39 protein-coding genes, 1 tRNA gene and 1 pseudogene (1 of these 41 cut by a window edge) are annotated in these 41,953 nt (G+C 71.6%); 18 read left to right on the top strand and 23 right to left on the bottom strand.

Annotated features, from left to right (window positions below; translation table 11 throughout):
• Positions 1-424, top strand: a pseudogene (locus ACFQZY_RS16600) (hypothetical protein); the annotation flags it as partial.
• A gap of 63 nt (positions 425-487) precedes the next feature.
• On the opposite strand, the gene hemW reads toward ACFQZY_RS16600, so the two are convergent.
• The 5 genes from hemW to ACFQZY_RS16575 are packed head-to-tail and all read right to left on the bottom strand — an operon-like array spanning position 488 to position 5,014.
• Positions 488-1,687 carry a radical SAM family heme chaperone HemW gene (hemW, locus tag ACFQZY_RS16595; protein WP_377417850.1) on the bottom strand — a complete coding sequence of 400 codons (1,200 nt, stop codon included), beginning with the start codon at positions 1,685-1,687 and terminating at the stop codon, positions 488-490.
• A gap of 7 nt (positions 1,688-1,694) precedes the next feature.
• Positions 1,695-2,300, bottom strand: coding sequence for an RdgB/HAM1 family non-canonical purine NTP pyrophosphatase (rdgB, locus tag ACFQZY_RS16590; protein ID WP_377417848.1), 606 nt, complete (start codon positions 2,298-2,300; stop codon positions 1,695-1,697).
• 1 nt (position 2,301) lies between these two features.
• Positions 2,302-3,042 carry a ribonuclease PH gene (rph, locus tag ACFQZY_RS16585; protein WP_377417846.1) on the bottom strand — a complete coding sequence of 247 codons (741 nt, stop codon included), beginning with the start codon at positions 3,040-3,042 and terminating at the stop codon, positions 2,302-2,304.
• Between the two features lie 42 nt (positions 3,043-3,084).
• Positions 3,085-3,999, bottom strand: a complete 915-nt coding sequence (locus ACFQZY_RS16580; protein ID WP_377417844.1) for a PP2C family protein-serine/threonine phosphatase — start codon at positions 3,997-3,999, stop codon at positions 3,085-3,087.
• A 7-nt stretch (positions 4,000-4,006) separates the two neighbouring features.
• A complete protein-coding gene (locus tag ACFQZY_RS16575; RefSeq protein WP_377417842.1) occupies positions 4,007-5,014 on the bottom strand; it encodes a serine/threonine protein kinase in 1,008 nt (335 codons plus the stop codon).
• A 74-nt stretch (positions 5,015-5,088) separates the two neighbouring features.
• On the opposite strand from ACFQZY_RS16575, the gene ACFQZY_RS16570 reads away from it, so the two are divergent.
• From ACFQZY_RS16570 to ACFQZY_RS16530, 9 genes are all read left to right on the top strand, one after another.
• Complete coding sequence (locus ACFQZY_RS16570) at positions 5,089-6,009, top strand: YicC/YloC family endoribonuclease (RefSeq protein ID WP_377417840.1); 921 nt, start codon at positions 5,089-5,091, stop codon at positions 6,007-6,009.
• 103 nt (positions 6,010-6,112) lie between these two features.
• Positions 6,113-7,312: an ABC transporter substrate-binding protein gene (locus ACFQZY_RS16565; protein ID WP_377417838.1), complete on the top strand. Its 1,200-nt coding sequence runs from the start codon at positions 6,113-6,115 to the stop codon at positions 7,310-7,312.
• Between the two features lie 6 nt (positions 7,313-7,318).
• Entirely contained in the window at positions 7,319-8,239 is a 921-nt protein-coding gene (locus tag ACFQZY_RS16560) for a branched-chain amino acid ABC transporter permease (RefSeq protein WP_377417836.1), read from the top strand.
• The gene (locus ACFQZY_RS16555; RefSeq protein ID WP_377417834.1) at positions 8,232-9,218 is read left to right on the top strand and encodes a branched-chain amino acid ABC transporter permease; all 987 of its coding nucleotides are present in this window, start codon (positions 8,232-8,234) and stop codon (positions 9,216-9,218) included. The genes ACFQZY_RS16560 and ACFQZY_RS16555 overlap by 8 nt, the downstream gene beginning before the upstream one ends.
• Entirely contained in the window at positions 9,215-9,973 is a 759-nt protein-coding gene (locus ACFQZY_RS16550) for an ABC transporter ATP-binding protein (RefSeq protein WP_377417832.1), read from the top strand. Before ACFQZY_RS16555 ends, ACFQZY_RS16550 begins: the two co-directional genes overlap by 4 nt.
• The gene (locus ACFQZY_RS16545) at positions 9,970-10,683 is read left to right on the top strand and encodes an ABC transporter ATP-binding protein (protein ID WP_377417830.1); all 714 of its coding nucleotides are present in this window, start codon (positions 9,970-9,972) and stop codon (positions 10,681-10,683) included. Before ACFQZY_RS16550 ends, ACFQZY_RS16545 begins: the two co-directional genes overlap by 4 nt.
• A 44-nt stretch (positions 10,684-10,727) precedes the next feature.
• Positions 10,728-11,348, top strand: coding sequence for a guanylate kinase (gene gmk / locus ACFQZY_RS16540; protein WP_377417828.1), 621 nt, complete (start codon positions 10,728-10,730; stop codon positions 11,346-11,348).
• 16 nt (positions 11,349-11,364) lie between these two features.
• Positions 11,365-11,568: a DNA-directed RNA polymerase subunit omega gene (rpoZ, locus tag ACFQZY_RS16535; protein ID WP_377417826.1), complete on the top strand. Its 204-nt coding sequence runs from the start codon at positions 11,365-11,367 to the stop codon at positions 11,566-11,568.
• A 94-nt stretch (positions 11,569-11,662) separates the two neighbouring features.
• On the top strand, positions 11,663-13,939 hold the full coding sequence (locus ACFQZY_RS16530; protein WP_377417824.1) for a RelA/SpoT family protein: 2,277 nt from the start codon (positions 11,663-11,665) through the stop codon (positions 13,937-13,939).
• A gap of 32 nt (positions 13,940-13,971) precedes the next feature.
• On the opposite strand, the gene greB is transcribed toward ACFQZY_RS16530, so the two are convergent.
• A complete protein-coding gene (gene greB / locus ACFQZY_RS16525; protein ID WP_377417821.1) occupies positions 13,972-14,532 on the bottom strand; it encodes a transcription elongation factor GreB in 561 nt (186 codons plus the stop codon).
• Positions 14,533-14,627: 95 nt separating this feature from the next.
• Here greB and ACFQZY_RS16520 point away from each other — a divergent pair, with 95 nt between their 5' ends.
• Positions 14,628-15,332 carry a hypothetical protein gene (locus ACFQZY_RS16520; protein WP_377417819.1) on the top strand — a complete coding sequence of 235 codons (705 nt, stop codon included), beginning with the start codon at positions 14,628-14,630 and terminating at the stop codon, positions 15,330-15,332.
• 33 nt (positions 15,333-15,365) lie between these two features.
• Here ACFQZY_RS16520 and ACFQZY_RS16515 read toward each other — a convergent pair whose 3' ends face one another.
• Positions 15,366-17,492 carry a putative bifunctional diguanylate cyclase/phosphodiesterase gene (locus ACFQZY_RS16515; RefSeq protein WP_377417817.1) on the bottom strand — a complete coding sequence of 709 codons (2,127 nt, stop codon included), beginning with the start codon at positions 17,490-17,492 and terminating at the stop codon, positions 15,366-15,368.
• A 174-nt stretch (positions 17,493-17,666) separates the two neighbouring features.
• Between ACFQZY_RS16515 and ACFQZY_RS16510 the strand changes: the two genes are divergently transcribed.
• A complete protein-coding gene (locus ACFQZY_RS16510; RefSeq protein ID WP_377417815.1) occupies positions 17,667-18,098 on the top strand; it encodes a response regulator in 432 nt (143 codons plus the stop codon).
• 69 nt (positions 18,099-18,167) lie between these two features.
• Here the strand turns inward: ACFQZY_RS16510 and ACFQZY_RS16505 are convergent, their stop codons facing one another.
• From ACFQZY_RS16505 to ACFQZY_RS16490, 4 genes are all read right to left on the bottom strand, one after another.
• Positions 18,168-18,545 carry a hypothetical protein gene (locus ACFQZY_RS16505; RefSeq protein WP_377417813.1) on the bottom strand — a complete coding sequence of 126 codons (378 nt, stop codon included), beginning with the start codon at positions 18,543-18,545 and terminating at the stop codon, positions 18,168-18,170.
• Between the two features lie 85 nt (positions 18,546-18,630).
• A complete protein-coding gene (locus ACFQZY_RS16500) occupies positions 18,631-18,849 on the bottom strand; it encodes a hypothetical protein (protein ID WP_377417811.1) in 219 nt (72 codons plus the stop codon).
• Between the two features lie 130 nt (positions 18,850-18,979).
• Positions 18,980-20,392: an NADP-dependent phosphogluconate dehydrogenase gene (gene gndA, locus ACFQZY_RS16495; RefSeq protein WP_377417809.1), complete on the bottom strand. Its 1,413-nt coding sequence runs from the start codon at positions 20,390-20,392 to the stop codon at positions 18,980-18,982.
• Positions 20,393-20,463: 71 nt separating this feature from the next.
• A tRNA-Arg gene (locus ACFQZY_RS16490) sits at positions 20,464-20,540 on the bottom strand.
• Between the two features lie 315 nt (positions 20,541-20,855).
• On the opposite strand from ACFQZY_RS16490, the gene ACFQZY_RS16485 reads away from it, so the two are divergent.
• Positions 20,856-21,683, top strand: coding sequence for a dienelactone hydrolase family protein (locus tag ACFQZY_RS16485; protein ID WP_377417807.1), 828 nt, complete (start codon positions 20,856-20,858; stop codon positions 21,681-21,683).
• Positions 21,684-21,705: 22 nt separating this feature from the next.
• Here ACFQZY_RS16485 and ACFQZY_RS16480 read toward each other — a convergent pair whose 3' ends face one another.
• The 4 genes from ACFQZY_RS16480 to ACFQZY_RS16465 all read right to left on the bottom strand — a co-directional run bounded on the left by ACFQZY_RS16480 (position 21,706) and on the right by ACFQZY_RS16465 (position 28,228).
• On the bottom strand, positions 21,706-24,363 hold the full coding sequence (locus tag ACFQZY_RS16480) for a putative bifunctional diguanylate cyclase/phosphodiesterase (protein ID WP_377417805.1): 2,658 nt from the start codon (positions 24,361-24,363) through the stop codon (positions 21,706-21,708).
• Positions 24,364-24,370: 7 nt separating this feature from the next.
• Complete coding sequence (locus ACFQZY_RS16475) at positions 24,371-25,573, bottom strand: ABC transporter substrate-binding protein (protein WP_377417803.1); 1,203 nt, start codon at positions 25,571-25,573, stop codon at positions 24,371-24,373.
• 69 nt (positions 25,574-25,642) lie between these two features.
• Entirely contained in the window at positions 25,643-27,196 is a 1,554-nt protein-coding gene (garD, locus tag ACFQZY_RS16470) for a galactarate dehydratase (RefSeq protein ID WP_377417801.1), read from the bottom strand.
• A gap of 15 nt (positions 27,197-27,211) precedes the next feature.
• Positions 27,212-28,228 (bottom strand): LacI family DNA-binding transcriptional regulator, encoded by a 1,017-nt coding sequence (locus ACFQZY_RS16465; RefSeq protein WP_377417799.1) that lies wholly within the window; start codon positions 28,226-28,228, stop codon positions 27,212-27,214.
• Positions 28,229-28,342: 114 nt separating this feature from the next.
• On the opposite strand from ACFQZY_RS16465, the gene ACFQZY_RS16460 reads away from it, so the two are divergent.
• Together ACFQZY_RS16460 and ACFQZY_RS16455 are read left to right on the top strand one after the other, a co-directional pair.
• Positions 28,343-29,476, top strand: coding sequence for a mandelate racemase/muconate lactonizing enzyme family protein (locus ACFQZY_RS16460; protein ID WP_377417797.1), 1,134 nt, complete (start codon positions 28,343-28,345; stop codon positions 29,474-29,476).
• Positions 29,477-29,551: 75 nt separating this feature from the next.
• The gene (locus ACFQZY_RS16455) at positions 29,552-30,523 is read left to right on the top strand and encodes a Bug family tripartite tricarboxylate transporter substrate binding protein (RefSeq protein WP_377417795.1); all 972 of its coding nucleotides are present in this window, start codon (positions 29,552-29,554) and stop codon (positions 30,521-30,523) included.
• 729 nt (positions 30,524-31,252) lie between these two features.
• Here the strand turns inward: ACFQZY_RS16455 and ACFQZY_RS16450 are convergent.
• Positions 31,253-32,074 carry an NAD-dependent epimerase/dehydratase family protein gene (locus ACFQZY_RS16450; RefSeq protein ID WP_377417793.1) on the bottom strand — a complete coding sequence of 274 codons (822 nt, stop codon included), beginning with the start codon at positions 32,072-32,074 and terminating at the stop codon, positions 31,253-31,255.
• 194 nt (positions 32,075-32,268) lie between these two features.
• Between ACFQZY_RS16450 and ACFQZY_RS16445 the strand changes: the two genes are divergently transcribed.
• Positions 32,269-33,339 carry an aldose epimerase family protein gene (locus tag ACFQZY_RS16445; RefSeq protein WP_377417791.1) on the top strand — a complete coding sequence of 357 codons (1,071 nt, stop codon included), beginning with the start codon at positions 32,269-32,271 and terminating at the stop codon, positions 33,337-33,339.
• Positions 33,340-33,357: 18 nt separating this feature from the next.
• Here the strand turns inward: ACFQZY_RS16445 and ACFQZY_RS16440 are convergent, their stop codons facing one another.
• From ACFQZY_RS16440 to araD, 6 genes are all read right to left on the bottom strand, one after another.
• Positions 33,358-34,326: a 2-hydroxyacid dehydrogenase gene (locus ACFQZY_RS16440; RefSeq protein WP_377417789.1), complete on the bottom strand. Its 969-nt coding sequence runs from the start codon at positions 34,324-34,326 to the stop codon at positions 33,358-33,360.
• Positions 34,327-34,360: 34 nt separating this feature from the next.
• Entirely contained in the window at positions 34,361-35,323 is a 963-nt protein-coding gene (locus ACFQZY_RS16435; RefSeq protein WP_377417787.1) for a tripartite tricarboxylate transporter substrate binding protein, read from the bottom strand.
• Between the two features lie 24 nt (positions 35,324-35,347).
• A complete protein-coding gene (locus ACFQZY_RS16430) occupies positions 35,348-36,343 on the bottom strand; it encodes a Bug family tripartite tricarboxylate transporter substrate binding protein (RefSeq protein WP_377417785.1) in 996 nt (331 codons plus the stop codon).
• A gap of 56 nt (positions 36,344-36,399) precedes the next feature.
• Entirely contained in the window at positions 36,400-37,389 is a 990-nt protein-coding gene (locus ACFQZY_RS16425) for a Bug family tripartite tricarboxylate transporter substrate binding protein (RefSeq protein ID WP_377417783.1), read from the bottom strand.
• Positions 37,390-37,454: 65 nt separating this feature from the next.
• Positions 37,455-38,171 carry a ribonuclease activity regulator RraA gene (locus tag ACFQZY_RS16420; RefSeq protein ID WP_377417781.1) on the bottom strand — a complete coding sequence of 239 codons (717 nt, stop codon included), beginning with the start codon at positions 38,169-38,171 and terminating at the stop codon, positions 37,455-37,457.
• Between the two features lie 26 nt (positions 38,172-38,197).
• Positions 38,198-39,973, bottom strand: coding sequence for an L-arabinonate dehydratase (gene araD / locus ACFQZY_RS16415; protein ID WP_377417779.1), 1,776 nt, complete (start codon positions 39,971-39,973; stop codon positions 38,198-38,200).
• A gap of 90 nt (positions 39,974-40,063) precedes the next feature.
• Here araD and ACFQZY_RS16410 point away from each other — a divergent pair, with 90 nt between their 5' ends.
• Entirely contained in the window at positions 40,064-40,768 is a 705-nt protein-coding gene (locus tag ACFQZY_RS16410; protein ID WP_377417777.1) for a GntR family transcriptional regulator, read from the top strand.
• Between the two features lie 12 nt (positions 40,769-40,780).
• On the opposite strand, the gene ACFQZY_RS16405 is transcribed toward ACFQZY_RS16410, so the two are convergent.
• Positions 40,781-41,728, bottom strand: coding sequence for a LysR family transcriptional regulator (locus ACFQZY_RS16405; RefSeq protein WP_377417775.1), 948 nt, complete (start codon positions 41,726-41,728; stop codon positions 40,781-40,783).
• A gap of 103 nt (positions 41,729-41,831) precedes the next feature.
• Here ACFQZY_RS16405 and ACFQZY_RS16400 point away from each other — a divergent pair, with 103 nt between their 5' ends.
• Positions 41,832-41,953, top strand: the start of a protein-coding gene (locus tag ACFQZY_RS16400; RefSeq protein WP_377417773.1) for a ketopantoate reductase family protein. The gene runs 823 nt beyond the window's last position; 122 of the gene's 945 nt are visible here — the first part of the coding sequence; it begins with the start codon at positions 41,832-41,834; the stop codon falls past the right edge of the window.

The raw sequence follows: 41,953 nt of genomic DNA, 5'->3' as shown, positions 1-41,953 counted from the left end.
CCAGCCGGTGGCCGCGGCGGCCCGCCCCCAGCCGGAGGCCGCAGCCGCCGCGGGCCGGCCCGCGGCTGAAGCGGCGCCCGTGCTCGCGGTCGCCGCCGAGGTCCAGGGCGCCGCGGCCTCGCCCGCGCGTTGCGGCCCGGTGCCCCAGGCCGGCCTGACCCGGTTCACGCCGCCCGGCGCGATCCGCCCGGCCAACTACGTGCACCTGGAAGCCGCCCGCGAGGTGCCGGTGTGCGTGGTCGACGCCACCGGCAAGCCCACCGCCGCGGTGGTGCAGCCGGGCGAAGGCCTGAGCGTCTACGGCGAGCCGCCCTTCGTGGTCCAGGCATCGCAGTGGAACGAGCTGCGCGTGTTCTTCCAGGGCATGCGCGTGCACCTGGACCCGGCCGCGCCGCCCGTGGCGCTGGCCCTCGACCCGCGCTGAGCCGGAACCGGGCCCGCGCGGACCGGGCAGGCAGTCGCCCGCGCATGACGCGCAGGCCCCGGCTTACCCGGGCAGGAACAGCGACTGCAGGTCGCTGAGGAAGTCGAAGCCCCGCTCCGTGGGCTGCACATGGTCCCCGGCCGGGCCCATGCGCCGCTCCACCAGGCCCTTGGCCTGGGCCTCCTCGAGCGCGCGGCCGATCGCGCTGGGCGGCAGGCCGGTGCGCTCGCTGAAATCGCGCAGCGAGAAACCCTCGCGCAGGCGCAGCGCGTTGAGCATGTACTCGAACGGCAGGTCGGCGCGGGCGACCTCCTCCTCCTGCGCCACGGCATTGCCGGCACGGGCGTTCTCCATGTACAGCTTCGGGTCGCGATAGCGCACCTGCCGCACCACCCGGTGCGCGAACGACAGCTTGCCGTGCGCGCCCGCCCCGATGCCCAGGTAGTCGCCGAACTGCCAGTAGTTCAGGTTGTGCCAGCAGCGGTGGCCGGGCCGCGCATAGGCCGAGACCTCGTACCGCTGCAGGCCGGCGGCCTGGGTCATCTCGGTGATGCGATCGAGCATGGCGTAGGCCGTGTCCTCGGGCGGCAGCGCGGGCGGGAACTTGGCGAAGTAGGTATTCGGCTCGAGCGTGAGGTGGTAGATCGACAGGTGCGGCGGCATCAGCGCCAGGGCCTGGCTCACGTCGGCCTCGAGCTGGGCCAGGGTCTGCCCGGGCAGGGCGTACATCAGGTCCAGGTTGAAGGTGTCGAAGGCGGCCTGGGCCTCCTCGCAGGCGGCGATGGCCTGGGCCCGGTCATGCACCCGGCCCACGGCCTTCAGGTGCGCGTCGTTGAAGCTCTGCACCCCCACCGACAGGCGCGTGACGCCGGCGGCGCGGAAGGCCCGGAAGCGGTCCTTCTCGAAGGTGCCGGGGTTGGCCTCCAGGGTGATCTCGCAGTCGGCCTCCAGCTTCACCCGGGCGCGGATGTCACTGAGCAGCCGGTCGATGCCCGCGGGCGAGAACAGGCTGGGCGTGCCGCCGCCAATGAAGATGCTGTGGACGCCGCGGCCCCACACCAGGGGCAGGGACTGCTCCAGGTCGGCCACCAGGGCGTCGAGGTATTGCTGCTCGGGGAGCTCGCCCGGCTTCATCTCGTGCGAGTTGAAGTCGCAGTAGGGGCACTTGCGCAGGCACCAGGGCAGGTGCACGTACAGCGACAGCGGGGGCAGCGCCCCCAGCTGCAGGGTACCGGGGCGCATGTAGTGCGGCAGGTCCTTCATGGCGTCCTCAGAACCAGCGCTCGCGCATCAGCGCCAGCATCTGGCGCGCGGCCTGGCCGCGGTGGCTGTGCGCGTTCTTCACCTCGGGCGGCAGCTGCGCGAAGGTTTTGCCGAAGGCGGGAATGAACATCACCGGGTCGAAGCCGAAGCCGTGCTCGCCCACCGGCTCGCGGGTGATCTCGCCGGGGGCGCGGCCCACCGCGATCAGGGGCTCGGGGTCGTCGGCGCTGCGCAGGGCCACCAGGGTGGAGACCAGGGCGGCGCGGCGGTCGGCCACGTCGGCCATCTGCTCGAGCAGGGCCGTCACGTTGTGGTCGTCGCCCTTGGGGTAGCCGAACCGGGTCGCGTAGAAGGCGGTGTCCACGCCGGGCAGGCCGCCGAAGGCCTCGACGCACAGGCCGGCGTCATCGGCCAGCGCCGGCAGGCCGCTCTCGCGGGCGGCGTGGCGGGCCTTGGACAGCGCGTTCTCCACGAAGGTGCGGTGCGGCTCCGGCGCCTCGCCGATGCCCAGGTCGGCCTGCAGGACCAGCTCCACGCCCAGGGGCGCGAACAGGGCCTGCAACTCGGCCAGCTTGCCGCGGTTGTTGGAGGCCAGCACCAATTTCCGGATCACGTCACGCCCCCAGGGGTTGGGCCAGGGCCTGCGCCTGCAGCTGCACCAGCTCGCCGATGCCCTTTTCCGCGAGCTGCAGCAGGCGGTCCATCTCGGCGCGGGTGAAGGCCGCGCCTTCGGCCGTGCCCTGCACCTCGACGAAGTGTCCGGCGCCGGTCATGACCACGTTCATGTCGGTGTCGCAGGCGACGTCCTCCACGTACTCCAGGTCCAGCACCGGCGTGCCCTCGACGATGCCCACCGAGATCGCGGCCACCGGGCCGGTGATGGGCGAGCGCTCGATACGGCCCTGCGCCAGCAGCTTGTTCACCGCGTCCTGCGCGGCGACGAAGGCGCCGGTGATGGCGGCGGTGCGGGTGCCGCCGTCGGCCTGCAGCACGTCGCAGTCGAGGGCGATGGTGCGCTCGCCCAGGGCCTTGAGGTCGAACACCGCGCGCAGCGAGCGGCCGATCAGGCGCTGGATCTCCTGGGTGCGGCCGCTCTGCTTGCCACGCGCCGCCTCACGGTCACCGCGGGTGTGGGTGGCGCGGGGCAGCATGCCGTATTCGGCGGTGACCCAGCCCTCGCCGGAGCCGCGCTTGTGCGGCGGCACCTTCTCCTCGACGGAGGCGGTGCACAGCACGCGGGTCTGGCCGAACTCGATCAGGACCGAGCCCTCGGCATGGATGGTGAAGCCGCGGGTGATGCGCACCGGACGCAGCTGGTCGGCGGCGCGGCCGCCGGGACGTTGGAAATTGCTCATGGGGCGGAATGCTAAGGCCTTGCGGCCACGCCCCGGCGCGCGTCAGGTCTTGCGCGCCGAGGAGCGCTTGATCGCCTCGTTGATCTCGGCGATGGAGCGCTCGATCGCGGCGTCGTCCAGGTCGGGCTCCTCCACCGGGCCGCCCCCCTGCAGGCCGGACTGGATGGTGGAGGCGAACACGCCCTCGCTGATGCCGTCGGTGGACACGCCATGGGTGGACTCGACCGCGTCGGGCGTCTCCCACTCGACGGCGATGACGGTGACGTTGTCCGACTGCGGGCCGTTGGCCCGCAGCGCGCACTCCACCAGGTCGGGCACGGCGTCGTGCACCGCCTTCCCGGACAGCTGCCGCACGATCTCGGCGTCCGGCAGGCTGCCCCACAGGCCGTCCGAGCACAGGAGGAGCTTGTCGCCCTGCTGCAGGGTCACCGGGCCGGTGACGTCATAGACCGGCTTGGTCGGCGAGCCCAGGCAGGTGAAGAGGATGTTGCGATTGACCAGGGCCTGCATGCGCACCACGCCGGCCTGGTGCTGCTCGAGGTAGGAGTGGTCCCGGGTGCGGGTGACGAGGTGGCCGCCGCGCGCCAGGTACAGGCGCGAGTCGCCGCAGTGGACCCAGGTGGCCGCGCCGCCCTGCACCAGGGCCGCGACCAGGGTGGTGCGCGGGGTGTCGAGCATGCCGCGCTCGCCGGCATACCGCACGATCTGGTGGTGCGCCGCCATCAGCGCCGACGCCAGGAACTCGCCGGGGTGGCGCACCTGCGGCCGCGCCTCCTTCTGGAAGAACGCGGAGACGGTCTGCAGCGCCAGCTGCGCGGCGACCTCGCCCTCGGGGTGGCCTCCCATGCCGTCGGCCAGCACGAACAGGCCGGACTGCCGGGTGTAGCAGTACCCCATGCGGTCCTCGTTCTTCTCGCGACCGCCCTTGCGACTGACCTGGAACACGGAGAATTTCATCGTCCCCTCACCGCAGGCGCGCGCCGAAATTGGTCGCGGCCTTCATTGTCTTCTTGGTATCGGACAGCATGGTGTCGAACTGCAGGCGCATCTTCTCGCCCACCGTAAGCCGGGTATAGCGCCGCTCGCCCTCGCGCCCCAGCTCCTTCTGCAGGGCGAAGACCGACTGCGGCCGCGACAGCGCGTCCAGCGACATGCACCACTCCACCACCTCGATCAGGTTGTCCGAGTAGACCCCGCGCAGGCGCGACAGCGCCAGCGAGAGGCGGTCCTTCTCGAGGCGCTGCGGCGCGTCGTTGGGCGGATAGCCCTGCATGCAGGCGTACATGCAGGCGCCGATGGCGTAGATGTCCGTCCACGGGCCCATCGACGAATCGCGCCGGTACATCTCGGGGGCGGCGAAGCCGGGGGTGTACATGGGGCGGATGAAGTTGCCCTCCTTGGAGAGCACCTCGCGCGCGGCGCCGAAGTCGATCATGACCGCACGGTTGTCGTCGGTGATGAAGATGTTGGCGGGCTTGATGTCCAGGTGCAGCATCTTGTGCTGGTGCACGATGCGCAGGCCGCGCAGGATCTCGTCGAACAGGCTGCGGATGGTGGACTCGCGGAAGACCTTCTGCCGGCGCTGCTCGCGCGCGGTGATGATGAAGTCCTGCAGGGTCGCGCCCTCCAGGTAGTTCATCACCATGTAGACGGTCTCGTTCTCGCGGAAGAAGTTGAGGACGCTGACCACCGAGGCGTGGGAGATCTGGGCCAGCGAGCGCCCCTCCTCGAAGAAGCTCTTGAGACCCAGCCGGTACAGCGAGAGCTTCTCGGGCGCCACCTGGGGCAGCAGCTCGCCGGGCAGGCGGGTGGCCAGGGAGGCCGGCATGTACTCCTTGATCGCGACCTGCTGGCCCTCGGCGTCCACCGCGAGGTAGACCATGCCGAAGCCGCCGGACGAGATCTTGCGCACCACGCGGTAGCCGCCGATCACGGTGTCGGGAGGCAGGGGCGCGGGTTTGACCTTTGACATAATTTCGAAGCGGCGGGCTCGCGTATGAGTCCATTATTCCTGCCTTCGGGCGCAACCCACAACCAAAGTCCTCCATGCCCGTCTACAGCATGACCGGTTACGCCAGCGCCCAATCCCACGGCGCAGCCCCCGCGGGCGAAGACCGGGCCAGCCCCGGCGCCCGCCTGGGCGTGGAGATCCGCAGCGTCAACAGCCGTTTCCTGGACCTGGGCTTCCGCCTTTCCGAGGACCTGCGCCAGCACGAACCGGCCCTGCGCGAACTGTTGCAATCTCGCCTCAAGCGGGGCAAGGTCGAAGTCCGCGCCGGCACCGACAGCGGCGCCGCCGGGGGCCTGCGCGAGCCCAGCCCGCGCCTGCTGCAGCGCCTGTCCGCGGTGCAGGACCAGGTCCGCGGCTGGCTGCCCGAGGCCCGCCCGCTGGCCGTGGCCGACGTGCTGCGCATCGCCGGGGCCGACGAATCCGGCGCCGGCGAGGCCGCCGCCGCCCTGCCCGAGCTGGCCCGCCAGGCCCTGGAGTCCCTGCTCGAGGCCCGCGCCCGCGAGGGCGAGCGCCTGGTGGCGATGCTGCGCGGCCACCTGGGGCAGCTGCGCGCCCTGGCCGACCAGGCCCGCCCGCTGGTGCCACAGCTGGTCGAACAGCAACGCACCCGCTTCCTGGAGCGCTGGCAGGAGGCCATGGGCCTGGGCGGCCAGGCCGGCGCCGCCGCTCCCTCCGAGGCCGCCAGCGACCGCGCCCTGGCCGAGGCCACCGCCTTCGCGATCCGCATCGACGTGGCCGAGGAGCTGACGCGCCTGTCCGCCCACCTCGAGGAGATCGAGCGCCTGCTCAAAAAGGGCGGCGAGGTCGGCAAGCGCCTGGACTTCCTGATCCAGGAGCTGCACCGCGAGGCCAACACCCTGGGCTCCAAGTCCGCGGCCCTGGAGCTCACGCGCATCTCGGTGGACATGAAGGTCCTGATCGAGCAGATGCGCGAGCAGGTGCAGAACATCGAGTGATCACGGTGCGTGCGGGGGCCGGAGCCCCCGCCTGGATCGACTAAAGTGTCGGGTTGCCGCGAACCTGCCTCGCGCGCCAGAACCCCAGACAGGAGATGACCCGATGTCCCGCCCCGTTCTCGCTGCGGCACTGCGCCGTACTGCGCTTGCCGCCGCCCTGACCGCCGCCGCCGGCGCCAGCCTCGCCGCCGACACCGTGAAGGTCGGCCTGCTGTCCACCCTCTCCGGCCCCGGCGCCGCCCTGGGCGTGGACATCCGCGACGCCTTCCAGCTGGCCGTGAAGCTCAATGGCGGCAAGCTCGGCGGCCTGCCGGCGGAAGTGATCGTGGCCGACGACCAGGCCAGCCCCGATGTCGGCCGCCAGACCGCCGACCGCCTGGTCAAGCGCGACAAGGTCGACTTCATGACCGGCATCGTCTTCTCCAACGTGATGCTGGCCGTGGGCGCGCCCACCTTCGCCTCCAAGACCTTCTACATCAGCGCCAACGCCGGCCCCTCGCAGCTCGCCGGCGAGCAGTGCAACCCGTACTTCTTCAGCGCCTCCTACCAGAACGACAACCAGCACGAGGCGGTGGGCAAGACGGTGGCCGACAAGGGCTTCAAGCGCGTGGCGCTGATCGCTCCCAACTACCCCGCCGGCAAGGACGCCCTCACCGGCTTCAAGCGCTACTACAAGGGCGGCGAGGTGGTGATGGAAAGCTACACCCCGCTGAACATGCTCGATTACGGCGCCGAGCTGTCCAAGCTGCGCGCCGCCAAGCCCGACGCCGTCTACATCTTCCTGCCCGGGGGCCTGGGCATCAACTTCATCAAGCAGTTCGTGGGCGCCGGCCTGTCCAAGGACATCACCCTGTTCGGCCCCGGCTTCTCCGGCGACGAGGACGTGATCCGCGCCGTGGGCGAGCCGATGCTGGGCATGTTCAACACCTCCCAGTGGGCCCACGACATGAACAACCCGGCGAACAAGCAGTTCGTCGCGGAGTTCGAGAAGGCCTACGGCCGCCTGCCCACCGTCTACGCCTCGCAGGCCTACGACGCCGCCCGCCTGATCGACGCCGCGGTGCGCGACGCCAAGGGCAAGCTCGAGGACAAGGCCGCCGTGCGCAAGGCCCTGGCCGATGCGAAGTTCGAGTCCGTGCGCGGCAGCTTCAAGTTCGGCCCCAACCAGTTCCCGGTGCAGGACTACCACCTGCGCGTGATCACCAAGGACGCCAAGGGCCGCGTGACCAACCGCACCCTGGGCACGGTGTTCAAGGCCCACGGCGACGCCTACGCCGCCCAGTGCAAGATGCCCGCGCTCTGACCTGAAGTGGACGGGATCCTGCTGCTCGAGCAGTCCCTCAACGGGCTGCAGTTCGGGCTGATGCTGTTCCTGCTGGCCGCCGGCCTGACGCTGGTGTTCGGCATCATGGACATGATCAACCTGGCCCACGGCTCGCTGTACATGGTGGGGGCCTACCTCGCCGCCAGCGCCGCCGCGGCCTCGGGCTCGTTCGCCCTGGGCCTGCTGGCGGGCGTGGCGGGCGCGGCCGCCTTCGGCGCGCTGCTGGAGGTGGCGGTCCTGCGCCGCCTCTACGCCCGCGACCACCTGTCGCAGGTGCTGGGCACCTTCGCCATCCTCCTCATGTGCAACGAGGCGGTGCGCTTCGTGTGGGGCTCGCAGCCGATCGCGCTGAGCCCGCCCGAGGCGCTGGCCGGCCCGGTCGAACTGCTCCCCGGTTTCAGCTACCCCGCCTACCGCCTCCTGATCATCGGCGTGGGCCTGGCGGTGGGCGTCGCCCTGTGGTTCCTGATCACCCGCACCCGCGTGGGCATGCAGGTGCGTGCCGGCGCCTCCAACCGCGAGATGGCCCTGGCCATGGGCACCAACGTGCCGCGCCTGTTCACCGCGCTGTTCGCCCTCGGCGCCGCCCTGTGCGGCGTGGCGGGCGGCCTGCTCGGGCCGCTGCTGGCGGTGCAGGTGGGCATGGGCGAGAGCATCCTGATCCTGGCCTTCGTGGTCATCGTGATCGGCGGCATCGGCTCGGTGCGCGGCGCCCTGCTCGGCGCGCTGCTGGTGGGCGTGGTCGACACCGCCGGCCGCACCCTGATCCCCATGGCCTTCCAGCGGCTGATGCCCGGCGACCTGGCCGACAACGCCGGCCCCGCGGTGGCCTCGATCCTGATCTACCTGCTGATGGCCGCGGTCCTGTTCTGGAAGCCGCGCGGCCTCTTCCCCTCGCATGGCTGATCCCGCTCCCGAGCCCTTCGACCGCGCCGCCTTCACCAGCGGCCTGGACCACCCGCTGCGCGCGGGCTGGGCCCTGGCCGTGCTCGCCGCGCTCGTGGCCCTGCCCCCGCTGGCGGCGGCCGCCGGCGGCGAGTTCTACATCGGCCTGGCCAGCCGCATCCTGGTGTTCGCGCTGGCGGCCACCAGCCTGAACCTGATCCTGGGTTTCGGCGGCATGGTCAGCTTCGGCCATGCGGCCTTCATCGGCGTGGGCGCGTACACCGTGGGCATCCTGATGCAGCACGGCGTGGCCTCGGCCTGGGTGGCCTGGCCGGCGGCGATGGCGACGGCGGCCTTCGCGGCGCTGCTGGTGGGCGCGGTGAGCCTGCGCACGCAGGGCGTGTACTTCATCATGATCACGCTGGCCTTCGCGCAGATGCTGTACTACCTGATGGTCTCGCTCAAGACCTACGGCGGCGACGACGGCCTGTCCCTGGCCGGCCGCTCGCGCGTGGCCGCGGGCTGGGACCTGGCCGACGACACCCGCTTCTACTACACGGTGCTGGCCTGCGCGGTGCTGGGCTTCCTCGCCATCTGGCGCCTGCTGAACGCGCGCTTCGGCCACACCCTGCAGGCGATCCGCGAGAACGAGACCCGCATGGCCGCCATCGGCTTCGCCACCACCCGCTTCAAGCTCGCGGCCTTCGTGATCGCCGGCGCGCTGGCCGGCCTGGCGGGCGCGCTGCTCGCCAACCAGGGCAGCTTCGTCAGCCCCTCGATGATGCAGTGGCACCAGTCGGGCGTGCTGATGATGATGGTCATCCTGGGTGGCGTCGGCCACCTGTGGGGCGGCGTGGTCGGCGCGGTGGCCTTCCTGCTGCTCGAGGAGTTCCTGAGCCACTACACCATCCACTGGCAGTTCGCGCTGGGCGCGGTCCTGCTGGCCGTGGTGCTGGCCGCGCCCAACGGGCTGACCAGCCTGGGAAGGAAGAAGGCGTGAGCGCGCTGCTGGAGGTGCGGGACCTGGTCAAGCGCTTCGGCGGCCTGGCCGCGACCGACCACGCCTCGCTCAGCGTGCGCGAGGGCGAGGTGCATGCCCTGATCGGCCCCAACGGCGCCGGCAAGACCACCCTGATCCACCAGCTCTCGGGCGCGCTGGCGCCGGATGCCGGGCACATCGTGTTCGGCGGCGAGGACATCACCCGCCTGCCGATCCACCGGCGCGTGCGCCGGGGGCTGGCCCGCTCCTACCAGATCACCAGCGTCTTCGGCCGGCTGGCCGTCCTCGACAACCTGGCCCTGGCGGTGCAGGCGCGCGAGGGCGCCAGCCTGCGCTTCTGGTCCCGCGCCAGCCGCGAGGCCGCCCGCTACGACGAGGCGGCCCGCGTCGGCGAGCGCGTCGGCCTCGGCGCCCTGCTCGATCGCCCCGCCCACGCGCTCTCGCACGGCGAGCAGCGCCAGCTGGAGGTGGGCCTGGCCCTGGCCACCCGCCCGCGCCTGCTGCTGCTGGACGAGCCCATGGCCGGCATGGGCCCCGAGGAGTCCGGCCGCATGGTGGACCTGCTGCTGTCCCTGCGCGGTGAGGCCACGATCCTGCTGGTGGAGCACGACATGGACGCCGTCTTCCGCCTCGCCGACACCATCTCCACCCTGGTCTCCGGCCAGGTGGTGGCCAGCGGCACGCCCGACTGGATCCGCGCCCACCCCGAGGTCCGCAAGGCCTACCTGGGCGACGAGCTGGAGGACCTGGCATGACCGCCCCGCTGCTCGAAGTGCGCGGCCTCGAGACCGCCTACGGCCCCAGCCAGGTGCTGTTCGGGATCGACCTGGACATCGCCGCCGGCCAGGCCGCGACCCTGCTGGGGCGCAACGGCATGGGCAAGACCACCACGGTGCGCTCCATCCTGGGCCTGACCCGGCCGGCCGCCGGCAGCGTGCGCTTCCTCGGCGAGCGGGTCGACGGCATGCCGGCCGACCGCATCGCCCGCATGGGCCTGGCCGTGGTGCCCGAGGGCCGCCAGGTCTTTCCCAACCTCTCGGTGGAGGAGAACCTGCGCGCCTTCGCCGCCCGCCGCAACGGCAGCCCCGAGCCCTGGACGCTGGAGGGCGTGTACCACCTGTTCCCGCGCCTGCGGGAGCGGCGCACGAACATGGGCCGGCAGCTCTCGGGCGGCGAGCAGCAGATGCTGGCCATCGGCCGTGCGCTCATGACGAACCCGCACCTGCTGGTGCTGGACGAGGCCACCGAGGGCCTGGCGCCCCTGGTGCGCGAGACCATCTGGGAGTGCCTGGCCACCCTGCGCGCGCGCGGCCAGGCGATCCTGGTGATCGACAAGTACGTGCGCCGCCTGGTGCGGCTGGCCGACCGCCACACCCTGATCGAGCGCGGGCGCGTGGTCTGGTCCGGCGACTCCGCCGCCCTCGCCGCGGACCCGGCGCTCTGGCACCGCTACATCGGCGTCTGACCCCGCGCGCGGGCGGGGGCGGGCCTCGCCGGTAAAATCGGTCGATGGATTACCCGGGCAATCTCTTCGTCGTCGCCGCCCCCAGCGGGGCGGGCAAGTCCAGCCTCGTGAAGGCGCTCATGGAACTGGACGCCCAGATCCAGCCCTCCGTCTCGCACACCACCCGGCCCCCACGCGGCCAGGAAAAGCACGGGCGCGAGTACTTCTTCGTCTCGGCGCAGGAGTTCGACGCCATGGTGCTGGCCGGCGCCTTCGTCGAGTGGGCCCACGTGCACGGCAACCGCTACGGCACCTCCAAGAAGGCGATCGAGGACCGCATGGCCACCGGCGCCGACGTGGTGCTGGAGATCGATTTCCAGGGCGCGCTGCAGATCAAGCGCACCTTCCCCAATGCCGTCCTGGTGTTCATCCTGCCCCCCAGCTGGGAGGAGCTGCGCTCGCGCCTGGAGCGCCGCGGCGAGGACGCGGCCGACGTCATCGAGCTGCGCCTGGCGAACGCGGCGGAGGAGATGGCCCAGGCCAAGGAATTCGACTTCGTTATAATCAACGAACTTTTCGAGCGTGCCTTGTTCGACCTCAAGGCCATCGTCCACGCGCAGCGCCTGAAGTACACGGCCCAGCGGCGCGCCCGGGCCGACACTTTCAAGGCCCTCAACATCACCTGATTCCCGGAGTCGATTCATGGCCCGCATTACCGTCGAAGACTGCCTGCAGAAGATCCCGAACCGCTTCCAGCTGGTGCTGGCCGCGACCTACCGCGCCCGCATGTTGAGCCAGGGCCATGCCGCCAAGATCGAGAGCAAGAACAAGCCGGGCGTCACCGCCCTGCGCGAGATCGCCGAAGGCAAGGTCGGCCTCGAGATGCTGAAGAAGGTCCCGGGCTGAAGCGCGCTTCACCGCCCCCGAACGAAGCACCGCGCCGCGGTGCTTTTTTCTTGGCCGTTCCAGGCCGCCAGCGGGCTCGCGGTACATTTGAGGGATGAGCGCGGTGCTTGAACCGACCCCCGGCAAGCGCGGACGCACGCCCTCCGCCCTGCCCAGCCCCGCCGAGGCCAACGCCGCGGCGGCGAGCTTTGCCGCCCTCACGGCCAAGCTCGACTACCTGGACGCCGCCGACATCGAGCAGGTGCGCCGGGCCTACCGCTTCGCCGACGAGGTCCACCTGGGCCAGCTGCGTGCCAGCGGCGAGCCCTACATCACCCACCCCATCGCCGTGGCCTCGCAGTGCGCCGAGTGGAAGCTCGACGCCCAGGCCCTGATGGCGGCCCTGCTCCATGACGCGATGGAGGACTGCGGCATCACCAAGCCGGACCTGATCGAGCGCTTCGGCGCCCCGGTGGCCGAACTGGTGGACGGCCTGACCAAGCTGGACAAGCTGCACTTCAACACCCGCGAGGAGAACCAGGCCGAGTCCTTCCGCAAGATGCTGCTGGCGATGGCGCGCGACGTGCGCGTGATCCTGGTCAAGCTGGCCGACCGCTCCCACAACATGCGCACCATGGGCGACATGCCGCGCGCCAAGTGGGGCCGCATCTCCTCGGAGACGCTGGAGATCTACGCGCCGATCGCGCACCGCCTGGGCCTGAACCAGACCTACCGCGAGCTGCAGGAGCTGGCCTTCCGCCACCTGCGGCCCTGGCGCCACGCGATCCTGGGCAAGGCCGTGGCCAAGGCCCGCGGCCGCCGCCGCGACCTGATCCAGAAGGTGCAGGCCGAGGTCGAACAGGCCTTCGCCAGCGCCGGCATCGAGGTGCGCATCGCCGGGCGCGAGAAGACCCTCTACTCCATCTACAAGAAGATGGACGAGAAGCACCTGAGCTTCGCCCAGGTGACCGACATCTACGGCTTCCGCCTGATCGTGCCCTCGGTGATCGACTGCTACACCGCGCTGGGCATCCTGCACCAGCTGTACAAGCCGGTGCCGGGCAAGTTCAAGGACCACATCGCCATTCCCAAGGTGAACGGCTACCAGTCGCTGCACACCACGCTGGTGGGCCCCTCGGGCGTGAACGTGGAGTTCCAGATGCGCACCGAGGCCATGCACCTGGTGGCCGAATCGGGCGTGGCGGCGCACTGGCTGTACAAGGCCAACCCCACCGACGCCGAGAACGCCGACCGCCTCGGCACGAAGTGGCTGCAGTCGCTGCTGGACATCCAGCACGAGACGCGCGACGCCGCGGAGTTCTGGGACCACGTCAAGATCGACCTGTTCCCCGACGCGGTCTACGTCTTCACCCCCAAGAGCCAGATCATGGCGCTGCCGCGCGGCGCCACGGTGGTGGACTTCGCCTACGCGATCCACAGCCGGGTGGGCGAGCATGCGGTGGCCGCGCGCATCAACGGCGCCCAGGTGCCGCTGCGCACCGAGCTGAAGAACGGCGACGTGGTGGAGGTCGAGACCGCGGAGGCCTCGATGCCGGACCCGGCGTGGCTGTCCTTCGCGCGCACGGGCCGGGCGCGCTCCAAGATTCGCCACCACCTCAAGACCCGGGCGCAGACCGAGTCGCGCGACCTGGGCGAGAAGCTGCTGCAGCAGGCGCTGCGCAGCGAGGGCATCGAGCACATCCCGCCGGAGGACGAGGCCCACCAGGCCGTATGGGAGCGGCTGCTGCGGTTCACCGCCAGCCGCCACCGCGAGGAGCTGCTGATGGACATCGGCCTGGGCAAGCGCATCGCCACCATCGTGGCCAAGCGCATGGCGGCCCTGCTCGCCGAGCAGGGCGAGAAGCCCGACGCGCTGCTGATCTCCCGCCAGATGTTCGCCTCGGGCGAGCAGGTGGCGCAGGGCGCGGTGGTGCTCGATGGCAGCGAGAACGCCTCGGTGCAGTACGCCACCTGCTGCCGCCCGGTGCCGGGCGACCCCATCGTCGGCTACCTGGGCCGCGGCGAGGGCCTGGTGGTGCACATGGAGGACTGCGGCGTGGCCCGCCGCCTGCAGCACAAGGACAGCGAGCGCTTCATCGGCGTGGAGTGGTCCGACGAGCCGGTGCGGCCCTTCGAGGCCCACCTGCTGGTGACGGTGGCCAACGGCAAGGGCGTGCTGGCGCGCGTGGCCTCGGCCCTGGCCAGCGCCGAGGCCGACATCGTTCACGTGGACATGGACGACGAGCGCGCCCAGGACGCGGCCGACCTGCGCTTCCTGATCTCGGTGCGCGACCGCCAGCACCTGGAAGCCGCCATGCGCATCCTCAAGCGCACGCCGGCGGTGCTGCGCGCGCAGCGGGTGCGCCCGCGCGCCGGGCGCACCGGGCACTGAGGCGTTCCGCCCCCCGCACTCCCTGCGCCGCCTCAGGCGGGTGCCGGGTAGCGCACCTCCACCACCTCGATCTCCTGCAGGCCCGCCGGCGTCTGCAGCTTGACCAGGTCGCCCTCGCGGGACTTCAGCAGGGCCCGGGCGATGGGCGAGATCCAGCTCACCTGGCCGTGCAGGCTGTCGGCTTCGTCGATGCCGACGATGGTGACCTCGCGCTCCTGCCCGTCCTCCTGCGCGTAGCGCACGGTGGCGCCGAAGAAGACCTGGTCGCGCCCGTGGTGCAGGCTGGGGTCGGCGACCTCGGCGATCTCCAGGCGCTTGGTGAGGAAGCGGATGCGCCGGTCGATCTCGCGCAGGCGCTTCTTGCCGTAGAGGTAGTCGCCGTTCTCGGAGCGGTCGCCGTTGCTGGCGGCCCAGTGCACGACCTCGACCACCTTCGGGCGCTCGTCGTCGATCAGGTGCAGCAGCTCGGCGCGCAGCCGCGCGTAGCCCTGCGGGGTGATGTAGTTGCGCGTGCCGGCGGGCAGGGGCGGCAGGCCGCCGCCTTCGTCGTCCTCGTCGCCGCCGTCGCTCTCGCGGGTGAAAGCCTTGCTCATGATCACGCGAGGATAGCGCCGCCTTCCGCCCGCCTACATCCGCCGCGGCCGGCGCCTGACAGCCCGCTGGGCCGGCCCCCCCGCAGAATCAGCCGATGGATGCCCTGGCCGACGACACCACCGCCGCCGAGGCTGCGCGCTACGCCCTGCTGCGCCGCCTCGGCCCCGCCCTCAAGCACGACCTGGTGGTCAACCTGCAGGCCGTGGCCATGATGACCGAGGTCCTGGGCGCGCGGCTGGAGCGCGCCGGCAGCGGCGGCCCGGCCGTCCTGGCCGAGCTGCAGCAGCAGGTCGCGCGCATCCACCGGGTGACCCGCGAGGCGGTGGCCAGTTCGCTCAAGGTGGCGGCCTGGCTGACCCCGGCCGACGAGGACGAGGGCATCGCCCTGCAGGACGGCATCGAGGACGGCCTGGCCCTGGTGCGCAGCCACTTCGGCTTCCGCGGGATCGCGCTGCACGCCCAGGCCGAGGGGGCGCGGCTGGAGGTGTCGCGGCCCCAGCTGCGGCTGCTGCTGCTGGCCGCCCTGGTCCTGCTCGGCGACGAGGCCGGCGGCCCCTGCGCCCTGAACGTGCGCGGCGCCGCCGAGGCCGGCGAGGGCCTGCTGGTGCTGGAGCGCGGCCCCGTGCCGGCGCCGGTGCCGGTCCCGGCGGACGACCCCGGCTACCGCGCCCTGTCGCCGGCCGACCTGCGCGCCCTGGCCGCCGAGGCCGGCGTGCCCCTGCAGGCCGCCCCCGGCCGCATCGCGCTGCGGCTGCCGCGCCTGGTGGCCACCTCGCCGCTGAAGATCGCGCCGATGTGAGCGGTGGCCTGAGGCGCCATGCCTGCGGCGGCCTCAGGCCGCCAGGCCGGCGTGGCGGGCGTCGATCCACGCCTCCAGCGGCCCGGGCGCCAGCGCCGGCGCGAACAGGAAGCCCTGGAAGGCGCCGCACCCCTGCTGCAGCAGGAAGTCGCGCTGCGCGGGCGTTTCCACGCCCTCGGCCAGCACGTCCAGGCCCAGGCTCTGCGCCAGCCCGATGATGGTGCGGGCGATGGCGGCATCGTGCGGGTCGGACAGCACATCGCGCACGAAGCTGCGGTCGATCTTCAGCTGGTCCAGCGGCAGGCGCTTGAGGTAGGCCAACGAGGAGTAGCCCATGCCGAAGTCGTCCAGCGACAGCGCCACGCCACGGGAGCGCAGCTCACCCATGCGGGCGACGGTGACCTCGAAGCCATCGGCCAGCAGGGTCTCGGTGAGCTCGAGCTTGAGGCGGTGCGGCGCGATGCCGGCGCGCGCGATCGCGTCCATCACCCCGTCGACGAACTCGGGGTGGCGGAACTGGCGCGCGCTGACGTTGACGGCCACCGTGAGGTGCTCGCGGTCCGGCCGCCGCGCCCAGCGCGCCAGCTGGGCGCAGGCGGCGTCGAGCACCTGGCGGCCGATGTCCAGGATCAGCGAGGTCTCCTCGGCCACCGGGATGAACCGTTCCGGCGGCACGCAGCCGCGCTGCGGGTGGTCCCACCGCAGCAGCGCCTCCACGCCACGCAGGTAGCCGCGGGCATCGACCTGGGGCTGGTAGTCCAGGTGGAACCGGCCCTCCCGGCAGGCCTGGCGCAGGTCGGCCGCGAGGGCGGCGTGGGCGCTGGCCACCGCCTGCATCTGCGGGTCGAAGAAGCAGGCGGTATTGCGGCCGGCGCGCTTGGCCTGGTACATGGCCAGGTCGGCCTGCTTCAGCAACTCGCTCACCGGCCCGGGCTGGGGGCCGAAGACGGTCACGCCGATGCTGCAGGTGCTGTGGTGCAGGTAGCCCGGCAAGGGATACGGCTCCCCCAGGGCCGCGAGGATGCGCTCCGCCAGTGCCCGCGCCGCCCCGGCGGCCACCGCGGCCGCCGCCTGCGGGTCGCCGGCGGGCGGCTGCAGCAGCACCACGAACTCGTCGCCGCCCAGGCGGGCCACCAGCCCGTCGTCGCCCACGCAGTCGCCCAGGCGGCGCGCCACCTCCTTGAGCAGCAGGTCGCCCTGCGCATGGCCCAGGGTGTCGTTGAGGACCTTGAAGTTGTCCAGGTCGATGAACATCAGCGCGCCGCCGCGCGCCCGCCCCGCCGGGCCGGCGGCATCCTGGAGCCGGTCCATCAGCTGCTGGCGGTTCGGCAGGCCGGTGAGGGGGTCGAAGAAGGCGAGGTAGCGGATCTTCTGCTCGGCGGCCTTGCGCTCGCTCACGTCGCGGCCCACCGCGACCCAGTGCGTGAGCTTGCGCGCCGCGTCCCACACCGGGGAGATGTCCAGGTCCACCCAGAACGGCTCGCCGTCCTTGCGGTAGTTGACCAGGTCCACCCGCACCGGCTGCCACTGCTCCAGCGCGCGGCGTACCTGGTCCAGCCGGTCTCGCTGCGTGCGCGGCCCCTGCAGGAAGCGCGGCGACCGGCCCAGCGCCTCCTCGCGGCTGTAGCCGGTGCGGCGCTCGAAGGCCTCGTTGACGAAGACGATGCGCGGGCCCGGCTCGTTGAACGGGCTGGCCTCGGTGATGACGACGATGTCGTTCAGGCGCGAGATGCTGCCCTCCAGCAGGCGCAGCTGCTCCTGCGAGCGCCGGCGCGTGGTGACATCGCGCAGATGCAGCGCCAGCCCCGCGCCGAAGGGCTGGCCGCGCAGCTCCAGCCAGCGGCTCTGGCGCTCGTCCGGCTCCTCGAGCTCCAGGGGCTTGCGCTGCGCCAGCGCGGCCTGCACCTGCGCCTCGATGCGCGGGCGGGCGGTGCGGGCGAACAGGCGCCACAGGCCGCGCCCGAGCAGCTCGCCGGCCTGCCGCCCCAGCACGCGCTCGGCCTCCTCGTTGAGGTAGCTGAAGCGGCCCTGCGCGTCGAGCGTGGCCAGGGCCCACAGGCCGGCGTCGCCGGCCCACCCGAGCAGCGCAGGTGCCGTGCCGCGCGTCCCGGCCGGCACGGCGGCGGGAAGCGGCGCATCAGGGGCGGGCTGGGGCGGCATGGGCGCGCGGCGTGGGGCGTGGGGCGGGGGACGGCGATCGTACGCGGGGCTGCCCAGGTCCCGGGGGCGGTCGGCCACGTCCTACGACAAGTGAGGGAGACGTCTTAAGAAGCGCACTGGCCCAGCCGATAGAGTCGGTAACCACTTGCTACCCTGTCCAGCGCCCTCCCTGCCATGCCCTCCGCCGCCTTGCGCGCCTTCGTCGTCGAAGACAACCCCACGATCTGCGAGAACCTGGTCGGCACGCTCGAGGAGCTGACCTGCGTGCAGGTGGTCGGCACCAGCGCCACCGAGGGCGACACGCGCGAATGGCTGGCCCGCCACCCCGGCGCCTGGGACCTGCTGATCGTGGACCTGTTCCTGCGCCAGGGCTCCGGCCTGAACCTCGTGCAGCAGCTGGCGCCGCGCACCGGGGCGCAGAAGGTCGTGATCTTCAGCAACTACGTGAACGCCAATGTGCGCAAGCGCTGCGCGCAGCTCGGCGTGGATGCGGTCTTCGACAAGTCCACCGAGATCGACGCGCTGGTGGACTACTGCTCCCACCTGTGCTTTCGCCAGGCCAGCGGCTTGCACGAGGCGCCCGCGGCCGCGCGCGGCGCGGCCTGAAGGCCAGGGCCTGGACACCGTGCAGCCCCTGCGGTTGCCGGTGCTAGCGCCTCGGCGACCTCAGCGACCTCAGCGACCGCCCTTGCGGCGGCGCGGCAGGGCCGCGATGCCGGCCAGCCCGAGGGCACCCGCCGCGAGCACGGCCAGCGTGCGCGTGCGCCGGCCGGCCTCGGCGGCCTCGGCCCGTGCCTGCAGCCGGTCCATCTGCGCCCGCTGCTGCTCGGCGTACCGCTGCAGGATGGCCAGTTCGGCCTGGAGCTCGTCGATCCGCCAGTCGAGCCGCTGCGCCAGCGGGGGCCGCGGCGCCGCCTGGGCCCACGCCGGCAGGGAACTGGCCGCGACGCCGGTCGCCAGCCCCCAGGCAAGCGCAGCCGCAGCCCGCGCCGCGCGCAGGCGCAGGCCCAGGCGCAGGCGCTGGCGGTGCGGGAACAGGCGAACGGGGGTCATGGGCCGGGCACTGTAGAGGCCTGTCGCGCGCGGCCTGTCGTCCAGGCCCGGCGCCGCGCGTAGGACGCTGGCGGGATGCGAGGCCCTAGCGCCCCGCCTCCGAGCTGTCGCCACCGGGCAGGTTCTGCCCGGGAGGCACGGGCCGCAGGACGGCGCGCCCGCCGACCGGCTGGTCCGGCGGGTTGGCGGTGGCCGGGCCGCCCATCCTGCCGGTGTCGGTCTGGGCACAGCCGCCCGCCACCAGCGCGACCACGGAGACTGCGGCCAGCAGGGCCGGCCGCGCGAGTCGGGAGAAAGTGCGCATGGAAATACCTCCTTGGGTTGTCGCGTCGACACACGGGACGACGCCCAGGAAGGCGGCAACCGGCGTGCCCGCGGCGCAGGAGGGGCCCGCCGGGCGGGGCCAGGGGGCCCGGGGGCCTGACCTCAGCCGGTCAATCGGTCCAGCGGGTGTGGAACCTGCCCGGCCGGTCGGTGCGCTCGTAGGTGTGCGCGCCGAAGTAATCGCGCTGGGCCTGCAGCAGGTTGGCCGGCAGGCGCGCGGAGCGGTAGGCGTCGTACCAGGCCAGCGCGCTCATGAAGGCGGGCACGGCGACGCCGTGCATCGCGGCGGTGGCGACGACCTCGCGCAGGTCCTGCTGGCAGCGGGCCATGACCTCGGCGAAGTGCGGGTCGAGCAGCAGGTTGGCCAGCTGCGGCTCGCGCGCGAAGGCGCGGCGGATGTCTTCCAGCAGCCGGGCGCGGATGATGCAGCCGGCGCGCCAGCCCGAGGCGATGCCGCCGAAGGACAGGCCCCAGCCGTGCTCCTGGTCGGCGGCGCGCAGCAGCGCGAAGCCCTGGGCATAGGCGCAGACCTTGGCGGCCAGCAGGGCGCGGCGGACCTGCTCGACGAAGGCGCCCTGCTCGCCCGCAAAGGCGCGCGGCGCGGCCCCGGCCAGCACCTGCGAGGCGGCGACGCGCTCGGACTTGACCGCGCTGATGGCGCGGGCGAACACGGCATCGGCGATGGTCGGCGCGGGCACGCCCAGGTCCAGCGCGACCTGGCTGGTCCACTTGCCGGTGCCCTTCTGCTGGGCGGTATCCAGGATCAGGTCCACGAGCGGCTGGCCGGTGTCCTCGTCCTGGCGCTTGAGGATGTCGGCGGTGATGCCGACCAGGTAGCTGGCCAGCTCGCCCTCGTTCCACTGCCCGAACACGCCGGCCATGTCACCGGCGGACAGGCCGGCCAGCTCGCGCATCAGCCAGTAGGCCTCGCACAGGGTCTGCATGTCGGCGTACTCGATGCCGTTGTGGACCATCTTGACGAAGTGGCCCGAGCCACCGGCGCCGATCCAGTCGCAGCAGGGCTCGCCGTCCTCGGCGCGCGCGGCAATGGCCTGCAGCAGCGGGCGCACCACCGGCCAGGCCCGGGCGTCGCCGCCGGGCATGAGGGCGGGACCGCGCAGCGCGCCCTCCTCGCCGCCGCTGACGCCGGCGCCCACGTAGAGGATGCCGCTGCCTTCGAGCTCGGCGAGGCGGCGGGCGGTGTCGGTGAAGCGGGTGTTGCCGCCGTCGATGACCACGTCGCCGGCGGACAGCAGCGGGCGCAGCTGCGCGAGGACTTCATCCACCGCGGCGCCGGCCGGCACCATCAGCAGCAGCTTGCGCGGCAGGGACAGTCCCGCGACGAGGTCGGCCAGGCTGCCGGCGGCGCGGCCGCGGCGGCCGGCCACGCGCTGCGCGAAGCTGGCGCGCCTGGCGTCGTCGAGGTCGAAGCCGCTGACGTGAAAGCCCTTGCTTTCGAGGTTGAGGGCGAGGTTTTCGCCCATGACGCCCAGGCCCACGAGGCCGATATCAGAGGGATGCATGAGGGAAGCAGGAAACGGACAGGCAAAAGAAAAGGGCCAGTCCCTTGTGGGGAACTGGCCCGTTCTTGTTTTGGCGCGGCTGGCAGGATTCGAACCCACGACCCCTTGGTTCGTAGCCAAGTACTCTATCCAACTGAGCTACAGCCGCCAAGCCTTGAAGTATAGCAGCCTTTTTCGGGTTTTCGCGAGTCATCAAAAGTTTTGCGGGGCAGGCGGGCGGCGACGGGGCCCCGAATCCACGACGAAGGAATTCACAGGAACATTCCGATCACCCCTTGGATTTATTGATCGAATCATCTTTTAGAACGTGCGTTTTCATATTTTTCTTTTCGCGCTCGAGTGGCGCCCTGCGCCTTGAACGAGGCGCTCGCGGCCTCTGGTTAATTGGCAGAAAATTGCACGAACCCACCCCCGGTGCAACGGTGTTTTCTCTGCCAGAATCCGCCGGTAGTCCCCGCCTGACATGACGCTCGACGAACCGCTGCCGCACTACATCGACCTCGCCACGCGCGACGCGTCGATCGTTCGCGCCTACGTCGTCCAGCCGGCCGAGGCGCCGCGCGGCGCCGTCGTGGTGCTGCAGCAGATGGACCAGCGCACGCCCAGCTGGAATGGCGCGTCCCGCCGCACCCCGGCGGTGGCCAATGCCCGGCCCGGCGTGGGCGCCCATGCCCGCCAGATGGCCGAGAAATTCGCGGCCGCGGGTTACCTGGCCGTGGCGCCGTCCACCTTCAGCCGCGGCCGCACCGGCCAGGACTATGGTTACCGCTTCGAGCAGAGCCGCTGGGACCTGCGCCTCGTGCGTCCCCTGCAGCCCCTGCCCTCCGACGGCGTGATGCTGGATATCGAGGCGGCCATCGCCCACGCGCGCCGGCTCGCGCCGTTCCTGCGGCTCGCGGTGGTGGGCTATTGCTGGGGCGGCCTGCTGGCCTGGCGCACGGCCTGCCAGATCGAGGGCATCGACGCGGCGGTGTGCCACTACGGCGGCGGCATGGACACGCCCGAGGAGATCGCGCGCGAGCCGCGCTGCCCGGTGCTGGCGCACTTCCCCACCGATGGCAAGTGGATGTCGCGCACCGGCATCCGCCGCTTCATCGAGCACCATGGCAAGGAGCACGACGGCGCCCGCGGCCCGGTGCCGCAGTTCCAGGTCTACGACGCCACCTACGGCTTCATGCACCCGGGCCGCAGCGCCTACGACGAGGCGGCCTCCGTGGCGGCGCACCAGCACACCCTGGATTTCCTCGCGCGCCACCTGCAGCAGCGCCAGGAAGTGCCGCTGGCAGCCTGAGGCCACCTCGGGCCCGGCGCGCTTACAGCGCCTCGACCGCCGCAGCCTCCAGCGGCGTCATCATCAGCATCACCTCGGACATCGGCAGGGCCGGCGCGAACAGCCAGCCCTGGCCGCGGTGGCAGCCCATGCCCAGGAGGGCCTCACGCTGCGCCGGCTCCTCCAGGCCCTCGGCCGTGACCTCGAGCGACAGCCCCTGGGCCATGTTGACGATCAGGCGCGCGATGCGGTCCTGGCGGGCCTGGTTCAGGCCGGCGACAAAGGAGCGGTCGATCTTCAGGCGGCTGATCGGCATCTGCGTCAGGCGCGCCAGCGAAGAGTAGCCGGTGCCGAAGTCGTCGATCACCAGGCGCACGCCCAGGGCGGTGAGCATCTGCAGCTGCGGCATGAGGCTGGCCTCGTCGCGCGCGACCTGGGTCTCGGTCAGCTCGATCTCCAGGCCGTCCAGGGCCTGCGGGTCCTCGTTGGCCTGGTCCGACAGGTACTTGAGCAGGTCGGCGTTGCGGAACACCTGGGGCGCGGCGTTGAAAGCCACTTTGACGCCCGGGAAGCGGGCCTGCAGTTCCTTCTTGTCACGCAGCACGCGGCTGGCCACCAGCATGGTGAGCTGGTCGGACAGGTGCGCGTCCTCGGAGATCGGGATGAACTCGGAGGGCTGGATCACGCCCAGCTCCGGGTCGGTCCAGCGCGCCAGCGCCTCGAAGCCGACGATGGAGCCATCCCGCAGGTCGACCTCGGGCTGGTAGTAGACCTGCAGCACGCCCTGCTCGATCGCCTGGGCCAGCTTGGTCTGGATCAGGCGGTGGCGGTAGCGCTTGGCGCCCAGCACCGCGTCGTACCACATGACCGAGCCGCGGCGGGTCTGCTTGGCCTCGTTCATGGCCACGTCGGCGCAGATCTGCAGCTCGTGCCAGCTGCGGCCGTCCTCGGGCAGGCGGGCGATGCCCACCGTGGCGGTGGCCGGGATCTGGTCATGGCCGAACTGCACCATCACCGGGTTGACGGCCTCCAGCGCGGCGCGCAGGGCGTGCAGCGCGCCGTCGGGCGTGAGGTCCACCACGGCCAGGAATTCGTCGCCCGAGCGGCGGCACAGCAGGTGGCCGGCCGGCAGCACCTCGGACAGGTGCGCGGCCATCGCCTTGATCATCGCGTCGCCCGCCTCGTGGCCGTGGTTGTCGTTGACGAACTTGAGCTTGTCCAGGTCGAAGAACAGCACCGCCAGCCGGCCGCCTTCCAGCGGCAGCGAGTTCAGCAGGTCGCGGGCCTGGCGCGTCAGCAGGCGGAAGTTCGGCAGGCCGGTGAGCGCGTCGCGGTAGGCGAGGTTGCGCAGCTGGTTCTCGGCCTCCTTGAGGCGGCTGACGTCGGTGATCACGGCCACGTGGCCGCTGGTGTTGCCGGTCTCGTCGCGGATGGCGGAGATCGCCACCGACGTCGGGATGACATTGCCGTGCCGGTCGACGAAGTTGGTCTCGCCGGTCCAGCGCCCGTGCTCCTTGAGCGCGCGGGTCATTTCGCGGCTCTGGTCGCCGCGCCCGACCTGGCGGTACAGGCTGCCCGAGCGCCGCCCCAGCAGCTCGCTGCGGCTGTAGGCCGTCATCCGGCAGAAGGCGGGGTTGGCGTCGAGGATGTGGCCCTGCGGGTCGGTCACCAGGATGCCTTCCGCCGCGGTCGAGAAGACCAGCGCGGTGGTGCGCATCTCGTCAGCCGCCTTGCGCTGGTTGCGCAGCATGGCGGCCAGGGCGCGGGTGACCTCGGAGAGTTCGTCCTGCACCGACTCGTCCAGGCTGTTCACCGGCTCGCCGGCGAGCAGCTTCTGGCAGTCGACCAGCAGCTGGTCGAGGCGGCGGGTGGTGCTGGCGGAGAAACGGTCCGACCAGGTGACGATGCGGCGGATGTTCCACAGCCCCAGCGCGAAGGCGACCAGCACCACGACAACGATGATCAGCACCGCGTTGTAGACCGGCACGAATACCCAGGCGCGCAGCGCCAGGTTGAAGTCGCCGGCGCGCACCTGCTCCACGCCGTCGGACGACAGCCGCAGGCCCTCCTGCAGCGGCGGCATCGGCGGCTGGTTCCCCAGGGCGAACGAAACCTCGGTACCGGCGGCCAGGTCCAGCTGGCGGGCCAGGCGGACGGTATCGATGCGCGCGACGATGAAACCGGCCGGCGCATCGCTCATGGGCGAGAGCACGCGCTGGACCAGCACCAGGTCGGGCGAGCCGGCGGCGTTGGGCAGCAGGCCGGCGCCGTTGTGGCCGCGGCGCACCGCGTCCACCACCGCCTGGCTCGAGGCCAACTCCTGGGCGGTCGCCGGGTCGGGCGAGAGGAACACGCGACCGCGGTAGTCCAGCACCGTGAACTGCCGCAGGCTGGCCCGGTTGAACTGGGCCAGCAGGGGCGCCAGGTAGGCCTCGCGGCCCATGCTGTCGGTCAGGCCCGTCCACAGCAGCGGCGAGGTGCCCAGCGACTCCAGCTCGTGGGCCACGTTGGTGACCTCGGTGCCGAGCTTGGTCAGCACCAGCTGACGGTAATGGGTGATTTCATTGCGCTCGTAGGCCACGCCGGCGAGGACGGTGACGACGGCCACGAGCACCGAGGCGAAGATCACGTAGCTGCGCACGATGCGCACCAGCTCCGTGCGGATGCGAAGGCGCAGGTTGCTGGAAGGCGTGGATGACATTCGGTCCTTACTTCACCGGCACCAGGGCGCCATCGGATTCGACCCGCACGAACAGCACGTCCTGCGGGCCCAGGGCATCGTGCCGCTCGGGGGTGAACGCCGGGGCGTAGCGGCGCACCGCGCCATCGAACGGCGGCAGGCTCTCCAGGGCGCGGCGCACGTCGTCGCCGCGGGTGGAGCCGGCCTTGTCGACGGCCATCGCCAGCAGGTGCGTGATGTCGTAGGCATGGGCCGAGCCCACCGGGCTGGGGATGTCGCGCACACCGGCGAGCTTGGCGTCCTTCTGGATCCAGGCCGCCAGGCGGCGCGCGGCCGGCCGGCTGTTGTTGATGAAGGTGAAGGTCTGGATCACCTGCATGTCCACCTTGTCCAGGGCATTCAGCGCCAGCTCGTGGATCACGCCCCCGGTCAGGCCCCAGTGGGCCACCACCGGCACGCGCCGGGCCGGCGGCAGCTGGGCAAGCTGGTTGAGGAAGGGCGCGCCCTCGCGCTCGTTGGCCACCAGCAGGATGGCCTGGGACCGGGCGGCGAGGCAGGCCTGCAGCGGGTCATGGAAGTTCTGCTCGCCCCAGTTGTACCAGCGGGTGGCGACCACCTGCAGGCCATTGGCCGCGGCCCGCGCCGCCATCACCTGGTGGCCCGAGCGGCCCCAGGAGGTGTTGGGCAGGATCGCGCACACGCGCTGCGCGCGGTAGGCCGAGCGGGCGCGCGCCATCATCGCCTCCACGCCCCAGCTGTCCTTGAGCGAGAGCCGGAACACGAACGAGGGCGAGGGCGCGTCATCGGTGATCGGGTCGGCCGAGCCCCACACGCTGATGAGGGGCACCTTGAGGCGGTTGGCCTCGGGCATGGTCTCGACGGTCACCGGGCTGTACTTGCCGCCCAGGACACCGACCACGTCGGGCCGCGAGGCCATCTCGATGAAGTTGTCGCGCCCGCGGGCCGAGACGCCCTGGTTGTCGGTGGTGAGCAGCTTGAGCGGCCGGCCGCCGAGCACGCCGCCCCGGGCATTGATCTCCTCCATGGCGGCGCGGACCCCGCGCTCGATCGCCTTGGGCGAGGTGCTGGTCTTGACCCCGAAAGCCTCGTCGATGCCGATGTACACCGGCTCGGCGGCGCGGGCCGGGCCGGCCAGCGCCAGCCAGGCGGCCAGGCCGAGCGCCAGGCCGAGCGCCAGGAGGGGGTGTCGGGCGGGGTGGGCGGGCTTCACGCAAGCATTCTCCCAAATTCCGGGGCCACTGAAGAGCTCGGCAGCCCGGACGTCCCGCCAGCCCCGGGATCAGGTCACCGGCGCCGGGTTGAAAAGCACGAGGGCGTTGTGCAGCTTCCACTGCTCGGCCCAGGTCTTCTTGCGGCCGCTGGCCACGTCGAGCAGGAAACGGAACATCTCCCAGCCCACCTCCTCGATGCTGGCCTCGCCGTCGGCGATGCGCCCGGCGTTGATGTCCATCAGGTCGTGCCAGCGGCGCGCCAGGTCGCTGCGGGTGGCCACCTTGACCACCGGGCAGGCGGCCAGGCCGTAGGGCGTGCCGCGGCCGGTGGTGAAGATGTGCATGTTCATGCCGGCGGCCAGCTGCAGGGTGCCGCAGATGAAGTCGCTGGCCGGGGTGGCGGCATAGACCAGGCCCCGCGTAGCGGGCTTCTCGCCGGGCGCGATCACGCCGGCGATCGGCGCGGTGCCGGACTTGATGATGGAGCCCATCGCCTTCTCGACGATGTTGGACAGCCCGCCCTTCTTGTTGCCCGGGCTGGTGTTGGCGCTGCGGTCCACGCTGCCGCGCTGCAGGTAGGCGTCGTACCAGGCCATCTCGCGCACCACGGCCTCGGCCACCTCGGGGGTGGCGGCGCGCGAGGTGAGCTGGGCCACGCCGTCGCGCACCTCGGTGGTTTCCGAGAACATGATGGTGGCGCCGGCGCGCACCAGCAGGTCGGCGCAGAAGCCGACCGCGGGGTTGGCGGTGACGCCGGAGAAGGCGTCGGAGCCGCCGCACTGCACGCCCACCACCAGCTCGCTGGCGGGCACGGTCTCGCGGCGGCGGGCGTCCAGGCGCTTCAGGTGCGTTTCGGCCTGGCGCATGATGGACGCCACCATGTCCATGAAGCCCACGTGCGCCTCGTCCTGCAGGCAGACCACGTCGAGCTTGTCCTCGCGCTGGTCGGCGATGGGGATGCTGCCCGGGGGCAGCAGGCGCTCGGGCTGCAGCTTCTCGCAGCCCAGGCTCACCACCATCACCTCGCCGCCGAAGTTCGGGTTCAGGCTCAGGTTGCGCAGCGTGCGGATCGGGATGATGGCGTCGGGCGCGTCGATCGCCACGCCGCAGCCGTAGCCGTGCTCCAGGGCCACCACGTCGTCGACGTTCGGGTACCTGGGCAGCAGCTCCTGCTTGATCCGCTGCACCGCGAACTCGGTGACGCCGGCGACGCACTGCACCGTCTGCGTGATCGCCAGGATGTTGCGGGTGCCCACGCTGCCGTCGGCATTGCGGAAGCCCTCGAAGGTGAAGCCTTCCAGCGGCGGCAGGGCGCGGCCGGCGCCGGTGGCCATGGGCAGGCCCTCGAGCTCGCGCGCCGGCGGCATCTCCAGCAGGCGCTCGTGCACCCAGCGGCCGGCGGCCACGTCCTGCGTGGTCCGGCCGATGGTCACGTCGTAGCGGCGCACCTCGGTGCCGGCGGGCAGGTCCACCAGGGCCACCTTGTGGCCCTGCGGCACCTTGTCCTTCAGCGTGAGGCCGTCGGCGAACGCGGTGCCCGCGGGCAGGCCGCCGTCGTTGGCCACGATGGCCACGTTGTCGGCCTCGTGCATCTTGATGTACAGGGGGGGACGGGGGTTCATGGGGTCCTGGGTCCTTCAGTGGGGGGCCGGCCCGCCGGTGGATTCGCGCTCGACGATGCGGAACCCGAGGTCGACGACCGGGTGGGGAACGTCCTTGCCCGCGCAGCGGTCAAGAATCATGCGGGCCGCGACGCGGCCGATCTCGGCGCCGTCGACCTGCACGGTCGTCAGCGAGGGCCACAGGTGCGCGGCGAAGTCGGCATCGCCGAAGCCGCAGAGGGCCAGGTCCTGCGGAATGCGCAGGCCGCGGGCCATGGCCTCGACCATCACGCCCTGGGCCAGGCCGTCGGAGCTGCAGTAGACCGCGCGGACCTTCGGGTCGCGTTCGAGCAGTTCGGCCAGGGCGCGGCGGCCGGCCGCCAGGTTGCTGGGGGCGGGCACGACGGCCGTGGGCACCTCGCGGCCCACCGTGGCCTCGAAGCCGGCCCGGCGCTGCGCGGCGCGCTCGTCATCCCCGGTGGCGATGGCCAGGCGGCGCCAGCCCTTGGCGAGGAAGTAGCCGGCGACCGCGCCGCCCACCTTCACGTGCGAGAAGCCCACCGCCATGTCCACCGGCCGCTCGCTCAGGTCCCAGGTCTCCACCACCGGAAGGCCCAGGGCGCGCAGCTGCTCGCGGGCCTGCGCGCTGTGCACCAGGCCGGTGACCACCAGCCCGTCGGGCCGGCGGCCCATCATGGTGGCGATCAGCTTGTCCTCGCGGGCGTGGTCGTAGCCGGCCTGGCCGATGATCAGCTGGTAGCCCTGTTCGTCCAGCGCCTCGGTGAGCGCGCGCACGGTGGGCAGGAACTGCGGCACCGAGATGATGGGGACCAGCGCCGCCACGGTCATGCTGCGGCGGGACTTCAGGCCGCCCGCCAGCAGGTTGGGGATGTAGCCGGTGGCGGCCACCGCCTGCTTGACCTTCTCGATGGTGGCGGGCGAGACCAGCCCCGGGTTGCCCAGGGCGCGCGAGGCCGTCATGAGCGAGACGCCAGCCTCGCGGGCGACATCGTGCAGGGTCACGGTCCGGGCGGCGGGGGGGCGGGGGGGCATGGGTTTATCCGGATGGCATCAAGATTTTTGTTAACGATAACATACCGGCCTGCGTGCTTCAAAGCCGCTTGTTTTTCGACCCAGATGTTAACGTTCACAAGACCGATCGACGCCATGACCGCCAGCTCCCGGATCGCCCGCCTGCATGTCTCCTCCTGCTACCTGCCCCTGGCCACCCCGATCAGCGACGCCAAGGTGCTGACCGGCCGCCAGAAGCCCATGACCGAGGTGGCGATGCTGTTCGTGGAGGTGGAGACCGAGGACGGCCAGAAGGGCCTGGGCCTGAGCTACTCCAAGCGCGCCGGCGGTCCGGGTCAATTTGCCCATGCCCGGGAAATCGCGCCGGCCCTGCTCGGCGAGGACGCCAGCGACACCGGCCGGCTGTGGGACAAGCTGTGCTGGGCCGGCGCCTCGGTGGGCCGCAGCGGCCTGTCGACCCAGGCCATCGGCGCCTTCGACGTGGCGCTGTGGGACCTCAAGGCCCGCCGCGCCGGCCTGCCCCTGGCCAAGCTGCTCGGCGCTTACCGCGATTCCGTGCCTTGCTACAACACCTCGGGCGGCTTCCTGCACACGCCGACCGAGCAGCTGCTGGTGAACGCGCAGGCCTCGATCGAGCGCGGCATCGGCGGCATCAAGCTCAAGGTGGGCCAGCCCGATCGCATGCTGGACGTGCGCCGGCTGGAAGCCGTGCGCAAGCACCTGGGCGATGGCGTGGCCATCATGGTCGATGCCAACCAGCAGTGGGACCGGCCGACGGCGCAGCGCATGTGCCGCATCTTCGAGCAATTCAACCTGGTGTGGATCGAGGAGCCGCTGGACGCCTACGACCACGAGGGCCACGCCGCCCTGGCCGCTGCCTTCGACACGCCGATCGCCACCGGCGAGATGCTCACGAGCGCGGCCGAGCACGGCGAGCTGATTCGCCACCGCGCCGCCGACTACCTGATGCCCGACGCGCCGCGCGTGGGCGGCATCACGCCCTACCTGAAGGTGGCCGCGCAGGCCGACCAGGCCGGCCTGCTGGTCGCCCCGCACTTCGCGATGGAGCTGCACATCCACCTGGCAGCGGCCTACCCGCGCGAGGGCTGGGTGGAGCACTTCGACTGGCTGGAGCCGCTGTTCAACGAGCGCATCGAGATCGCCGGCGGCCGGATGCGGGTGCCCACCCGCCCGGGCCTGGGGCTGAGCCTGAGCGAGCAGGCCCGCCAGTGGACCCGCGAGCAGGCCACGTTCGAGGCCAGGGCCTGAGCCGCGTTGCCGGCCTGTCCCAGTCCCGCCCTTCCCCCGCCCTTCCCCCGCCTATCGACAGACAGGAGACCTGCGATGAAAACCCTGAACACGCTGATCGCCGCCCTCGCCTTGGGTGGCGCCGCCCTCGCCGCCCAGGCCCAGGCCTGGCCGGCGGCCAAGCCGGTGACCCTGCTGGTGCCCTTCCCGCCCGGGGGCTCCACCGACCAGATCGCCCGCACCCTGGCCAACCGCCTGCCGGCGAAGCTGGGCGGCACCTGGGTCGTGCAGAACACCGCGGGCGCCGGCGGCACGCTGGGCGCGACGGCGGCGAGGCGCGCGGCGCCGGACGGCTACACCGTTTTCGTCTCCTCGCTCGGCCCCTTCGTGATCGGGCCGCACCTGATCAAGGGCGTGGCCTATGACCCGCTCAAGGACTTCGACTACGTCACCGTCGCCGTGCAGGCACCCAACGTGCTGGCCGTGCCTGCCGCCTCGCCGCACAAGTCGGTGCAGTCGGTGCTGGACTTCCACCGCGCCAGCCCCGGCAAGATGACCTTCGCCTCGGCCGGCAACGGCACCAGCGACCACCTCACGGCCGAACTGTTCTGGCAGGAGACCAAGACCACCGGCACGCACATTCCCTACAAGGGCGGCGCGCCGGCGATGCAGGACCTGCTCGGGGGCCAGGTGGACGCCACCTTCATGAACGTGAACACCGGCCTGCCGAACATCAAGGCCGGCAAGCTGCGCGCCCTGGCCATCACCAGCGCGAAGCGCTCGCCGCTGCTGCCCGAGGTGCCGACGATGGAGGAACTGGGCTTCAAGGACGTGACCGTCTACTCCTGGCAGGCGGTGGCCCTGCCCAAGGGCGTGCCCGAGGACATCAGACGCAAGCTGCACGAGGCCATCGTCGGCGTCCTCGCCGAGGGGCCGGTGCGCCAGCCGCTGCTGGACCTGGGCTTCGAGGTGGTCGGCAACACGCCCGAGCAGTTCACCGCCTTCCAGGCCCGCGAGTTCGCGCGCTGGAAGCAGGTCATCGAGACGGGAAAGATCACGGCGGACTGAGAGGGGGCGGGGTCAGGTCTTGCATCAACGCGACGGTCTATCTCGGCCTCCGCCGGCTCCCTCCGGCCAAGTGAGAGGGGGCGGGGTCAGGTCTTGCATCAACGCGACGGTCTATCTCGGCCTCCGCCGGCTCCCTCCGGCCAAGCGCACTGCGCGGGCGGGGGCAGCAGGCACCCGGGAGGAGCTCACCTGCCAGCCCCGCGACATGAACCTCGCCGGAGGAGAACGCGAAGCACCCCCGCGCGAACCGACCCGGAGCGGGAACAGTCGCGTTAATGCAAGACCTGACCCCATGCCCCCCTGCGAAGCACCCCCGCGCGAACCGACCCGGAGCGGGAACAGTCGCGTTAATGCAAGACCTGACCCCATGCCCCCTGACCCCATGCCCCCCGGAGAAGGCGGAGGTGATCTCGCCGGCGCGAAGCCTTCACCATGGCAGCGTGAGCGGCGCGGGGCTGGCGGGTGGGCGGAGGGACCCGTGGGCCCGTGCACGGGAGTGCACCAGGCCCCCGGGAGGAGCCCACCTGCCAGCCCCGCGACGTGAACTTCGCCGGAGGGAAAGGGGAAGCACCGCCGCGTGAACCTCACCGGAGGAAAAGAGGAAGCACCGCCACGTGAACCTCACCGGAGGAAAACGCGAAGCACCGCCGCGCGAACCGACCTACAGGGCAAACAGTCGCGTGAATGCAAGACCGGCCCCCATGCCGCCCTCCCCCTGCCCCCCGGCGCTCACTCGAACGGCCCGGTACACACGAACGCACCGCCCTGGTAGATGTTGGCGGGGTCGTTCAGGTCCAGCACCGGCTCGGCCGCCTCGACCCGGTGGCGGAACGGCTCCGAGCTGTCCTGCGGGCGGTAGCCGATGTGGCGGGCCTTGGCGTTGTCGTAGAACGCGGTGGCGTTGTCGGAGATGCCGTAGATCACGCTCCAGCCCACCACCGGCGCGGTGAGGCCGGCCACCACCAGGCGCTCCAGGTCGTCGTAGGACATCCAGGTGGCCAGCATGCGGCGGTTCTTCGGCTCGGGGAAGGAGGAGCCGATGCGCACCACCAGGGTCTCGATGCCGTAGCGGTCGAAGTACAGGCGGGCCACGTCCTCGCCGAAGGCCTTGGACAGGCCATAGAGGCCGTCGGGACGCGGGGGCGTGTCGGCATCGATCACCTGGTCCTGCCGCCAGAAGCCGGTGACATGGTTGGAGCTGGCGAAGATGATCCGCTTCACGCCCTGCTTGCGGGCCGCCTCGTAGAGGTTGTAGACGCCCACGATGTTGGCCGCCAGGATCGGCGCCCAGGGCTGCTCGGTGGAGACGCCGCCGAGGTGGACCACCGCGTCCACGCCCTCGAGCAGCTCCAGCACGCCGGGCGCGTCGGCCAGGTCCAGCGGAACGCACTCCTCGCCGGGGGCGGCGGCGCCCAGGTCGGCGATGTCGGACAGGCGCAGCGACTCGCAATACCGCGGCAGGCGCGCACGCAGCTCGCGGCCCAGCCCCCCCGCCGCCCCCGTGAGGAGCAGGCGCTTGAACTTCAGGGCGGAGGCGGGTTGGGCGAGCATGGGCAGGAAGGAACGAAAGGGCAAAGCGGGGAAGGCCATGTTGTCGGTTGTCGTACAACACGGGAGCGGTTCAATGTCGTCGCTCGAAGGGGCCCTGTCAATCCGATAAACCTCGGGTTTCCCCTGAGACTCGAGGCCGGCTGCGAGCGGCCCAGCCGGTACAGTCTCCCCCAGCTGATCGCCCCCGTCGTACGATGACCACAGACTCCCCAGCCCTGCTGGACCCCTCCCGTTTCGAAGGCGAGGTCGCGGGCCGCCGCGTCGGCCTGTTCCTGCTTCGCAGCCCCGGCGGCCTGCGGGCCGCCGTCTCCAACCACGGCGCGCGGCTGCTGCAGCTGGTGGTGCCGGGGCGCGGCGGGCGCTGGCATGACGTGGTCCTGGGCTACGACCACCTGCAGCAGATGCTCGAGGGCATGGCCTCCATGGGCGCGGTGATCGGCCGCTACGCCAACCGCATCGGCCACGCCCGCTTCACCCTCGACGGCGTCACCACCGCCCTGCCCGCCAACGACGGCCCGCACTGCCTGCATGGCGGCCCGGCCGGCTGCCGCTTCCAGCCATTCGAGCTGCTGGCGCACGAGGCCGACCGCCTCGCGCTGGCCTGGACCTTCCGAGAGGCGGACGACGGCTTCCCCGGCGAGGTGCGGCTGGAGGTGACCTACACCTTGCGCGATCCTGGCGTACTCGCCATCGACTGGCGCGCCACCGCCGCAGGCCGGCCGACCGTGGTCAACGTGACCGCCCACCCCTTCTTCAACCTCGAGGGCCAGGCCAGCGAGACCATCCACGGCCAGCGCCTCGTGGTGGATGCCGCGCATTACCTGCCGGTGGACGGCAAGCGCATTCCCACCGGCGAGGTGGCACCGGTCGCGGGCACGCCCTTCGACCTGCGCGCAGGCCGCAGCTTCAGCGAGGCGCTGGCGGCGCTGCCGGACCACGCCTTCGACCACTGCTACGTGGCCGCCGGGGCGCGGGAGGGCGTCCTGCGCCGGCTGGCCCGCGCCGAGGCGCCGGGCTCGGGCGTGGCGATGGAGGCCTGGTCGGATGCGCCTGGGCTGCAGGTGTTCTCCTCCAGCGGCTTCGACGGCAGCCTGCCGCGCCATGCCGGCAAGGGCGGGCGCACCTACCGGCGCGAGGCCGCCTTCTGCCTGGAGCCGCAAGGCCTGCCGGACGCGCCCAACCACCCGCACTTCCCGGACACGAGCCTGCGCCCGGGGCAGTCACGCACCGGGCGCATCGAGTACCGGTTCTCCGCGCTGGGCTGACGCCCAGGCCGCGGGCCGTCAGGCCTCGACGGGGGCCGCCGACAGCAGCGGCTTGCCGGCGAAGAAGCAGGCGAGGTTGTCCAGCACCCGCTGGCCCATGGCCTGGCGGGTCTGCGCCGTGGCGCTGGCGATGTGGGGGACCATCACCACGTTGTCCAGGGTGAACAGCTCGGAGGGCACCTCGGGCTCGAACTCGAACACGTCGAGCGCGGCGCCGGCGATGCGTTTGCCCTGCAGCGCCTTCACCAGGGCGGCCTCGTCGATCACCGTGCCGCGGGCCACGTTCACCAGGAAGCCCTTGGTGCCCAGCGCATCGAGCACCGAGGCGTCGACCAGGTGGCGCGTGCCCGCGCCGCCGGCGGTGATCACCACCAGGAAGTCGCTCCAGCGGGCGAGGTCGTGCAGGCTGGCCTCGTAGCCCCAGGGCACGCCCGCCACCGGGCGGCGCGAGTGGTAGCGGACCTCCATGTCGAAGCCCTGCGAGCGCTTGGCGATGGTCTGGCCGATGCGGCCCAGGCCCACGATGCCCAGCTTCGCGCCGCTGACGCGGCGGCCCAGGGGGAAGGCCACCGGCGGCTTGGCCACCCACTGGCCGGCGCGCACGTAGCGGTCGCCCTCGCTGAGGCGGCGGGCGATGTCCAGCAGCAGGCCGAAGGCGAGGTCGGCCACGCAGTCGTTCAGCACGTCGGGCGTGTAGCCCACCGGGATGCCGCGGCGCGCGGCATGGGCCGGGTCGATCTGGTCGAGGCCGACGCCGAAGCTGGAGACCACGCGCAGGTTGGGCAGCGCGTCGAGCAGCGCATGGCTGGCGCCGGCGGCGGCGGAGGTCACCAGGGCCTCGAACTCGCCGCCGCGCGCGGCCAGGAAGGCCTCGCGCTCGGGGCCGGCGGGCGGCAGGCGGGTGACGTCGTAGGCCTCGTTCAGTTGCTTCTCGAGCCAGGGCAGCAGGCCCAGGGCCTGGAGGATGCGGGGACGTTGGGTCGTCATGTCGTCGTGGGTGGGTTGGAAGAAGGGCCGGGCGTCATTCTGGCTGGATGCCGGCGTCCTTGGCGACCTTGGCCCACTTGGCCATTTCCTTCTCGATGAACTGGGCGAACTGGTCGGCCGAGCCCTGCGCGGGCTCGATGCCGGCGTCCAGCAGCTTCTGGCGGACATCGGGCATGGCGAGGATGCGGTTGACTTCGCTGTTCAACTTGGCGACGACCGCCTTGGGCGTTCCGGCCGGTGCGAGCAGGCCGCCCCAGGTGCTGGTCTCGTAGCCGGGCAGGCCGGCCTCGGCCATCGTCGGCAGCTGCGGCTCGGAGGCGATGCGCTTGCCGGTGGTCACCGCCAGCGCCCGCACCGTGCCGGCCTTCACCTGGGTCTTGATCGCGGCCACCGTGTCGAACATCAGCGAGACGCGGCCGGAGATCAGGTCCGGGTGGGCCAGGGTGCTGCCCTTGTACGGGATGTGGACGATGTCCAGGCCGGCCATGCTCTTGAACAGCTCGCCGCTGAAGTGCGGCGCGCCGCCCGAGCCGCTGGAGGCGAACGAGAGCTTGCCGGGGTTGGCCTTGCCATGCGCGACCAGCTCGCCCACGGTCTTCGCGGGCACGGCGTTGTTCACCACCAGCATCAGCGGCACCACGTGGGTGAGGGCCACCGGCTCGAAGCCCTTGACGGTGTCGAACGGCAGCTTCTTGACCATGCTGGGGTTGATCGCATGGCTGCTGGCCACCAGGGCCAGGGTGTGGCCATCGGGCGCGGCGCGGGCCACGAAGTCGGTGCCGATGATGCCGGTGGCGCCGGCCTTGTTGTCGATGGTGACCGGCTGGCCCCAGGCATCGGTGAGCTTCTGGCCGATCAGGCGCGCGGCCATGTCGATCGCACCACCCGGCGAGGCGGGCACGACGATGGTCAGGGGCTTGGTCGGGAAGTTCTGCGCGCTCGCCAGCGAGCTGCCCAGGGCGATCAGGGCCGCGACGGGCCAGGACTTGAATGGCATGGAGTCTCCTTCGAGGGGGCGCGGTCAGTCCAGCGCGATCTTGTTGTCGGTGATGATGCGGGCGTAGCGCTTGCGGTCGTTGGCGATCAGGCGCTCGAAGTCGGCCGGCGTGCCGCCCCTGGCGACCGCGCCCTGCGCCAGCAGCTGCTGCTGCACGTCGGGCATGGCCAGCACCTGCTGCAGGCCCTGCGAGACCTTGGCCACCACCTCCGGCGGCGTGCCGGCCGGGGCCAGCAGGCCGAGCCAGGAGCCGGACTCGGCGCCCTGCACGCCGGCTTCCTCCAGCGTGGGCACGTCGGGCAGCGCGGCCACCCGCTGCTTGCTGGTGATGGCCAGCGCCTTGAGCTTGCCGGACTTGATGAAGCCGGAGGTCTCCAGCACCGAGGCGAACAGCAGGTGCACGTTGCCCGAGACCAGGTCGGTCAGCGCGGCGCCGCCGCCCTTGTACGGCACGTGCAGCAGCTGCGTGCCGGTGGCGATGCTGAAGGTCTCGCCCGAGAGGTGGGGCGAACCGCCGTTGCCGGAGCTGGCGTAGGTGAACTTGCCCGGGGCGGCCTTGGCCTGGGCGACGAACTCCTTCACGGTGTTCGCGGGCAGCGACATCGTGGCCGCCATCACGAACGGCAGCTCGGCGAACTGCCCGATCGGCACGAAGGCGGTATCCGGGTTGTAGTTCAGTTTCTTGTACAGCGTGGGGTTGATCGACTGCGTGCCGACGTTGCCCGTGAGCAGGGTGTAGCCGTCGGGCCTGGCGCGCGAGACCACCTCGAGGCCGACGTTGCCACCGGCGCCGCCCTTGTTGTCCACCACCACCGACTGGCCCCACAGCTGCGAGAGCTTCTGGGCCACGATGCGGGTGCCGATGTCGGTGCCGCCGCCGGCCACGAAGGGCACGACGATGGTGACGGGCTTGGTGGGCCAGGCGGCGGCCTGGGCCAGGGCCTGCGGCGCGAAGGCGGCAGCCAGGGTGGCGGCGGTGGCGGCCAGCGCGAAGCGGCGGGTGGAGGGAGCTCGGGTCATGGGGGCGGATCCTCGTGCGTTCAATGCGTTCAATGCGTCCAGTGCGTCCGGGACGTTCAGTTGGCGGTGGCGCCGGACTTCTTCACCAGCGCGGCCCAGCGCGGGATCTCGCGGGCCATCAGCGAGGCCAGGTCGGCCGGCGAGCCGCCCACCACCTCCATGCCCAGGCCGGAGAGCTTGTCGCGCACGTCGGGCTGGCGCAGGGCCTTGGCGATCTCGGCGCTGAGGGTGTCGACGATGGCCCTGGGCGTGCCCTTGGGGGCGTAGACCGCCTGCCAGGAGAACATCTCGAAGTTGGGCACGCCCGCCTCCATCATGGTCGGCGTGTTCGGCGAGATCGGGATGCGCTTGGCGGTGGTCACGGCCAGCACCTTGAGCTTGCCGGCCTGGATCAGAGGCACGGCCGCCGTCATCTGGTCGAACATGAAGGTGACCTGGCCGGTGGAGACATCCAGCATCGCCGGCGGCGTGCCCTTGTACGGCACGTGCGTGAGCGGCACCTCGATGATGTCCGCGAGCAGCTCGCCGGCGAGGTGGGTGGAGGTGCCGGCGCCGGAGGAGGCGAAGGTGCGGCGGGTCGGGTCCTTCTTCAGCAGGGCCACCAGGTCGGCCACGCTGTTGATGCCCGACTGCGCGCCGACCAGCAGCACGTTGGGCAGGAAGGCCACCAGCGACACCGGCTCGAAGTCCTTCACCGGGTCGTAGGGCAGGTTCTTGTACAGGCCGGCGTTGATCGCGTGCGTGCTGATCGTGCCCCCCATCAGGGTGTAGCCGTCGGGCGCGGCCTTGGCCACGTAGGTGGCGCCGATGCCGCCGCCGGTGCCCGGCTTGTTCTCCACCACCACCGACTGCTTGAGGGCCGTGCCCAGCTTGTCGGCGAGGGTGCGGCCGATCACGTCGGTGGAGCCGCCGGGCGTGAAGGGCACGACATAGGTAATGGGCTTGGCCTGGGGCCAGGCGCCCTGCGCATGGCCCAGGGCGGGCAGCGCGGCGGCGACGGCGCTCAGGCCGAGGCGGCCCAGGGCGTTGCGGCGGGTGATGGACATGGGTGTCTCCTCGTGTCTCTGGGGGTGTCGGGGGGGTCGAAGGCGGTGGCGGTGCCGCCCGGGTCTCAGCGCCCGTTCGCCTGGCGCCAGGCCGCGAAGCGGGCCGGGGTCTCGGGATTCGTCGGGGGGTACAGGCCGATGATGGTGCGGCCGTCCATGACCTCGCTCTGGACGAAGTCCTCGAAGGCGGTCATCTCGGTGGCCTCGGCGGCGATCTCCTCGGCCAGGTGGGCCGGGATCACGACGACGCCCTCGCCGTCGCCCACGATCACGTCGCCGGGGAACACCGGGGCGTCGCCGCAGCCGATCGGCACGTTGATGTCGATGGCCTGGTGCAGGGTGAGGTTGGTCGGCGCGCTCGGCTTCGAGTGGTAGGCCGGAATGTCCATCTTCGCGATGTCTGGCGAGTCGCGGAAGCCGCCGTCGGTGACCACGCCTGCCACGCCGCGCTTCATCAGGCGCGAGACCAGGATGCCGCCGGCCGAGGCGGCGCGGGCGTCCTTGCGGCTGTCGATCACCATCACCGCGCCCGGCGGGCACTGCTCCACGGCGGCGCGCTGCGGGTGCTTGGGGTCGAGGAAGACGCTGATCGGGTTCAGGTCCTCGCGGGCCGGGATGTAGCGCAGCGTGAAGGCCTCGCCCACCATGTTCGGTCCGTGGGGGTTCAGGGGCCGCACGTCCTGGATGTACTGGTGGTGCAGGCCGCGCTTGAACAGGGCGGTGCACAGGGTGGCGGTGCTGACGCGGCGCAGCTGCTCGCGGGCGGTGTCGGAAAGGGCCATCGGGGTGTCCGGGAGATCGTGGGAGGTCAGTAGATGTCCGGCTCGCCGATGGGCGCGCCGAAGGAGGTCTCGAGGTAATCGAAGTCGCAGCCCTGGTCGGCCTGCAGGATGTGGCGGCTGAACATCCAGCCATAGCCGCGCTCGAAGCGCGGGGGCGGCGGCGTCCAGGCGGCGCGGCGGGCGGCGAGCTCCTCGTCGCTCACGTTCAGGTGGATGGTGCGGGCCGGCACGTCCACCGTGATCAGGTCGCCGGTCTTCACCAGGGCCAGCGGGCCGCCGATGTAGGCCTCGGGCGAGGCGTGCAGGATGCAGGCGCCGTAGCTGGTGCCGCTCATTCGCGCGTCGGACAGGCGCAGCATGTCGCGCACGCCCTGCTTCACCAGCTTGGTGGGGATCGGCAGCATGCCCCACTCGGGCATGCCGGGGCCGCCCTTGGGGCCGGCGTTGCGCAGCACCAGGATGTGGTCGGCGGTGACGTCGAGGTCCTCGTCCTCCACCGCGGCCTTCATCTCGGGGTAGCTGTCGAACACCAGCGCGGGGCCGGTATGCCGCAGGTACTGCGGGGCGCAGGCGCTGGGCTTCATCACCGCGCCGCCGGGCGCGATGTTGCCCCGCAGCACCGCCAGCGCGCCCTCGGCGTAGAGGGGGTTGTCCAGCGGGCGGATCACGTCGTCGTCGAAGACCTTCGCGCCCTCGATGTTCCGGCCGATCGTGGCGCCAGTGACCGTCATCGCGTCCAGCTGCAGGTGCGAGGCCATGCGGGCCATGAGCCCGCGCATGCCGCCGGCGTAGTAGAAGTCCTCCATCAGGTACTTGTCGCCGCTGGGCCGGATGTTGGCGATCACGGGCACCTTGCGGCTGGCGGCGTCGAAGTCGTCCAGCGTGACGGTGCAGTGGGCGCCGGCGCGGCGCGACATGGCCACCAGGTGGATGATGGCGTTGGTGCTGCAGCCCATGGCCATGGCCACGGCGATCGCGTTCTCGAAGCTGGCGCGGGTGAGGATGCGGTCGGGCGTGAGGTCCTCCCACACCATGTCCACGATGCGGCGGCCGCAGGCCGCGGCCATGCGCGGGTGGTTGGCGTCGGGCGCCGGGATGCTGGAGGCCCCGGGCAGGGTCAGGCCCAGGGCCTCGGCGATCCCCATCATGGTGGCGGCCGTGCCCATGGTCATGCAGGTGCCGTGGCTGCGGGCGATGCCGGCCTCCACCTCCAGCCACTGCGGCTGCGAGAGCTTGCCGGCGCGGCGCTCGTCCCAGAACTTCCAGGCGTCGGCGCCGGAGCCCAGGGTCTTGCCTTCCCAGTTGCCGCGAAGCATGGGGCCGGCGGGCAGGTAGACGAAGGGCACGCCAGCGGACAGCGCGCCCATCACCAAGCCGGGCGTGGTCTTGTCGCAGCCGCCCATGAGGACCGCGCCGTCGATGGGGTGGGAGCGGATCAATTCCTCCGTCTCCATCGCCAGCATGTTGCGATAGAGCATGGTGGTGGGCCGCACGAAGGCCTCGGCCAGCGAGATCGCGGGCAGCTCCAGCGGGAAGCCGCCGGCCTGCAGGATGCCGCGCTTGACGTCATCGACCCGCTGCTTGAAGTGGGTGTGGCAGGGGTTGATGTCCGACCAGGTGTTGATCAGGGCGATGACGGGCTTGCCGGTCCAGTCCTCGGGGCCGTACCCCATCTGCAGGGTGCGGGAGCGGTGGCCGAAGCTGCGCAGGTCATCGGGGGCAAACCAGCGCGCGCTGCGCAGGGTCTCGGGGGTCTTGCGGCGGGGCGCTGCGCCCGGGCCGTCGGGGGTGTCGGAAGCCATGGGCCCGGATTGGAGCACTGATATATTAGAGCATCAATGCTCCGAAACCCGGGGCTGGCCGCCCCCCTTCCCTGCCTAGAATCGCGCCCCATGACCGAACTCGCGCAACTGCCTCCGCTGCGTCTGGACCGCTCCCGCCAGGTGGCGCCCCAGGTGTTCGAGGCCCTGCGCGACCTGATCATCTCGGTGACCCTGGAGCCCGGCACGGTGCTGGCGCGGGCCGAGCTGGCCGAGCACTACGGCGTGAGCCAGACGCCGATCCGCGACGCGCTGATGCGACTGGGCGACGAAGGCCTGGTGGACATCTTCCCGCAGCACGCCACGGTGGTGAGCCGCATCGACGTGGACGCGGCGCTGCAGGCGCACTTCCTGCGCCGCGCGATCGAGCTGGAGATCCTGGTCGCCGTGTGCGGCCTGCCCGGGGCCACGCACGAGGCGCTGATGGACCGCCTGCGCAGCCACCTGGCCACGCAGAAGGCGGCCCTGCGCCGCACCGACTACGACGGCTTCGCCGCCGCCGACCTCGCCTTCCACCAGGCCCTCTACCAGGCGGCGGCCGTGCCCTCGCTGTGGGACCTGGTGCGCCAGCGCAGCGGCCATGTGGACCGCCTGCGCCGCCTGAACCTGCCGGCCCGCGGCAAGGCCCAGGCCGTGGTGGCCGACCACGAGGGCATCCTCGAGGCGCTGGCCGCCCGCGACCTGAAAGGCGCCACCGAGGCGCTGCGCAAGCACCTCGCGGGCACGCTGTCCTTCATCGACAAGGTGCGCGAGACCTACCCCGACTGGCTGGACTGACCCGCCCCGGGCTCAGTCCTTCGGCGAGCGCCGGTCCGGCGTGAGGAACAGGCCGGCGCAGACCCCGCGCAGCCAGCGGTTCGCCGCGTCGTGGTGGAAGCGCGCATGCCAGTGCTGCTTGACCAGGAAGCGCGGGATCGGCAGCGGGCAGGCCAGCACCTGCAGCGCCCCGCCGGCGCCGCCGGCCGACCGCACCAGCGTCTCGCCAATGTGCCGCGGCAGCGTGGCCACCAGCTCGGTGGTGGACAGGATCGCGGGCAGGCCCAGGAAGGCGGGCAGCCGCAGCACCACCTCGCGCCGCAGGCCCAGGCGCAGCAGCGTCTCCTCCAGCAGCTGCTGGCCGGTGCCCGAGACGATGCCCACATGCGCCTCGCGCGCATAGGCGGCCCGGGTGAAGGGCTTGCCCGGCTTCAGGCGCGGGTGGCGGCGGTTCGCCAGGCAGATCCAGTCCTGCTCGAACAGGGTCTGCTGGTAGAAGCCCACCTCCAGCTTGGGGATCAGCCCCAGGGCGAGGTCGGCCTCGCCGTCGCGCAATTCCTCGGCCATGCCGTCATGCAGGCCGCCCGCCTCCAGCCGCACGCCCGGCGCCAGCGCGTGCACATGCGAGAACAGCCGCGGCAGCAGGGTGACGTGGCTGGCGTCCGTCATGAGGATGCGGAAAGACCGGGTCGAGGTGGCGGGATCGAATTCCAGCGCCGAATCGGCCAGCCGGCGCACCGCGTCCAGCACCTCGCGCACGGTGCCGATCATGGCCTCGGCGCGGGGCGTGGGCTGCATGCCCTGGGCGGTGCGCACGAACAGCGGGTCGCCGAAGCGCTCGCGCAGGCGCTTGAGCCACAGGCTCACCGTGGGCTGGCTCTGGCCCAGGGCTTCGGCGCTGCGGGTGACGTTGCCGGTGCGATAGAGTGAGTCGAGCAGCCGCAGCAGCTTCAGGTCCAGGGAGTCGAGGTCGGCGTCCATGCGGTCCATCATGTCGAAATCTGATGGTAATTATGTTTGACATCACCTTAACAAAGTACCGACCCCTGCCCAGAATCACCCCGATTCATCGAGGAGACAGGTCGTGAGGATTGCGGTTCTAGGCGCCGGGGCATTGGGTTGCGCCATCGGCGCGACGCTGGCCGAGGCCGGGCACGAGGTGGCCCTGATCAACCGCAACCGCCCGCATGTGGACGCCATCAACGC

The organism is Ramlibacter sp. GCM10027632 (assembly GCF_042675325.1).
In the GTDB taxonomy this organism is placed as follows: Bacteria; Pseudomonadota; Gammaproteobacteria; order Burkholderiales; family Burkholderiaceae_C; genus Ramlibacter.
This window is presented reverse-complemented; position numbering and strand designations above follow the sequence as displayed.

Coding starts and splice junctions, on each gene's coding strand:
- garD (WP_377417801.1), bottom strand. CDS start 27,196: ATGAACCCCCGTCCCCCCCTGTACATCAAGATGCACGAGGCCGACAAC.
- ACFQZY_RS16515 (WP_377417817.1), bottom strand. CDS start 17,492: ATGCCGCCCCAGCCCGCCCCTGATGCGCCGCTTCCCGCCGCCGTGCCG.
- ACFQZY_RS16545 (WP_377417830.1), top strand. CDS start 9,970: ATGACCGCCCCGCTGCTCGAAGTGCGCGGCCTCGAGACCGCCTACGGC.
- ACFQZY_RS16420 (WP_377417781.1), bottom strand. CDS start 38,171: ATGGCCCTTTCCGACACCGCCCGCGAGCAGCTGCGCCGCGTCAGCACC.
- rph (WP_377417846.1), bottom strand. CDS start 3,042: ATGAGCAATTTCCAACGTCCCGGCGGCCGCGCCGCCGACCAGCTGCGT.
- rpoZ (WP_377417826.1), top strand. CDS start 11,365: ATGGCCCGCATTACCGTCGAAGACTGCCTGCAGAAGATCCCGAACCGC.
- greB (WP_377417821.1), bottom strand. CDS start 14,532: ATGAGCAAGGCTTTCACCCGCGAGAGCGACGGCGGCGACGAGGACGAC.
- ACFQZY_RS16435 (WP_377417787.1), bottom strand. CDS start 35,323: ATGCCATTCAAGTCCTGGCCCGTCGCGGCCCTGATCGCCCTGGGCAGC.
- ACFQZY_RS16460 (WP_377417797.1), top strand. CDS start 28,343: ATGACCGCCAGCTCCCGGATCGCCCGCCTGCATGTCTCCTCCTGCTAC.
- ACFQZY_RS16510 (WP_377417815.1), top strand. CDS start 17,667: ATGCCCTCCGCCGCCTTGCGCGCCTTCGTCGTCGAAGACAACCCCACG.
- gndA (WP_377417809.1), bottom strand. CDS start 20,392: ATGCATCCCTCTGATATCGGCCTCGTGGGCCTGGGCGTCATGGGCGAA.
- ACFQZY_RS16445 (WP_377417791.1), top strand. CDS start 32,269: ATGACCACAGACTCCCCAGCCCTGCTGGACCCCTCCCGTTTCGAAGGC.
- ACFQZY_RS16440 (WP_377417789.1), bottom strand. CDS start 34,326: ATGACGACCCAACGTCCCCGCATCCTCCAGGCCCTGGGCCTGCTGCCC.
- ACFQZY_RS16575 (WP_377417842.1), bottom strand. CDS start 5,014: ATGTCAAAGGTCAAACCCGCGCCCCTGCCTCCCGACACCGTGATCGGC.
- ACFQZY_RS16505 (WP_377417813.1), bottom strand. CDS start 18,545: ATGACCCCCGTTCGCCTGTTCCCGCACCGCCAGCGCCTGCGCCTGGGC.
- ACFQZY_RS16410 (WP_377417777.1), top strand. CDS start 40,064: ATGACCGAACTCGCGCAACTGCCTCCGCTGCGTCTGGACCGCTCCCGC.
- gmk (WP_377417828.1), top strand. CDS start 10,728: ATGGATTACCCGGGCAATCTCTTCGTCGTCGCCGCCCCCAGCGGGGCG.
- ACFQZY_RS16530 (WP_377417824.1), top strand. CDS start 11,663: ATGAGCGCGGTGCTTGAACCGACCCCCGGCAAGCGCGGACGCACGCCC.
- ACFQZY_RS16430 (WP_377417785.1), bottom strand. CDS start 36,343: ATGACCCGAGCTCCCTCCACCCGCCGCTTCGCGCTGGCCGCCACCGCC.
- ACFQZY_RS16455 (WP_377417795.1), top strand. CDS start 29,552: ATGAAAACCCTGAACACGCTGATCGCCGCCCTCGCCTTGGGTGGCGCC.
- ACFQZY_RS16500 (WP_377417811.1), bottom strand. CDS start 18,849: ATGCGCACTTTCTCCCGACTCGCGCGGCCGGCCCTGCTGGCCGCAGTC.
- hemW (WP_377417850.1), bottom strand. CDS start 1,687: ATGAAGGACCTGCCGCACTACATGCGCCCCGGTACCCTGCAGCTGGGG.
- ACFQZY_RS16425 (WP_377417783.1), bottom strand. CDS start 37,389: ATGTCCATCACCCGCCGCAACGCCCTGGGCCGCCTCGGCCTGAGCGCC.
- ACFQZY_RS16485 (WP_377417807.1), top strand. CDS start 20,856: ATGACGCTCGACGAACCGCTGCCGCACTACATCGACCTCGCCACGCGC.
- araD (WP_377417779.1), bottom strand. CDS start 39,973: ATGGCTTCCGACACCCCCGACGGCCCGGGCGCAGCGCCCCGCCGCAAG.
- ACFQZY_RS16580 (WP_377417844.1), bottom strand. CDS start 3,999: ATGAAATTCTCCGTGTTCCAGGTCAGTCGCAAGGGCGGTCGCGAGAAG.
- ACFQZY_RS16565 (WP_377417838.1), top strand. CDS start 6,113: ATGTCCCGCCCCGTTCTCGCTGCGGCACTGCGCCGTACTGCGCTTGCC.
- ACFQZY_RS16520 (WP_377417819.1), top strand. CDS start 14,628: ATGGATGCCCTGGCCGACGACACCACCGCCGCCGAGGCTGCGCGCTAC.
- ACFQZY_RS16465 (WP_377417799.1), bottom strand. CDS start 28,228: ATGCCCCCCCGCCCCCCCGCCGCCCGGACCGTGACCCTGCACGATGTC.
- ACFQZY_RS16555 (WP_377417834.1), top strand. CDS start 8,232: ATGGCTGATCCCGCTCCCGAGCCCTTCGACCGCGCCGCCTTCACCAGC.
- ACFQZY_RS16570 (WP_377417840.1), top strand. CDS start 5,089: ATGCCCGTCTACAGCATGACCGGTTACGCCAGCGCCCAATCCCACGGC.
- ACFQZY_RS16480 (WP_377417805.1), bottom strand. CDS start 24,363: ATGTCATCCACGCCTTCCAGCAACCTGCGCCTTCGCATCCGCACGGAG.
- ACFQZY_RS16405 (WP_377417775.1), bottom strand. CDS start 41,728: ATGGACGCCGACCTCGACTCCCTGGACCTGAAGCTGCTGCGGCTGCTC.
- ACFQZY_RS16450 (WP_377417793.1), bottom strand. CDS start 32,074: ATGCTCGCCCAACCCGCCTCCGCCCTGAAGTTCAAGCGCCTGCTCCTC.